At 52.8% G+C, this 56,995-nt stretch carries 55 protein-coding genes, 1 tRNA gene and 1 pseudogene (1 of these 57 running past the window's edge); 17 read left to right on the top strand and 40 right to left on the bottom strand.

Translation table 11 applies throughout. The annotated features are described in order from the left end of the window. The 15 genes from hisP to ACTJKZ_RS01305 all read right to left on the bottom strand — a co-directional run. On the bottom strand, nt 1–645 hold the 5' portion of the coding sequence (gene hisP / locus ACTJKZ_RS01375; RefSeq protein ID WP_440829121.1) for a histidine ABC transporter ATP-binding protein HisP. 129 nt of this gene lie to the left of the window's left edge; 645 of the gene's 774 nt are visible here — the first part of the coding sequence; it begins with the start codon at nt 643–645; its stop codon lies off the left edge, out of view. An 8-nt stretch (nt 646–653) separates the two neighbouring features. Next, the gene (locus ACTJKZ_RS01370) at nt 654–1,370 is read right to left on the bottom strand and encodes an ABC transporter permease (RefSeq protein ID WP_033733383.1); all 717 of its coding nucleotides are present in this window, start codon (nt 1,368–1,370) and stop codon (nt 654–656) included. Next, nucleotides 1,363–2,052 carry a histidine ABC transporter permease HisQ gene (locus ACTJKZ_RS01365; RefSeq protein ID WP_440829120.1) on the bottom strand — a complete coding sequence of 230 codons (690 nt, stop codon included), beginning with the start codon at nt 2,050–2,052 and terminating at the stop codon, nt 1,363–1,365. Before ACTJKZ_RS01365 ends, ACTJKZ_RS01370 begins: the two co-directional genes overlap by 8 nt. A 185-nt stretch (nt 2,053–2,237) precedes the next feature. Beyond that, the gene (gene argT, locus ACTJKZ_RS01360) at nt 2,238–3,020 is read right to left on the bottom strand and encodes a lysine/arginine/ornithine ABC transporter substrate-binding protein ArgT (RefSeq protein WP_222925187.1); all 783 of its coding nucleotides are present in this window, start codon (nt 3,018–3,020) and stop codon (nt 2,238–2,240) included. 259 nt (nt 3,021–3,279) lie between these two features. Then, on the bottom strand, nt 3,280–3,849 hold the full coding sequence (locus ACTJKZ_RS01355; RefSeq protein WP_013358589.1) for a UbiX family flavin prenyltransferase: 570 nt from the start codon (nt 3,847–3,849) through the stop codon (nt 3,280–3,282). Nucleotides 3,850–3,962: 113 nt separating this feature from the next. Continuing rightward, nucleotides 3,963–5,480 (bottom strand): amidophosphoribosyltransferase, encoded by a 1,518-nt coding sequence (gene purF, locus ACTJKZ_RS01350; protein WP_440829119.1) that lies wholly within the window; start codon nt 5,478–5,480, stop codon nt 3,963–3,965. Nucleotides 5,481–5,517: 37 nt separating this feature from the next. Continuing rightward, a complete protein-coding gene (cvpA, locus tag ACTJKZ_RS01345) occupies nt 5,518–6,003 on the bottom strand; it encodes a colicin V production protein (RefSeq protein WP_003854265.1) in 486 nt (161 codons plus the stop codon). A 264-nt stretch (nt 6,004–6,267) separates the two neighbouring features. After that, nucleotides 6,268–7,050, bottom strand: a complete 783-nt coding sequence (dedD, locus tag ACTJKZ_RS01340; RefSeq protein WP_440829118.1) for a cell division protein DedD — start codon at nt 7,048–7,050, stop codon at nt 6,268–6,270. Next, the gene (gene folC, locus ACTJKZ_RS01335; protein ID WP_440829117.1) at nt 7,040–8,308 is read right to left on the bottom strand and encodes a bifunctional tetrahydrofolate synthase/dihydrofolate synthase; all 1,269 of its coding nucleotides are present in this window, start codon (nt 8,306–8,308) and stop codon (nt 7,040–7,042) included. The genes dedD and folC overlap by 11 nt, the downstream gene beginning before the upstream one ends. A 94-nt stretch (nt 8,309–8,402) precedes the next feature. Then, on the bottom strand, nt 8,403–9,317 hold the full coding sequence (gene accD, locus ACTJKZ_RS01330) for an acetyl-CoA carboxylase, carboxyltransferase subunit beta (RefSeq protein WP_222925185.1): 915 nt from the start codon (nt 9,315–9,317) through the stop codon (nt 8,403–8,405). Nucleotides 9,318–9,461: 144 nt separating this feature from the next. Next, on the bottom strand, nt 9,462–10,124 hold the full coding sequence (locus ACTJKZ_RS01325; protein WP_033783739.1) for a DedA family protein: 663 nt from the start codon (nt 10,122–10,124) through the stop codon (nt 9,462–9,464). A gap of 29 nt (nt 10,125–10,153) precedes the next feature. Beyond that, a complete protein-coding gene (gene truA / locus ACTJKZ_RS01320; protein WP_222925184.1) occupies nt 10,154–10,957 on the bottom strand; it encodes a tRNA pseudouridine(38-40) synthase TruA in 804 nt (267 codons plus the stop codon). A 2-nt stretch (nt 10,958–10,959) separates the two neighbouring features. Then, on the bottom strand, nt 10,960–11,967 hold the full coding sequence (locus ACTJKZ_RS01315; RefSeq protein WP_161733401.1) for an aspartate-semialdehyde dehydrogenase: 1,008 nt from the start codon (nt 11,965–11,967) through the stop codon (nt 10,960–10,962). Between the two features lie 302 nt (nt 11,968–12,269). Further along, nucleotides 12,270–13,403 carry a 4-phosphoerythronate dehydrogenase PdxB gene (gene pdxB, locus ACTJKZ_RS01310; protein ID WP_161733403.1) on the bottom strand — a complete coding sequence of 378 codons (1,134 nt, stop codon included), beginning with the start codon at nt 13,401–13,403 and terminating at the stop codon, nt 12,270–12,272. A gap of 55 nt (nt 13,404–13,458) precedes the next feature. Beyond that, nucleotides 13,459–14,238, bottom strand: a complete 780-nt coding sequence (locus ACTJKZ_RS01305) for an AraC family transcriptional regulator (RefSeq protein WP_161733405.1) — start codon at nt 14,236–14,238, stop codon at nt 13,459–13,461. Between the two features lie 108 nt (nt 14,239–14,346). Here ACTJKZ_RS01305 and ACTJKZ_RS01300 point away from each other — a divergent pair, with 108 nt between their 5' ends. Beyond that, complete coding sequence (locus ACTJKZ_RS01300) at nt 14,347–15,246, top strand: DMT family transporter (protein ID WP_161733407.1); 900 nt, start codon at nt 14,347–14,349, stop codon at nt 15,244–15,246. A gap of 213 nt (nt 15,247–15,459) precedes the next feature. After that, nucleotides 15,460–16,506 carry a flagella biosynthesis regulator Flk gene (flk, locus tag ACTJKZ_RS01295; protein WP_161733409.1) on the top strand — a complete coding sequence of 349 codons (1,047 nt, stop codon included), beginning with the start codon at nt 15,460–15,462 and terminating at the stop codon, nt 16,504–16,506. 1 nt (nt 16,507) lies between these two features. Here the strand turns inward: flk and ACTJKZ_RS01290 are convergent, their stop codons facing one another. After that, nucleotides 16,508–16,951, bottom strand: a complete 444-nt coding sequence (locus tag ACTJKZ_RS01290; protein WP_161733411.1) for a rhodanese-like domain-containing protein — start codon at nt 16,949–16,951, stop codon at nt 16,508–16,510. 87 nt (nt 16,952–17,038) lie between these two features. Here ACTJKZ_RS01290 and pdxR point away from each other — a divergent pair, with 87 nt between their 5' ends. Further along, nucleotides 17,039–18,463 carry a MocR-like pyridoxine biosynthesis transcription factor PdxR gene (pdxR, locus tag ACTJKZ_RS01285; protein WP_253419478.1) on the top strand — a complete coding sequence of 475 codons (1,425 nt, stop codon included), beginning with the start codon at nt 17,039–17,041 and terminating at the stop codon, nt 18,461–18,463. A 290-nt stretch (nt 18,464–18,753) separates the two neighbouring features. Here the strand turns inward: pdxR and fabB are convergent, their stop codons facing one another. Continuing rightward, on the bottom strand, nt 18,754–19,974 hold the full coding sequence (fabB, locus tag ACTJKZ_RS01280) for a beta-ketoacyl-ACP synthase I (RefSeq protein WP_033783746.1): 1,221 nt from the start codon (nt 19,972–19,974) through the stop codon (nt 18,754–18,756). 154 nt (nt 19,975–20,128) lie between these two features. Between fabB and mnmC the strand changes: the two genes are divergently transcribed. After that, nucleotides 20,129–22,135: a bifunctional tRNA (5-methylaminomethyl-2-thiouridine)(34)-methyltransferase MnmD/FAD-dependent 5-carboxymethylaminomethyl-2-thiouridine(34) oxidoreductase MnmC gene (gene mnmC / locus ACTJKZ_RS01275; RefSeq protein WP_440829116.1), complete on the top strand. Its 2,007-nt coding sequence runs from the start codon at nt 20,129–20,131 to the stop codon at nt 22,133–22,135. 33 nt (nt 22,136–22,168) lie between these two features. On the opposite strand, the gene ACTJKZ_RS01270 is transcribed toward mnmC, so the two are convergent. Genes ACTJKZ_RS01270 through prmB form a run of 6 tightly spaced genes read right to left on the bottom strand, consistent with a single transcriptional unit; the run spans nt 22,169 to nt 26,755 of the window. Then, a complete protein-coding gene (locus tag ACTJKZ_RS01270) occupies nt 22,169–22,453 on the bottom strand; it encodes a YfcL family protein (protein ID WP_003854283.1) in 285 nt (94 codons plus the stop codon). 32 nt (nt 22,454–22,485) lie between these two features. Beyond that, nucleotides 22,486–23,031 (bottom strand): elongation factor P hydroxylase, encoded by a 546-nt coding sequence (locus ACTJKZ_RS01265; protein ID WP_161733418.1) that lies wholly within the window; start codon nt 23,029–23,031, stop codon nt 22,486–22,488. Between the two features lie 19 nt (nt 23,032–23,050). Continuing rightward, nucleotides 23,051–23,854, bottom strand: a complete 804-nt coding sequence (locus ACTJKZ_RS01260; RefSeq protein ID WP_440829115.1) for a sulfite exporter TauE/SafE family protein — start codon at nt 23,852–23,854, stop codon at nt 23,051–23,053. An 8-nt stretch (nt 23,855–23,862) separates the two neighbouring features. Next, nucleotides 23,863–24,687 carry a penicillin-insensitive murein endopeptidase gene (mepA, locus tag ACTJKZ_RS01255; RefSeq protein ID WP_161733422.1) on the bottom strand — a complete coding sequence of 275 codons (825 nt, stop codon included), beginning with the start codon at nt 24,685–24,687 and terminating at the stop codon, nt 23,863–23,865. Between the two features lie 4 nt (nt 24,688–24,691). Then, nucleotides 24,692–25,777: a chorismate synthase gene (gene aroC / locus ACTJKZ_RS01250; RefSeq protein WP_440829114.1), complete on the bottom strand. Its 1,086-nt coding sequence runs from the start codon at nt 25,775–25,777 to the stop codon at nt 24,692–24,694. A gap of 45 nt (nt 25,778–25,822) precedes the next feature. Then, nucleotides 25,823–26,755 (bottom strand): 50S ribosomal protein L3 N(5)-glutamine methyltransferase, encoded by a 933-nt coding sequence (gene prmB / locus ACTJKZ_RS01245; RefSeq protein ID WP_440829113.1) that lies wholly within the window; start codon nt 26,753–26,755, stop codon nt 25,823–25,825. Nucleotides 26,756–26,914: 159 nt separating this feature from the next. On the opposite strand from prmB, the gene smrB reads away from it, so the two are divergent. Then, nucleotides 26,915–27,463, top strand: coding sequence for an endonuclease SmrB (gene smrB / locus ACTJKZ_RS01240; RefSeq protein WP_440829112.1), 549 nt, complete (start codon nt 26,915–26,917; stop codon nt 27,461–27,463). Between the two features lie 29 nt (nt 27,464–27,492). Here the strand turns inward: smrB and sixA are convergent, their stop codons facing one another. From sixA to ACTJKZ_RS01220, 4 genes are all read right to left on the bottom strand, one after another. Further along, a complete protein-coding gene (gene sixA, locus ACTJKZ_RS01235) occupies nt 27,493–27,975 on the bottom strand; it encodes a phosphohistidine phosphatase SixA (RefSeq protein WP_013358611.1) in 483 nt (160 codons plus the stop codon). 224 nt (nt 27,976–28,199) lie between these two features. After that, complete coding sequence (fadJ, locus tag ACTJKZ_RS01230; protein ID WP_253419491.1) at nt 28,200–30,296, bottom strand: fatty acid oxidation complex subunit alpha FadJ; 2,097 nt, start codon at nt 30,294–30,296, stop codon at nt 28,200–28,202. Continuing rightward, complete coding sequence (fadI, locus tag ACTJKZ_RS01225; RefSeq protein WP_440829111.1) at nt 30,296–31,606, bottom strand: acetyl-CoA C-acyltransferase FadI; 1,311 nt, start codon at nt 31,604–31,606, stop codon at nt 30,296–30,298. The genes fadJ and fadI overlap by 1 nt, the downstream gene beginning before the upstream one ends. A 158-nt stretch (nt 31,607–31,764) precedes the next feature. Then, the gene (locus tag ACTJKZ_RS01220; RefSeq protein WP_440829110.1) at nt 31,765–32,061 is read right to left on the bottom strand and encodes a YfcZ/YiiS family protein; all 297 of its coding nucleotides are present in this window, start codon (nt 32,059–32,061) and stop codon (nt 31,765–31,767) included. Nucleotides 32,062–32,419: 358 nt separating this feature from the next. Here ACTJKZ_RS01220 and fadL point away from each other — a divergent pair, with 358 nt between their 5' ends. Beyond that, a complete protein-coding gene (fadL, locus tag ACTJKZ_RS01215) occupies nt 32,420–33,703 on the top strand; it encodes a long-chain fatty acid transporter FadL (protein ID WP_161733434.1) in 1,284 nt (427 codons plus the stop codon). Nucleotides 33,704–33,838: 135 nt separating this feature from the next. Here the strand turns inward: fadL and mlaA are convergent, their stop codons facing one another. The 10 genes from mlaA to ccmA all read right to left on the bottom strand — a co-directional run bounded on the left by mlaA (nt 33,839) and on the right by ccmA (nt 41,716). Next, the gene (gene mlaA, locus ACTJKZ_RS01210) at nt 33,839–34,603 is read right to left on the bottom strand and encodes a phospholipid-binding lipoprotein MlaA (protein WP_137229673.1); all 765 of its coding nucleotides are present in this window, start codon (nt 34,601–34,603) and stop codon (nt 33,839–33,841) included. A gap of 147 nt (nt 34,604–34,750) precedes the next feature. Next, on the bottom strand, nt 34,751–35,962 hold the full coding sequence (gene ccmI / locus ACTJKZ_RS01205) for a c-type cytochrome biogenesis protein CcmI (RefSeq protein ID WP_440829109.1): 1,212 nt from the start codon (nt 35,960–35,962) through the stop codon (nt 34,751–34,753). Then, nucleotides 35,962–36,414: a cytochrome c-type biogenesis protein gene (locus ACTJKZ_RS01200; protein WP_222925176.1), complete on the bottom strand. Its 453-nt coding sequence runs from the start codon at nt 36,412–36,414 to the stop codon at nt 35,962–35,964. The genes ccmI and ACTJKZ_RS01200 overlap by 1 nt, the downstream gene beginning before the upstream one ends. Then, on the bottom strand, nt 36,411–36,968 hold the full coding sequence (locus ACTJKZ_RS01195; RefSeq protein WP_161733438.1) for a DsbE family thiol:disulfide interchange protein: 558 nt from the start codon (nt 36,966–36,968) through the stop codon (nt 36,411–36,413). Before ACTJKZ_RS01195 ends, ACTJKZ_RS01200 begins: the two co-directional genes overlap by 4 nt. Next, nucleotides 36,965–38,923: a heme lyase CcmF/NrfE family subunit gene (locus tag ACTJKZ_RS01190; RefSeq protein ID WP_440829108.1), complete on the bottom strand. Its 1,959-nt coding sequence runs from the start codon at nt 38,921–38,923 to the stop codon at nt 36,965–36,967. The genes ACTJKZ_RS01195 and ACTJKZ_RS01190 overlap by 4 nt, the downstream gene beginning before the upstream one ends. After that, nucleotides 38,920–39,405, bottom strand: coding sequence for a cytochrome c maturation protein CcmE (gene ccmE / locus ACTJKZ_RS01185; RefSeq protein WP_161733442.1), 486 nt, complete (start codon nt 39,403–39,405; stop codon nt 38,920–38,922). The genes ACTJKZ_RS01190 and ccmE overlap by 4 nt, the downstream gene beginning before the upstream one ends. Further along, entirely contained in the window at nt 39,402–39,635 is a 234-nt protein-coding gene (ccmD, locus tag ACTJKZ_RS01180; RefSeq protein WP_161733444.1) for a heme exporter protein CcmD, read from the bottom strand. Before ccmD ends, ccmE begins: the two co-directional genes overlap by 4 nt. After that, entirely contained in the window at nt 39,632–40,372 is a 741-nt protein-coding gene (locus ACTJKZ_RS01175; protein WP_161733446.1) for a heme ABC transporter permease, read from the bottom strand. Before ACTJKZ_RS01175 ends, ccmD begins: the two co-directional genes overlap by 4 nt. Before the next feature lie 67 nt (nt 40,373–40,439). Next, on the bottom strand, nt 40,440–41,099 hold the full coding sequence (gene ccmB, locus ACTJKZ_RS01170) for a heme exporter protein CcmB (protein WP_161733448.1): 660 nt from the start codon (nt 41,097–41,099) through the stop codon (nt 40,440–40,442). After that, entirely contained in the window at nt 41,099–41,716 is a 618-nt protein-coding gene (gene ccmA / locus ACTJKZ_RS01165; protein WP_253419497.1) for a cytochrome c biogenesis heme-transporting ATPase CcmA, read from the bottom strand. Before ccmA ends, ccmB begins: the two co-directional genes overlap by 1 nt. A gap of 242 nt (nt 41,717–41,958) precedes the next feature. Here ccmA and ACTJKZ_RS01160 point away from each other — a divergent pair, with 242 nt between their 5' ends. The 7 genes from ACTJKZ_RS01160 (at nt 41,959) to ACTJKZ_RS01130 (ending at nt 50,021) form a co-directional block, all read left to right on the top strand. Next, nucleotides 41,959–42,894 (top strand): formate/nitrite transporter family protein, encoded by a 936-nt coding sequence (locus ACTJKZ_RS01160; protein ID WP_161733452.1) that lies wholly within the window; start codon nt 41,959–41,961, stop codon nt 42,892–42,894. Between the two features lie 594 nt (nt 42,895–43,488). Further along, nucleotides 43,489–44,091 (top strand): fimbrial protein, encoded by a 603-nt coding sequence (locus ACTJKZ_RS01155; protein WP_161733454.1) that lies wholly within the window; start codon nt 43,489–43,491, stop codon nt 44,089–44,091. A 54-nt stretch (nt 44,092–44,145) separates the two neighbouring features. Then, a complete protein-coding gene (locus ACTJKZ_RS01150; protein ID WP_440829107.1) occupies nt 44,146–44,853 on the top strand; it encodes a fimbrial biogenesis chaperone in 708 nt (235 codons plus the stop codon). 53 nt (nt 44,854–44,906) lie between these two features. Further along, entirely contained in the window at nt 44,907–47,291 is a 2,385-nt protein-coding gene (locus ACTJKZ_RS01145) for a fimbria/pilus outer membrane usher protein (RefSeq protein WP_440829106.1), read from the top strand. Further along, on the top strand, nt 47,276–48,352 hold the full coding sequence (locus ACTJKZ_RS01140; protein ID WP_440829105.1) for a hypothetical protein: 1,077 nt from the start codon (nt 47,276–47,278) through the stop codon (nt 48,350–48,352). Before ACTJKZ_RS01145 ends, ACTJKZ_RS01140 begins: the two co-directional genes overlap by 16 nt. Before the next feature lie 161 nt (nt 48,353–48,513). Further along, nucleotides 48,514–48,588, top strand: a tRNA-Arg gene (locus tag ACTJKZ_RS01135). A 179-nt stretch (nt 48,589–48,767) separates the two neighbouring features. Continuing rightward, complete coding sequence (locus ACTJKZ_RS01130; protein ID WP_440829104.1) at nt 48,768–50,021, top strand: tyrosine-type recombinase/integrase; 1,254 nt, start codon at nt 48,768–48,770, stop codon at nt 50,019–50,021. A gap of 418 nt (nt 50,022–50,439) precedes the next feature. On the opposite strand, the gene ACTJKZ_RS01125 is transcribed toward ACTJKZ_RS01130, so the two are convergent. Next, nucleotides 50,440–50,841, bottom strand: coding sequence for a hypothetical protein (locus ACTJKZ_RS01125; RefSeq protein ID WP_440829103.1), 402 nt, complete (start codon nt 50,839–50,841; stop codon nt 50,440–50,442). A 471-nt stretch (nt 50,842–51,312) separates the two neighbouring features. Here ACTJKZ_RS01125 and ACTJKZ_RS01120 point away from each other — a divergent pair. Together ACTJKZ_RS01120 and ACTJKZ_RS01115 are read left to right on the top strand one after the other, a co-directional pair. Then, nucleotides 51,313–51,732, top strand: a pseudogene (locus ACTJKZ_RS01120) (MFS transporter); the annotation flags it as partial. Between the two features lie 509 nt (nt 51,733–52,241). Continuing rightward, nucleotides 52,242–52,538, top strand: a complete 297-nt coding sequence (locus ACTJKZ_RS01115) for a DUF3223 domain-containing protein (RefSeq protein ID WP_430692857.1) — start codon at nt 52,242–52,244, stop codon at nt 52,536–52,538. A 68-nt stretch (nt 52,539–52,606) separates the two neighbouring features. Here the strand turns inward: ACTJKZ_RS01115 and ACTJKZ_RS01110 are convergent, their stop codons facing one another. Next, the gene (locus tag ACTJKZ_RS01110; RefSeq protein ID WP_430692858.1) at nt 52,607–54,175 is read right to left on the bottom strand and encodes an SIR2 family protein; all 1,569 of its coding nucleotides are present in this window, start codon (nt 54,173–54,175) and stop codon (nt 52,607–52,609) included. Between the two features lie 202 nt (nt 54,176–54,377). On the opposite strand from ACTJKZ_RS01110, the gene ACTJKZ_RS01105 reads away from it, so the two are divergent. Beyond that, a complete protein-coding gene (locus ACTJKZ_RS01105) occupies nt 54,378–55,196 on the top strand; it encodes a hypothetical protein (RefSeq protein WP_430692859.1) in 819 nt (272 codons plus the stop codon). Here ACTJKZ_RS01105 and ACTJKZ_RS01100 read toward each other — a convergent pair. Next, a complete protein-coding gene (locus tag ACTJKZ_RS01100; protein WP_430692860.1) occupies nt 55,177–55,353 on the bottom strand; it encodes a hypothetical protein in 177 nt (58 codons plus the stop codon). The genes ACTJKZ_RS01105 and ACTJKZ_RS01100 overlap by 20 nt on opposite strands. A 261-nt stretch (nt 55,354–55,614) precedes the next feature. Between ACTJKZ_RS01100 and ACTJKZ_RS01095 the strand changes: the two genes are divergently transcribed. After that, on the top strand, nt 55,615–56,982 hold the full coding sequence (locus tag ACTJKZ_RS01095) for a GrpB family protein (protein ID WP_143991434.1): 1,368 nt from the start codon (nt 55,615–55,617) through the stop codon (nt 56,980–56,982). Nucleotides 56,983–56,995 lie beyond the last annotated feature (13 nt).

Raw genomic sequence — 56,995 nt, 5'->3', positions numbered from 1 at the left:
GGCAAACTCCATCTCGTGGGTCACCACCACCATAGTTTTTCCTTCTTCCGCCAGCTTCTGCATGATGCGCAGTACTTCCCCGACCAGTTCCGGATCAAGCGCCGAAGTGGGTTCGTCAAACAGCAACACTTCTGGCTCCATCGCCAGCGCGCGCGCAATCGACACACGCTGCTGCTGACCACCAGAAAGGTGCACCGGATATTTTGCCTGCGCCCGCGCATCAATCCCGACTTTATCGAGGTATTTGATGGCACGCTCACGCGCCGCCGCTTTGCTCAGCCCCAGCACCTGAATCGGCGCTTCCATCACGTTTTCCAGCACGGTCATGTGACTCCACAGATTAAAGTGCTGGAACACCATGGTCAGGCTGGTACGTAACGCGCGCAGCTGCTCTTTGTCAGCCACTTTGAGCTGACCATCTTTGTCACGGACTAAGGTAATTTGTTGGTTATTCACCATGATGCTGCCTTCACTCGGTTTTTCGAGGAAGTTAATGCAGCGTAAAAAGGTACTTTTCCCTGAACCGGACGATCCAATGATACTAATCACATCGCCCGCTTTAGCAGTTAACGAGACCCCTTTCAGCACTTCATGTTCACCGTAACGTTTATGCAATTCGGTGACGCTTAATTTATTGTCAGCCATAGTTCTTCTCAATGCGATGAAGAGGGTTTCACGTGGGCCAGCCAGCGACGTTCCGCCAGGCGGAACAGGCTGATCAACACGTAAGAGATAATCAGGTACAACACAGCCGCCAGACCAAAGGCGGTAAACGGCTGATAGGTCGCCGAGTTAATATCCCGCGCGATTTTCAGCAGATCCGGCACGGTGGCGGTGAAGGCCAGCGCCGTGGAGTGCAGCATCAGAATCACTTCGTTGCTGTAGGCCGGCAGTGCCGTACGCAGCGCCGATGGCAGGATAATGCAGCGATAAAGTTTAAAAGTAGAGAAGCCGTACGCCCGTGCCGCCTCAATTTCACCGTGTGGCACCGAGCGAATCGCACCGGCAAAAATTTCCGTGGTGTAGGCGCAGGTGTTGAGGGTGAAGGCGAGCAGCGTACAGTTCAGACCACTGCGGAAAAAGGCATTCAGCAGTTCAGTGCCTTTCACAATCTCCAGCGTGTACATGCCGGAGTAGAACACCAGCAGCTGCACATAGAGCGGCGTGCCGCGAAAGACGTAGGTAAAGAGCCAGACCGGAAAGCTGATAAAACGGTTTGGCGAAACCCGGGCTATCGCCAGCAGAATGGCCAGACAGCCGCCAATGGTGACGGAGAGAATTAACAGCCACAGGGTGATAGCCACACCGGTAAAACGATAGCCGTCCGTCCAGAGCAGCGATTTCCAGTATTCCTGAATAATCTCAATCATAACTCGCCCTCTTCACACCGACCGTATAGCGGCGGTTCAGCCACCACAGCACGCCGTTCGACAGCGTGGTGAACACCAGATAGATCACACCGGCGACAATGGCGAAGTAGAACGGCTGCCAGGTACTTTTCCCCGCCAGCTGCGTTGCCTTCACCACATCTTCCAGCCCCAGCAGCGAAACCAGCGCGGTAGCTTTCAGGATCACCTGCCAGTTATTTCCGATGCCCGGCAGCGCATAGCGCATCATGGCCGGAAACAGAATGCGGCGGAACACCTGCGCGCCGGTAAAGCCAAACGCAGTAGCCGCTTCAATCTGCCCTTTTGGCACCGCCATAAAGGCGCCACGGAACGTTTCGGTGAAGTAAGCACCATAGATAAAGCCGAGCGTGATGATACCAGCAACCATCGGGTCGATATCAAACTGCGCCATGCCCAGTGCGTCGGTGACCAGGTTGAGGACAATCTGCAGACCATAGAAGATCAGCAGCATGAGTACGAGGTCTGGCACACCACGAATCAGCGTGGTGTAGCCTTCAAAAATCATCGCCAGTGGCCGGCTGCGCGACAGTTTCGCGCCTGCGCCTATCAGGCCCAGCAGCACTGCCAGCACGACGGAGGTGAGCGCCAGCTCCAGCGTCACCAGCGTGCCCCGGAGAATTACATCAGAATAGCCATACAGCATCGAGAGGGTCCTGTCGTGGGGTGAAAACGAAACGCTGCCCGCCAGTGATTGACGGGCAGTTTAGCCTTACCTCTCCTGTGTGAATGCCATACGCCAGAAAGCCTGTCCGGTTTCCGCGCCAGGCAGAACCGGCTCAGGCCCGACACAACGGCAGCCGGGTCACAGCGGGTAAAGCGACAGGATGATTAGTCGCCGTACACATTGAAATCGAAGTATTTCTTCGCAATCTTGTCGTAAGTGCCATCTTTACGTATATCAGCAAAAGCTTTGTCGATGGCGGCTTTCAGTTCGCTGTCATCTTTACGCAGTCCCATGCCGGTACCGACGCCAAAAATCTTGTCATCTTTCACGGCCGGACCCGCGAAGGCGTAATTTTTACCGACCGGCTGCTTCAGGAATCCTTCGCTGGCCTGCACTTCATCCTGGAAGGCAGCATCAATACGACCGGCATTCAGATCCTGATAGACCAGATCCTGGTTAGCATAAGGCGTAACGTTCACCCCTTTTGGCCGCCAGTTCTGATTGGCGTAGGTTTCCTGGGTGGTGCCCTGCAGCAGACCGATGTTTTTGCCTTTCAGCGACTCAATGGTCGGCTCAATTTTCGATCCCTTCGGTGCGACTAAACGCGCGTTCGCCGCATAGAGTTTTTCCGAGAAGGCGATCTCTTCCTGACGTTTTGCTGTGATGGAAAGTGAGGAGATGATGGCATCAATTTTCTTCGCTTTCAGCGAGGGGATTAGCGCATCAAAGTCGCTTTCAACATAGGTACATTGGGTATGAATGCGTTTACAGATTTCGTTAGCGAGGTCGATATCGAAGCCTACTAACTTGCCTTGCGCGTCTTTCGACTCAAACGGTGGGTAAGTTGGATCTGTGCCGATACGGATTGAACCCGGAACTGCCGCAAAGACGCTGGCAGCACTGGTTAAGCCCAGCATCAGGGAAAGAGCCAGAACACGCTTTTTCATAGATTACCCTCAAGTGAAGTGCTTTTTGTTATGTGGTTCGTGATGTGTTTGCGCAAAGTAATTTGCATGTTTCATGCCAGTTCTGCAAGTTATCCACGCCGTTAACGTGATGACAGACAGGCGAAAACGCTGAGTTTGTGAGGGGAATATAGCAGTGAAGTAAAAGAGAAAAAGCGACGTTGTTAACTTTTGGTGCGTCAAATGCACGAAGAGTGATCCGAGGCGCGCTTATGCACTAAATAAGTGCGCCAGGGGAACTTTATGCACCCTGCCAGCGCATAAAGAGATCTTCCGGTAATTCGATATCGAACTGATCGATTACCCGATTAACAGTCTGGTCGATGAGCTGATCGATGGTTTCAGGCCGATGATAAAATGCCGGCACGGGCGGCATGATAATGGCACCCAGTTCGGCCGCGGTGGTCATCATCCGCAGGTGGCCGACATGCAGCGGGGTTTCGCGTACGCACAACACCAGCTTACGCTGCTCTTTTAACACTACGTCAGCCGCACGGGTCAGCAACGAGTCACTGTAACTGTGGACGATGCCAGAGAGCGTTTTCATTGAGCAGGGTAAAATCGCCATGCCCAGCGTTTTAAACGATCCCGACGAGATATTTGCTGCAATATCGCGCACGTCATGCACCACATCGGCCAGCGCCTGCACGTCACGCAACGAATAGTCGCTCTCCAGCCCCAGCGTCTGACGCGCCGCCTGGCTCATGACCAGATGCGTTTCTACCTCTTCCACCTGCTGCAACACCTGCAGCATGCGCACGCCATAGATCACCCCGCTTGCGCCAGAGATGCCAATGATGAGTCGTTTCATATTCCAACCTTATGTCAGCCAATGTGCCATCATACGCGGCCAGCGGGTTTCTGAAAACAAACAGGGCGGGATTGCTCCCGCCCTGTTTTATGCTGCCCGATTATGGGTGGATATCAGCCTTCGTTGTGCAGCTCAAGGTTTTCGACTTCGTTCTGGCGCTGAAGCGCTTTGGCATCATCATTACGCAGCGACTCCAGATACTCCAGATACTGCTGGTCGACATCTTTCGTCACGTAAATGCCGTTGAACACCGAGCACTCAAATTGTGCAATGTCCGGATTCTCCTCACGCACCGCTTCGATCAGATCGTCGAGATCCTGGAAAATCAGTGCATCGGCTTTAATCAGCTGTCGAATCTCTTCGACTTCGCGGCCGTGCGCAATCAGTTCCGTGGCGCTCGGCATATCGATGCCGTAGACGTTCGGGAAACGAATTTCCGGTGCCGCTGAGGCCAGGTAAACCCGTTTCGCACCCGCTTCACGCGCCATCTCAATGATCTGCTCTGAGGTGGTACCACGTACGATAGAGTCATCCACCAGCAGCACATTTTTTTCACGGAATTCAGCGCGGTTCGCGTTGAGCTTGCGGCGCACCGCGCTGCGGCGTAACTGCTGGCCTGGCATGATAAAGGTACGACCAACGTAACGGTTTTTCACGAAGCCCTGGCGATAAGGCTTGTCAAGAATACGGGCGATTTCCAGCGCGATATCGGTAGAGGTTTCCGGAATCGGAATCACGACGTCGATATCGAGATCTTCCCACTCGCGGGCAATTTTCTCGCCCAGCTTGGTGCCCATGCGGACACGGGCGCTGTAGACCGAAATCTTGTCCAGGAAGGAGTCCGGACGCGCAAAGTAGACATACTCGAACAGGCACGGATTGCTTTTTGGGTTTTCAGCACACTGACGGGTCGAAAGCTGGCCTGCTTCAGTGACATAAACCGCTTCACCCGGAGCAACGTCACGGATGAACTCAAAGCCCAGCGTATCCAGCGCGACGCTCTCGGAGGCGACCATATATTCGGTGCGGCCATCGGCGATAACGCGCTTGCCCAGCACCAGCGGACGGATGCCGTTAGGGTCGCGGAAGGCCACCATACCGTGGCCGATAATCATCGCTACGACGGCGTAGGCACCGCGCACCTGCTGATGTACGGCAGCCACCGCAGCAAAAATGTTGTCAGCTTCCAGCGGATCGTTCTGGAAACGATCTAACTCCTGCGCAAAAATATTCAGCAGGATTTCAGAATCTGAAGTGGTGTTAACGTGGCGGCGACCCTTTTCAAACAGGTGCTTACGCAGCACATGTGCGTTGGTCAGATTACCGTTGTGCGCCAGGGTGATGCCATACGGGGAGTTTACATAAAATGGCTGCGCTTCAGAGGCACTTGAGCTGCCTGCGGTGGGATAACGCGCGTGACCGATCCCCATATTGCCCTGCAGTCGCTGCATGTGGCGTGCTTCGAAAACGTCGCTGACCAGGCCGTTTGCCTTTCGCAGGCGAAAACATTTCAGCGCATCGATAGTACAAATGCCTGCGGCATCCTGCCCGCGGTGCTGGAGCACCGTTAACGCGTCATAGATCGACTGGTTGACCGGCATGAAACCGGTGATACCGACAATACCGCACATGTTGTCATTTCCTCATTTAGCCGCACACCCGGTCACATCACCGGGGTAAAAAACTCGACGTGCTTTTCAGGTAATCAAAGAACCACCTGATGATATAACTGAACTCGGGAATGAGTTGAGACTGTTGCCAGTCCGGACTTTTGGAAAAGCCAGTGAATGTATCAAGGAAGAACAGCAAAGCGGCTACGATCAGCACACCACGCAACGCCCCGAAACAGACGCCCAACACCCGGTCGGTTCCCGACAGGCCGGTTTTTTCTACCAGCGTGCCGATAACGTAGTTCACAATGGCACCCACAATCAGCGTCGCCACAAACAGCACACCGATGGCAATACCGTTACGAACCAGTTCGTCGTCAAAACCTGTAAACCAGACTGCAAGGTAGGCGTAGTAATGACTGGCGACAAAAAACGCGCATCCCCAGGTAACAAGAGATAAGGCTTCCCGGACAAACCCACGAACCAGGCTGACCAGAGCCGAAAAACCAACTACCGCAATAATGACGTAATCAATCCAGATCATGAACTCTTCCAGCGCCAGTGCAATTGCACCCCTGCATCCAGTTCGGGGCGCATTCTAACAGAAAAAGAAAACGTTTGCGTAGCGGTTTTCTTTTTCTGCATCCATAAAAGCGGCGATGAAAAAAACTGCAATCGCCCGGGTGATTCTCAACCAGACAGCCCGTTGAAAATCTTCACTCTTTTTCGTGACAGCGCGCGTTAAGCGCGCTGCCTGCCCGGTAAAAGACGCTGCCTGTTACTGCTATCGGCAGCGCCAATCGCCGGTTTAACGGGCGCTATACGGTTTTACAACACCGCCCAGTCCTGAGATGCTTTTCAGTTCACCCACCGCGCCTTGCATTTTAGCTTTCGAGGCATCAGGGCCAACGTAGATACGGGTAATCTGACCCTGAACCGGCGTTGACGGCACGGTAAAGGCGCGATAGCCCGACAGCCGCAACTGCGCGACAATCTCATTTACTTTACTGGCGTTCTTCAGCGCACCTAACTGCACCACATAAGCCTGCCCCGCCGGAGCCGTGGTCTCTGCCACTTTTGGCGCCTCTTCCTGCTTTGGCTGCTCAACCGCTTTGGGTTGCTCAACCGGCTTCGGTTTAGGCTGCTCCACGACTTTTGGCTTCTGCTGTTCAACCGGCTTCTGCTTAGGCTGCTCGGTGACTTTAGGTTTCTGCTGCTCTGCCGCTTTCGGCTTCGTCACCGTCTGTGCAGGCACAGACTGATGGACCGGCGGCGGCGAGACGACGACAGGATCGCTCTCTTCATACGGCTGCGTCCGTCCCTGCTCCGCCGTGGCGTTGGTTTTACCATTGCCATTGCTGCTATTGACGGCACTGCCTGCGCCTTCCGGCGGCTGAGCGGGCAGCGACTGGGTTACCGGCGGCACCATTTCGCTATCCTGCTGATCGTCAGGTTTCGGCACCAGCGGGATGGCGGCGAACTCCTCTTTGTAATGCTTTTTCTGACCATCCAGCAGCCCTGGCAACACAATCACGCCAACGGCAACCAGAATAACGGTGCCGACTAAACGGTTCTGAAACTTACTTGCCACGTCCTTTCTCCGTTTCAATCGATTCCATGACCTGTGCCACAGTGTGGAATGAACCACACACCAGCACAGTGTCCTGCGGCGCAGCCCGCTGGTGTGCCTGCTGCCAGGCGAGTTCAACCGAACCAAAGGTCTCGCCCTGCGGCAGCGCGTCCAGCAGTTGCTCTGCACTGGCACCGCGCGGACCGTCAAGCGGTGCACAGTACCAGGCATCAACTATTGGAGCCAATGCTGCGAGCGTTCCGGCGATATCTTTATCGTGCAGCATGCCCACGACGGCATGCACCTTGCCGCGTTTCGGCAGGGCCGCCAGCCGCGACGCCAGATAGCCTGCCGCGTGCGGATTATGGGCGACATCCAGAATCACGCGCGGTGATTCACTGATAGTCTGAAACCGCCCTGGCAGCATCGCCAGCGGCAGGCTGGCGCGAATCTGCGCTTCACTGACCTCAAGCCCTGAAACACGCAGCGCCACCAGCGCGGTCGCCGCGTTGGGCAGCGGCACCTGAGGCAGCGGCAGATCGTTCAGCTCGCCCTGCGCATCACGCAGCGACCAGCTTTCGGCCTGCGCATGCCAGGACCAGTCGCGGTTGCGCTGTAACAGCTGAGCGCCTTTTTCCTGCGCGACCACAGCGATGCTGTGTGGCATATCGGGTTCACCGACTATCGCCGGTTTCCCCGCGCGGAAGACGCCCGCTTTCTCACGTCCGATGCTTTCGCGATCCGGTCCCAGCCAGTCGGTGTGATCCAGTGCAATGCTGGTGACAACGGCGACATCGGCATCCACGATGTTGGTGGCATCCAGTCGTCCGCCGAGGCCGACCTCGAGGATCACGACATCCAGCTGCGCCTGGCGAAACAGATTCAGCGCAGAGAGCGTACCGAATTCAAAGTAGGTCAGCGAAATATCAGCCCGTCCGGCTTCAATCTCCGCAAAGCTGGCGCAGTGCTGCGCTTCACTCAGTTCCTCGCCCTGAACCCGGACGCGTTCGGTATAGCGCACCAGATGCGGCGAGCTATAGACGCCTACGCGATAGCCTGCGGCAATCAGCAGCGTTTCCAGGATGCGACAGGTGGTGCCTTTACCATTGGTACCGGCTACGGTAAAGACAAACGGAGCGGGTTTCAGCAGGTCGAGACGTTGTGCTACCTGACGAATACGGTCCAGACCCAGTTCGATGGCCTGAGTATGCAGGTGCTCAAGATAATAAAGCCACGTGGCCAAAGGCGACGTGGCTTGAGGAAGGTGAAGATTGTCCATATGTCCCGTTTTGCTTATTTATACCTGGCAGACTGGTGCTGCGGTATACGGTGCATTGGTAAGAGGCGCGACAGGCGCGCCTCTCTATCTCCTGTCAGGCCTCGTTGCTTTCCGATTCAGTCGTCGCGGGAGCGGACGGTTCACCGTCATGCAGCGGTGCCGGCAGGTTCATCATTTTGGCCAGCAGGCTTGCCAGTTTGTAGCGCATTTCCGGGCGGCGGATGATCATATCAATCGCGCCCTTCTCAATGAGGAACTCACTGCGCTGGAAGCCCGGCGGCAGTTTTTCACGCACTGTCTGCTCGATGACGCGTGGGCCGGCAAAGCCGATGAGCGCTTTAGGCTCTGCGATGTTGAGGTCACCCAGCATGGCGAAACTGGCAGAAACGCCACCCATAGTCGGGTCAGTCAGCACGGAAATATACGGAAGACCACGCTCCTGCATTTTTGCCAGTGCCGCACTGGTTTTCGCCATCTGCATCAGTGACTGCAGCGCTTCCTGCATACGGGCACCGCCACTGGCGGAGAAGCAGATCAGCGGACAGTTATCTTCCAGCGCCTGCTCAACTGCACGTACAAAGCGTGCCCCCACTACAGAGCCCATTGAACCACCCATAAAGGCAAATTCAAACGCTGCCGCAACAACTGGCATACTGTGCAGCTGACCTTTCATGACGATCAGCGCATCTTTCTCGCCGGTATCTTTCTGTGCTGCTACCAGACGATCTTTGTACTTCTTCGAATCGCGGAACTTCAGCAGATCTTTGGGTTCAAGTTCACTGCCAAGCTCAACCATCGTGCCCTGATCGAGGAAACTGCCGAGGCGCTCACGCGCGTGCATACGCATGTGGTGGTCACACTTCGGGCAAACCTCAAGATTACGCTCCAGCTCGGCGCGGTAGAGAACCTGCCCACAGCTGTCACACTTGGTCCAGACCCCTTCCGGGATACTGGCTTTGCGCACAGGCGTTCCGGTGCTTTTATTAAGAATGCGTTCAATCCAGCTCATTGATGACCTTTCTGTTTAAAACTGACCTGGTCCAGTCGTCTTGATACTGCTGAAAACCGCTTCAGCAGACGGTAAATGTCGCTCATTAAACCACAACCTGTTCAGACTGTGGATAAAAATCTGGTCTTACCCCTGAGCGAAGTCTTACGGCAGCTTCTGCTGCTTCGCCTGACGGCGATGACGCCAGACTTCAATCACACCCGGCAGAATCGAGACCAGGATAATGCCCACAATCAGCAGCTTCAGGTTTTCCTGCACCACCGGCAGATCGCCAAACAGGTAGCCGGCATAGGAGAACAGCAGCACCCATAACAGCGCACCCGTTACGTTGAACAACGCGAAATGGCGATAGGACATATGGCCCATACCGGCAACAAACGGGGCAAACGTGCGGACAATTGGCACAAAGCGCGCCAGGATAATGGTTTTTCCACCGTGACGGGCATAAAACGCATGGGTTTTATCCAGATGACTACGACGGAAAATCTTCGAGTTCGGGTTACTGAACAGCCGTTCGCCAAACAGGCGGCCAATGGTATAGTTCACCGCATCGCCCAGCACCGCGGCCACCACTAACAACGCCACCATCACATGCACATTGAGATCGTTACCCGGCAGTGCAGCCAGTGCGCCCGCAACAAACAGCAGCGAATCGCCCGGCAGGAATGGCGTCACAACCAGCCCGGTTTCGCAGAACAAAATCAGGAACAAAATAGCGTAAATCCAGATACCGTACTGTGCAACCAGCTCGGCCAGATGCACATCGATGTGCAGAATAAAATCGACCAGAAAATGGAGAAACTCCATAGCGCGCCCTTTTAAGTCCTGAAAGTGAATTAATCCGCAAGGAACAACGGTCCCATCGACGGCTGTGGTAACGCAAAGTGGGGTGGGTAATCCACCGCCACCAGATACAACCCTTCTGCCCGGGCTGTGGCTGCGGCTAATGTCCGATCCTTCGCCGCCAGCAGCGTTGCCATCCATGACTCCGGCTTATTGCCGCAGCCTATCTCCATCAGGCTGCCCACGATATTGCGCACCATGTGATGCACAAAAGCGTTGGCTTTAATATCCACAATCACATAGGGACCCTGACGCATCACGTTGAGGTGAATCACGTTGCGCCAGGGTGTACGTGACTGGCACTGCACTGCGCGGAATGAAGTGAAATCATTCTCGCCTAACAAACATTGCCCGGCGCGCTGCATCTTCTCTGCATCCAGTGGATGGTAGAAGTGCGTCACGCCCTGCGCCAGCACCGCCGGACGCAGGCGCTGATTGTAGATCAGGTAGCGATAGCGTCGGGCCGTGGCGCTGAAGCGGGCATGAAATTCATCCGGCACCGCTTTCACCCAGCGCACTGCAATATCCGGCGGCAGATTGGCGTTGACGCCCAGCGTCCAGGCGCTATCAGGCCGCTGCGAGGTCGTCTCGAAATGGACCACCTGCCCCGTCCCGTGCACGCCCGCATCGGTACGACCAGCACAAAAAATGCTGACCGGGTGATCGGCGACCTTCGACAGCGCGCGCTCTACCTTTTCCTGCACGCTGCGAACTTCATTCTGGCGCTGCCAGCCGTAGTAACGGCTGCCGTCATACTCGATGCCGAGCGCCAGTTTTTTCGTCTGACCATCGGACATGGTTACAGATACTCCTGAACCAGTTTCTCAGCGGTTTTCACCGCCATCAGCGCGCCACCAAAACGAATGTTGTCCGCCACTGACCAGAACTGCAGCAGCTCTGGAATACCGTAGTCGTTGCGCACAGCGCCGATGCTCAGTTCGCCGTTGCCTGAGGCATCCGTCACTGGCGTCGGCACGTCATCCTCTTCGCTCAGACGAATATCTGACGCCAGCGCCAGCTCGGCACGCGCTTCTTCCGCAGAGAGCGGGCGCAGGTTTTCGATATGCACAATCTGCGCGTTACCGTAGAACACCGGAGCCTGTACGCTGCTGACCGCAATGGGCAAGCCTTCGTCCTGCAGGACTTTGCGCACCTGATCAATCAGACGGCGTTCACTCTCCACGCTACCTTCTGCGTCGGCCTGTTGTGGCATCAGGTTAAACGCCAGCTGACGACCAAAGTGATGTTCATCAGCCGGAATACCGTTGAGCAGGCGGGCACTTTCCCCCGCCAGCGCATCGACTGCCACTTTGCCGTAGCTGGAAACCGAGATCAGATTCGTCACCTGTAAACGGCTCAGCCCGGCCGCATCTACCAGCGGTTTAATCGCGGTCAGCAACTGGCTCACCAGGTTGTCCGCCACGCTGATGATGTTGCGATTGCGATAATCTGCCAGCACCTGCGGATTCACATCCGGCACCACCAGCGGCACATCGGGTTCCAGCGCAAACAGCTCGCTGCTGTCGATCACCAGACAACCGGCATTGGCCGCTTCATCGGCAAAGCGCGCCGAAGCGTCACGGCCCGCGACGAAAAAGGCCAGCTGCGCCTGTGACCAGTCGAACGTCTCTGCATTATCGACCCGCACCGAGCGGCCTTCGAAACGTTTGATTTCACCCGCACTGTTTTCGCTGGCCAGCAAATATAATTCACCAACCGGGAACTGGCGTTCCGCCAGCAGTTCCAGTACAGCGTTCCCTACTGCGCCTGTCGCGCCAAGTAGCGCAATATTCCAGCCGTCAGACATGTTGGTTTACTCCAGACAATGACATAAAAACAGAAGGCGGTGATATTCACCGCCCAGGGATTCAGATTTATCCCCGTCGTCTTTCACGTTGCATCTTTGTTGGCTGCGTTCACTCACCCGAATCACTTACCTGAGTAAGCTCATCGGGATTCGTTCTCTTGCCGCCTCAATGCAACCCGAAATCCATTGGGTATATCCCCCCAGAACCCGCCGTCATGCAGACATGCCAGCAGCGCGCGCCTTCCGTTCACTGATTAATTCAGTGCAGAAATCGCGCCAGGGCGCCTGACCTTCAGCGCCCGCTATTCTGGGGAGTAGATTGCGTTAAAGCCCAACTGGTTCAGCATCTCAGCCGTTGAGGCGTCATCGCAGCTTACCTGCAGCGAAGACCACTCGCGGCGCTCCAGATACTGCTTGCGCAGGCGATCAAACTCGCCGGGTTTCGCCGCCACTTTACGTAGCGGGGCATCATCGCGGCGCACATCATACACCAGATGCGCCAGACGTTTCAGTGTTGGCTGATCCAGCGAGCCATTCAGGGTAATTTCACTGAATTCCGGCTCCGGCAGTAAGGTGCTGAGTGGCACCTGCTGCGGCTGACCAATAAAGTCGCACCAGGCTTCAAAGACCTGAGTGGTGCCACGTGCTTTGCCTTCCAGCGTGTAGCCCGCGATGTGCGGCGTGGCGATGTCGACCTTATCCAGCAGCGCCAGCGAGAGATCCGGCTCCGGTTCCCAGACATCCAGCACTACGCTCAGGTCATGGCGCATTTTCAGCACCTCCAGCAGCGCGCTATTGTCCACTACCGGGCCGCGACAGGCGTTAATCAGGATGGTGTTGGGCTTCAGCGCCATCAGCAGCGCTGCATCCGCCAGATGCCAGCTTTTGTAGGGGCCGTCTTTAAACAGCGGCGTGTGGAAGGTCAGAATATCTGCCTGCGCTGTCACCGCCTCCAGGGACAGAAAATCGCCTTCGTCACCGCGATCGGCGCGTGGCGGATCGCACAACAGGGTTTTGATGCCCCAGGCCTCAAGACGCTTTTGCAGCCGCCCGCCGACGTTACCGACACCAACGATGCCGACTGTGCGGTCACGCAGCTCAAAACCATCGCGCTCCGCCAGCATCAGCAGCGCAGAGAAAACATATTCCACCACCGCAATAGCGTTACAGCCGGGAGCGGCTGAAAACGCAACGCCCGCCTGCTGCAGCCAGTTCTCGTCGATATGATCGGTGCCCGCCGTCGCGGTGCCGACAAACCTCACCGGTTTTCCTGCCAGCAGCGATTCATTCACCTGGGTGACGGAGCGCACCATCAGGCCATCGGCATCGGCCAGCTCAGCCACTGGCAGCGGACGCCCCGGCACCGCGACCACGACGCCGGTGCGACTGAATAACTCACGGGCATAAGGCATATTTTCATCGACCAGAATTTTCACCACGGCTTTCCTGTCTGTTACATGTGAGGCAATTATTCTGGCACAAAGCGACGCGTTAGCCTAACCGCGCACGGTAGCGATCGGGCGTGGTGCCTGCCTGTTGCTGGAACATCACAATCAGCGCCGAGGCGGAACTGTATCCCAGCTCATGGGCGATACTCTGCACGCTTTCTCCCTGCTCGAGCAGTACGATGGCGCGAAGATACCGCAGACGCTGCCGCCACTCACCAAACGTCATATGCAGATGCTGCTGGCAGCGCCGCGCCAGCGTCCGTTCGGTCGTAAAGACCCGCGCCGCCCAGCCCGCCAGCGTGGTGTTATCGCCCGGATGCGCTTCCAGCGCATGTAACACAGGCGCCAGAAATTTATCATCTGAAGTCGGCAGATAACTCTCCTGCACCTGCGCCAGCTTCAGGCGATCGCGCAGCACCTCGCACAGCCGCCACTGGGCATCCGTGGCGGGTTGCTCGATTTGCTGCTCAGCGAAATCGTCCATGATGGCGTGTGCAATGGGATCTATCAGCATCAGACAGGCGCGCCGGGGTAAGTCGGCGCAGAGCGGTGACGCCAGATTAAAGGTGCGAAACTGCGCCTGACGATGGTTATAGCTACTGTGCAGCTGACCCGGCGGGATCCAGACCGGAATATCGGCCGGCGTCAGCAAGCGCTCGCCCTCGACCTGCATCTCCAGGACGTGGCTTTTCACCATGATCAGCTGGCCCCAGGCATGCGCATGCGGCAGATATTCGGTGCGGGCATTGGCCTGTTCATAACGCATAAAGTAGCGTAACTGCGGCGCATTCACCGGCGGCTGGTAGGTCACTTTCAGGCTCATTCTGTCCGCTCATTCGCTCATTTTGTCCGATATTAACTATCTGGATAAATCCGGACAAGCGTACACTGCGCCTCATCAATGGCGTGTAATGACGTATGGAGAGTCAGCATGTTTTTCCTGTACCCGCTCTTTGCGGTGATGATCTGGTCGATCAACTCAATTGTCAGCAAACTGTCGGCCAGTGCGATCGATCCGGCAGCGATCTCATTCTATCGCTGGCTGCTGGCGCTGCTGGTACTTACTCCCTTTGTGCTGCCTGGCGTGTGGTGCTCGCGTAAGATCATCAAACCGCATCTGTGGCGGCTGGCGATCCTTGGGCTGCTCGGTATGGTGCTCTATCAGAGTCTTGCCTATTACGCGGCACATAGTGTCAGCGCACTGTTTATGGGCATTATTGGCGCGCTGATCCCGCTGCTCACCGTACTGCTGAGCGTGGTTATCCTTCGGATTGCGCCAACGCTCGGTATCCTGCTCGGCAGTATTCTCTCTTTCTGCGGACTCGTGTGGCTGGTCAGTCAGGGTGACGTGATGCAGTTGCTGAATCATGGCATGGGCAAAGGTGAACTGATGATGCTGGCCGCTTCCACCTCCTATGCGCTGTATGGCGTCCTGACGAAACGCTGGGCGCTGCCATTGCCAATCTGGCAGAGTCTCTATGTGCAGATCGTATTCGGCGTACTGCTGTTGCTGCCCGGCTTTTTACTGGCACCAGACGTGTCGCTTAACTGGCATAACCTGCCACTGGTAGCGTTTGCCGGGCTGTTCGCCTCCATCATCGCGCCTTTTTTGTGGATCCATGGCGTGCAGCGCCTTGGTGCCAGCACCACCAGCATCTTTATGAATCTGACGCCGCTGTTTACCGCATTGATCGCCGTGCTGTTTCTGCACGAGCAACTGCACAGTTACCACTGGATTGGCGGTGGTCTGACGCTGGGCGGTGTCATACTGGCGCAGCGACTGCGGACGCCACTAACCCGGCACAAACCGGTCATTCAGCCACCATCCTGAATCATACCTTCTGCCGATTAAGGAGTCTGGCTGCGGTGAGTGAAGATGCAGCTAAAGAGGGTGGTAAATAAAGGCGGCTGAGGCTCACAACTCAAGCGTAAATCTCGCGCCGAAACGCGAGTCCCCCGTGGGATTTCCCGGGGGCTTTTGCTATCATGGCCTATTCGTTTTCCGGCGCACCCCACGCTGTTCTGTTTTCCCAAGGAATCCGCCATGCAACCTCTCAGCGGCCCCGGTGCGCCGGTCGATCGTTCATCTGTCAATCCGCAAACCGGTGTGACCCGTCACGGTTCTGTGGCGGGTGAACAGCCACTCTCCCCTGCTCAGCGCACGACGTTAGAACGCCTGATCGTGCGTATCTCATCGCTCAGCACTCTTAAAGCGCCTGAACTCTGGGCGGGCGTCCGTCATGAAGTAGGCGTAAAGAGTGAAGCGGAGTTACAGTCGCGTCATTTTCCGGCTGCGGAACAGTATCTGAATGGTCGCCTGACGCAGGCGCAGAACGGACATGGCACCCGCCAGCTGATGACTCAGCTCACCGAGCTGCTGCCGAAAGGTAATAACCGTCAGGCCGTCAGTGATTTTATCCGTCAGCAGTTTGGTCAGACCGTCCTGAGCGCGCTGAGTCAGGATCAGCTGCGCCAGGTGCTGACGATGCTGCAGAACGGGCAGATGACGATTCCCCAGCCGCAGCAGATCCGCGTCAGCGATCGCACGCTGCTGCCTGCCGAGCACCATACCCTGAATCAGCAGGTGGTGCGCCTGGCCGCCGCCACCGGCGAATCTACCGGCAAGCTGTGGTCGGCAGCGCTGAAACTGGTGAATCTGACCAGCGGCGATCCGATCCCCTCACGCCACTTTCCGCTGCTGACACAGTATCTGCAGGTACGCCAGACGCTGAGTCAGCACAGTGCACCGACGCTGCAACTGCTGGAAGCGTCCCTGAAGCAGCCGCTCGATCAGCAGGAACGGCAGCAACTGGAAGATTACAGCCAGCAGCGTTTTCAGGCGACGCCGCAGATGGTTCTGACCACTGCACAGACGCAGGATCTGCTGAACTTCCTGTTCAGCCGTCGCGCTGACCGGGCAGAAAAACTTCTTGAGCAGCCGCTTGCACCCAGCGAGATTAAACCTCAGCCGATCTGGTCACCCTTTGTGGCATCGCTGCCGCCCGCGATACAGCCGCTGGCGCAGCGTCCCCTGCTGGGATTTTTTGTCGCACTGGGGGTCATCACCCTTTTACTCTGGCTGGTACTCTGAGTCAGCAGCCGCAGGATGCTATGGGCGCGGCGGCAGGCCATTCGCCCGCTGCATCACCCCAGGTCAGCGGATGACCGTCACGTTTCCAGAAATCCAGCCCGCCAATTAACTCCTTCACCTGAAATCCCAGCGATGCCAGTTTCCATGCCGCTTTCGTCGAGCCGTTACAGCCAATACCGTCACAATAGGTGACATACACTTTGCTGCGGTCAAGCCGCGCCGTCGTGCTGGCATCCATCCCGCGATGCGGAAAATTTATCGCGCCGCAGATATGACCGGCGCGATAAGCCTCCGGCGCACGGGCATCGATCACCACAATTTCTGGTGCCTGACGGGCCAGATCTTCCGCCAGATCCCAGGCGTCGGTGTAATAAGCGAGTTTGGCCTGCAGATAGTCGAGGCTTTGCTGCGGCGTGGCGGCCGGAATCTGTAAAACCGATGACATAGCGATTCTCCTGTTGTGATGAAGCTGCAGTTTACGGCAAAGTGGACTGCTTACTGATACCCATTATCCAGCAGGGTTAAGACCCATATGCCTTCACCGTGGTTACAACTTTTCCAGCACCAGGCCAGTGGCGGCGTGCGTGAGCGGCTCTGCTCTACCCTGCGACTGGCGATCAACCGGCATCATCTGCACGCCGGTCAGCAGTTACCCTCCAGCCGGCAGCTGGCGCAGGATCTGCGTCTGTCACGTGTGACGGTGGAAGCGGCCTACGGACAGCTGGAAAGTGAAGGCTATCTGCGACGCGAGACCGGTCGCGGTACTTTTGTTGCCATCATCATCCCCTCCTATTCATCATCATTACCTGCCCGGCCTCAGCCCGTCCGCTTCTCGGCGCGGGGCCAGCAGGTTCTGGCAACCGGTGGCTGTCAGGATCCCCCTTTTCCGCACGCATTCGCCGCCGGTTCACCGGAGTTACGCGCTTTTCCCCACAACACCTGGCGACGCCTGAGCAGCAGCGTACAGCGTTCCCTGGGCAGCGCGGCAATGGGATATGGCGATCCCTGCGGCTACCTGCCGTTACGCAGCGCACTCGCTGATTATCTGGCGCTCTCACGAGGCGTAGCGTGCCAGCCAGAGCAGGTGATCATTCTGACAAGTTCACAGCAGGCGCTGCAGTTACTGGCGATGATGTTCGTCGATCCCGGTGATGCGGTGTGGATGGAGGAGCCTGGCTATCCTGGCGCGCGCAACGCCTTCAGGGCCACAGGCGCACAGGTGCGCGGCATTGAGGTCGATGCCGAAGGTGCTGTCCCCGCCAGCGGCAGTGCGAAGCTGATGTATCTGACACCCTCGCATCATTATCCAACTGGCGTCACGCTCAGCCTGTCGCGGCGTCTGGCGTGGCTCGACTGGGCGCAGCGCAACCAATGCTGGTTAATCGAAGATGATTACGATAGTGAGTTTCATTATGATGATCGCCCTGTTCCGGCACTGCAGGGACTGGATCGCCATCAGCGGGTGATCACGCTGGGCACCTTTTCGAAATCGCTGTTTCCCTCTCTGCGACTGGCGTGGATGGTCGTGCCGCCCGCGCTGATTACGCCTATTGGTCAGGCACGCAGCGTGCTTGATGGGCATAGCGCCCTGCTACCGCAGGCTGTCACCGCTGCCTTCCTGCAGCAGGGACATTTCGCCAGCCATCTGCGGCTGATGCGTCAACTCTATCGCAGCCGTCGCGATCGGTTACTCGAGCAGATTGCTCAGCGGCTCTCGCCCTGGATCACGCCGATTGTCAGCAGCGGCGGATTACAGGTAACTGTCAGACTGCAACAGGATGAAGCGCGATTAAGCGCACTGGCGGCTCAACAGGGTTTGCTGCTGCCGCGTCTGAGCCCACTCTATGCCGGGCCTTCGTCTCAGCAAGGCTGGATGCTGGGCTTTGCCGCACTGACGCCTGACGAGATTGTGGCAGGATGCAATACATTGCTGCGGCTGCTGCAGCGGGAGGGCTAAAACGGAGGGTTGAACGAGGTAACGCGGATGGGCTGTAAAACGTCAGACGACTGACCAACCCCATTCAGGATGTATCTTACCGCAACACTGTAGCACAACGCGCAGGAAATAGGGGCAGAGGAGGAAAGCGTCCCGCGCCATGGACGGCGCGGGCCGAGCGGCCAGGGATTGGCTTTAGCGTCTTTCCGATCTGCCCGTGTTCCCTGAGCATACAATGCGTTGCAGCGAAGCATGTTCACCAAAAACAAAAAGGGCCGGCAAGCCGGCCCTTCAGCGTACTGACGTAATGATTACGCCTGATATTTACGCATGGTCAGGGTGGCGTTGGTGCCGCCGAAACCAAAGCTGTTAGACATCACGGTGGTCAGCTCTTTTTCCATCGGCGCAGTGACGATGTTCATACCGGTTGCAGCGGCGTCCAGCGAGGTGATGTTGATGCTTGGCGCAATAAAACCATGTTCCAGCATCAGCAGCGAGTAAATCGCTTCCTGCACGCCCGCCGCACCCAGTGAGTGGCCGGTCATTGCTTTGGTCGCTGAGATGTAAGGCGTGTTATCGCCAAACACTTCACGAATCGCACCCAGCTCTTTCACATCACCCACCGGAGTAGAGGTTCCGTGGCTGTTCAGATAGTCGATTGGTGTATCGACACCGTTCATCGCCATCTTCATGCAGCGCACTGCGCCTTCACCTGATGGTGCAACCATGTCTGCACCGTCTGACGTCGCACCGTAACCGACGATTTCGGCATAGATGTGTGCTCCGCGAGCCAGCGCATGCTCCAGCTCTTCCACCACCACCATGCCGCCGCCACCAGCGATAACAAAGCCGTCGCGCTCATTGTCATAAGTACGTGACGCTTTCTCTGGCGTGTCGTTGTAACGGGTAGAGAGCGCGCCCATGGCATCGAACTCACAGGCCATTTCCCAGCACAGCTCTTCGCCGCCACCCGCAAAAACGATATCCTGTTTGCCGAGCTGAATCTGCTCAACGGCATTACCGATACAGTGCGCTGAGGTGGCACAGGCAGAGCTAATCGAGTAGTTTACGCCATGAATTTTGAATGGCGTGGCGAGGCAGGCAGAAACGCCAGAGGCCATCGCTTTGGTGACCACATAGGGGCCAACCGCTTTCAGGCCGCGTGGGCTGCGCATAGCATCCGCACCAAACACCTGGAAGCGTGGAGAACCGCCGCCTGAACCCGCAATCAGACCCACACGTGGGTTACTCTGATACATTTCAGTGGTGAGGCCGGAATCTTTAATCGCTTCTTCCATGGAAAGATAAGCATAGATGGACGCATCACTCATAAAACGCACAACTTTGCGATCGATGAGGCCGGTGGTATCTAATTTAACGTTACCCCAGACGTGACTACGCATGCCGGAATCTTTCATCTCTTCAGAAAAGGTGATGCCAGAGCGTCCTTCACGCAGAGATGACAGCACCTCTTGCTGGTTATTACCAATACTGGAAACGATCCCTAAGCCAGTAATCACAGCACGTTTCATTCAATCTTCCTCATCCACTTCTTCTTAATTGGCATGCACTCTAGCGTACACTTGTACGCCGAACAAGTCCGATCAGCTATTTCCTTTTGTAAATTTGCGTCATGTCACGTGGGTCGTTAGAATCGCGCCACTGCCTGAAAAACGAGCCTTTACCGTGAAACTAACCCCGGTTGAACATGCACAGCTAAACTGGAATGAACAGGGTACACCTGTTTCCCGAGCGTTTGGCGACGTCTATTTCTCTAATGACAATGGTCTGGAAGAGACACGTTATGTCTTCCTTGGCGGCAACGGTTTTCCCGATCGTTTTGCAGAGCATCCGCGCGATCTGCTGATCGTGGCGGAAAGCGGTTTTGGTACCGGCCTCAACTTTCTGACGCTGTGGCAGGCGTTCGACACGTTTCAGCGTGAACAGCCCGATGCCACTTTAAAACGTCTGCATTTCATCAGCTTTGAGAAATTTCCGTTAACCCGTGAAGACCTGGCTGCTGCGCAGCAGCACTGGCCGGAACTGGCTCCCTGGGCCGAAACGCTGCAGGCGCAGTGGCCTGCGGCCCTGCCCGGCTGCCAGCGTTTGCTGTTTGACGGGGGACGGATCACGCTCGATCTCTGGCTGGGCGATATCAACCAGCTGATGGAAGAGCTGGATGAGAGCCTGCATCGTCAGGTGGATGCCTGGTTCCTGGATGGTTTCGCGCCGTCGAAGAACCCGGATATGTGGACGCCGGAACTGTTCAGCATGATGGCAAAACTGGCGCGTCCACAAGGGACCTTCGCGACCTTTACCGCCGCAGGTATTGTCCGGCGCGGCCTGCAGCAGGCGGGCTTTGACGTTATCCGCCGCAAAGGATTTGGTCCCAAGCGCGAAATGCTGTGCGGGCCGTTGCAGGATGCGCCTCCGTTACCCAGTCCGCAGCCCTGGTATCATCGTCAATCTGCGGAGCAGCGTGATGTTGCCCTGATTGGCGGCGGCGTCGCCAGTGCCACCTTAGCGCTGGCGCTGCTGCGTCGCGGCTGGCAGGTCACCCTTTACTGTGCCGACGAAGCACCCGCGCTGGGCGCGTCCGGTAATCGTCAGGGCGCGCTCTATCCGCTGCTCAACCAGCACGACCCGGCGCTCGCCACCTTTTTCCCGGCGGCCTTCAGCTTCGCCCGGCGGCTCTACGATCAGTTAACCGTCAACTATGAGCATCACTGGAGCGGTGTGCTGCAGCTCGGCTGGGATGAGAAAAGTCGTAAGAAGATTGATCAGATGCTGGCGATGGGCCTGCCTGAATCCATCGCTCGTGGCGTGGATGTCGCAGAGGCGGAGGCACTGGCAAATGTTGATCATGGCTGCAGCGGCATTTTCTATCCGGAAGGTGGCTGGCTCTCACCGGCCGAACTGACCACCGCGATGCTGGCTTATGGTGAAACCCAGGGATTGCGCATTCACTGGCTACACCGGGTGAGCAGCCTTTCACGGGATGATGATCACTGGACGCTGACGTTCAGCGATCGCCCCGCGGTCCGTCATCCGACAGTGGTGCTGGCTAACGGCCATGCGATTGCCGACGTTGCGCAAAGCGCCCCGCTGCCGACCTATCCGGTGGCCGGTCAGGTGAGCCATGTTCCTTCAACCCCAGGTCTCGACGCGCTGCAGACCGTGCTCTGTTACGACGGCTACCTGACGCCCGTCAGCCCGCAGTTTGGCACCCACTGTATCGGTGCCAGCTATCATCGTGGCGAAACCGCAATAGATTACCGGGAAGAGGATCAGCAGGAGAACCGCAGCCGACTACTGGATTGCCTGCCTGACCGTCGCTGGGCAGAGAGCGTGGATGTCAGTGACGGCGAGGCGAGAATGGGTGTGCGCTGCGCCACGCGGGATCACCTGCCGATGGTGGGCGGTGCGCCGGATTATGACGCCACGCTGGTGCAGTACGCTGATTTACCGGCGCAGCTGGCCGCAAGTCACGATATCGCTGATGCGCCCGATCTGGCGGGCCTGTACCTGTTTGGTGCGCTGGGATCGCGCGGCCTGTGCAGTGCACCGCTGGCAGCCGAAGTACTGGCAGCTCAGCTGACGGGCGAACCGCAGCCGCTGGACGTGAGTACACTGGCAGCGCTTAATCCGAATCGCTACTGGGTGAGAAAATTACTGAAGGGAAAAGCAGTTTAGCCGATGCTGAGGGCGGCACGCCGCCCTGCAACGTTATGCGGAGAGCTGGCGTGCCTGAACAAACAGGTTGTCCCACATTCCGACCACTAATGCCTGGTCGCGCGGTGAGAGTTCTCCGGCAGCGATAGCATTTTGCAGACTGCGGGAGACCTGAATCTGCAGCGCTTCTGGCGTATGTTCGCCCAGTTGCTCCACTTCGGCCACAGCCAGTGTCAGATGCCCGCGCAGATAACCGCTGGCGAACAGCTCATCATCGCTGGCATGCTCGACCATGTCGTCAATCAGGGCCAGAATACGCGCTTCAAATTCTGCGATCATCTCAATTCCTCTATTAATAATACCTTCCTGCATCACAGATCGTCCGGCCAGGGAAACTGCGACGCGGTGAGCGAAGGCCTGCCATAAAATTTCGCCAGAGCGGTAATAAAACGCGCGGGACGGTCGGGAATGCCCGACGTCAGATAGCTCATGACCTGAGCATGCACTTTACGCTGGAACGCAATGCGATCCGGCTCACAATCTCCGTCGAGATTGTCACAACTCACGTTGAAGGGAAAGCCTGCCGCCATACAAAACATCCACTCCAGCGCCTGCGGCTTCACTTCAACCGCTTCAAACTGACTCTGGGTCAGCGCGTCGCGGCCATCCGGGCAGTACCAGTAGCCAAAATCGACCAGTTTGCGGCGTGCTTCACCGGCAATGCACCAGTGAGAGATCTCATGCAGGGCACTGGCGTAAAAGCCGTGGGCAAACACCACACGGTTCCACGGCGACTCCGTATCAGCAGGAAGATAGATCGGTTCATCGTCGCCTTTAATTAGACGGGTCTGAAATTCATCGCTGAAGCAGCGATCAAACAGCGTGATCAGCTGTTCATAATGATGGGTCGGGTTCATGACGGTATCGCGTTTCAGTTTACGAATGCAGCGTGGTAAGCCAGGCCAGAACGTCGCTGCCGTGGCTGTCCCACAGTAATTTAATGCTCATGACGGCAGAGACAATCACCACCATCGGGCGGATCAGTTTCTGTCCGCGGCTCAGCACCAGTCGTGCGCCCAGACGCGCGCCGCAGAAGGCACCGAGCATCATGATCAGACCGGTTCCCCACACCACTTTGCCGCCGAACATAAAGAACAGCAGGCTGCCCATGTTTGAGGTGAAATTCAGCACCTTGGCATGGGCGGTCGCTTTGGCCAGGTTGTAGCCGCAGAGGGTAACGAAAGCCAGCGCATAAAACGAGCCTGCGCCTGGCCCGAAAAATCCGTCGTAGAAGCCCACTGCCCCGCCGCTCACCAGCGCATAAGGCAGACCATGCAGGCGGCGTGCCTGATCCACTTCACCGAGCTTTGGCATCAGCAGGAACCACAGGCCAATCGCGATCAAAAACAGCGGCAGCATCTGACGCAGAAAATCAGCCTGCAGTCGCTGAATCAGTATCGCGCCCAGAATGGATCCCAACAGCGTCATGGCGATGTTCAGCCACTGCTCATTCAGATTGACCGCTCCACGCCGGACAAAATAGAGACTGGCGGAGAACGAGCCGCCGACCGATTGCAGTTTATTGGTCGCCAGCGCCTGCGCCGGAGAGAGGCCCGCCGCCAGCAGTGAAGGCACCGTCAGTAACCCCCCGCCACCGGCGATAGAGTCAATGAAACCGGCGAGCATGGCGATTAAAAACAGCAGCCCGACCAGCAGCGGGCTGACAACAAACCACTCCATGGAATCCCTTACAGTAAATGTTTATCCAGCAGGGCCTGACAGGCAGGCGGTAACGGCGGCGGCTCACGTTTCACGGGCGCGCCAGAACCCGGCTGTTTCGGCAGGAACCAGCTCTGCAGCTCTGCGCCACAGCCATCGCCCGGAGGCGGTGCGGGCTGATCTTCACAGCCGATACTGCCCGCAGGGCAGCGCAGTCGCACATGCATATGAGCACGATGCGCGAACCACGGGCGCACTTTTCTCAGCCAGTCGCGATCGTTACCTGCATCCGCACAAAGCTGCTTTTTAATCGCCGGATTGACGAAGATCCGTGTAACATCATCGTCTTTTGCGGCCAGTTTAATCAGGCTGTCGATTTCCGGCTGCCAGTGGCGCGCAATGACATTCTTATCGCCCGGCCCAACCAGATCCAGCGGCTGCGGCTTCAGCAGTTGCTGCGCGCTCCAGCGTGTTTTTGGCAGTTGCAGCCAGATATCCACATCCAGGCCGGTCTGGTGACTGGCGTGACCGCTGCTGAAGCGCCCGCCAGCCGCCATGCCCATGTCGCCAATCAGCACGTTGCCCAGTTGCAGGTTATGCACCTGGGTGCTGAGCCGCTGAATAAACTGAATCAGATCGGGATGGCCAAAATAGCGCCGCTGATCCTGACGCATCACCTGATAGTGCGGTGAATTGAGCGGCAGTGCCTGCGCGCCGACGATACAGCCGTTGGCAAAGCCACCAATTGACTGCGGTGCGCCGCTGATCGGCTGCTGAATCTGTTGCCACGGCGTTGCGGCCAGGCTGGAGGCGCTGATCAGCAGCGCATTAAGAGTAAGCAGGAGCGCCTTCATGCCATCACCAGCGCGGTACAGAGCTGTTGACGTCACCATTCTGCGCCCGCTGGCGCAGCAGATGATCCATCAGGACGATCGCCATCATCGCCTCGGCGATCGGCACAGCGCGGATCCCGACGCAGGGATCGTGACGGCCTTTGGTGATCATCTCCACCTCTTCGCCGTTGCGGGTAATGGTTTTACCTGACACGGTGATGCTGGAGGTCGGTTTCATCGCCAGATTGGCGCTGATGGTCTGGCCGCTGCTGATACCACCCAGAATGCCGCCGGCGTGATTGCTCTGAAAACCGTCGTGGCGGATCTCATCACGATGCTGACTACCGCGCTGGTTAACCACCGCAAAGCCGTCGCCAATTTCGACGCCTTTCACCGCATTGATACTCATCAGCGCGTGCGCCAGATCGGCGTCCAGTCGGTCAAAGACCGGCTCGCCCAGGCCTGGTGGCACGTTATCTGCCATCACTGTGACTTTAGCACCGATGGAGTCGCCCTCTTTTTTCAGGCCGCGCATCAGTTCATCCAGCGCCTCGAGCTTATCGGCATCCGGACAGAAGAACGGGTTCTGCTCCACGATGCTCCAGTCTTTCAGCTCACAGGCGACATCACCAATCTGTGACAGATAGCCACGTACCACGACACCGTGTTTCATCTGCAGATATTTCTTGGCAATCGCCCCGGCCGCCACGCGCATCGCGGTTTCACGCGCCGATGAGCGGCCGCCGCCACGATAGTCGCGCTGACCATACTTCTGCTCGTAGGTGTAATCAGCATGGCCCGGACGGAAGAGATCTTTGATGGCACCGTAATCCTGCGAGCGCTGATCGGTGTTCTCAATCAGCAGGCCGATCGAGGTGCCGGTGGTCACACCCTCAAAGACACCGGACAAAATTTTCACCTGATCCGGCTCGCGGCGCTGCGTGGTATAGCGCGAAGTGCCAGGACGGCGGCGATCGAGGTCATGCTGAATATCGGCTTCGGTCAGCGGGATGCCTGGCGGCACGCCGTCAACGATACAGCCCAGTGCCAGACCGTGGGACTCGCCAAAGGTCGTTACTCGAAAAAATTGCCCGATGCTGTTTCCGGCCATGCTGTTTCCTTGTCAGAGTTCGGCGGGCGAGGCTTCGCCCCACTTTTAGTCTTTATAAAAAGAGAAATGGTGTTGTGCGTCGACAATCTGCTGGCGCGTCAGCGTGAAGACGCCATCACCGCCGTTGTCGAATTCCAGCCAGGTAAAGGGCACGTCGGGATACTGCTCGATCATGTGCACCATGCTGTTGCCCACTTCGCAGACCAGTACGCCCTGCTCGCTAAGATAGTCGGGCGCGCAGGCCAGAATACGGCGCACCAGCTTCAGGCCATCGCTACCTGCTGCCAGGCCAAGCTCTGGTTCGTGGCGATATTCGTTCGGCAGATCGTCCATATCTTCCGCATCAACGTACGGCGGATTGGTGACGATCAAATCATATTTCAGCTGTGGCAGTTCGCGGAACAGGTCAGCACGAATCGGCGTCACCTGGTGGATGAGTCCATGTTCTTCAATGTTCTGTTCGGCTACCGCCAGCGCACCGGTGGAGATATCCACGGCATCCACTTCGGCTTCCGGGAAAGCATAGGCACAGGCAATCGCGATACAGCCGCTGCCGGTACACATATCCAGAATATGACGCGGCGGTGTGCTCACCAGACCGGCAAAGCGGTTTTCAATCAGTTCGCCAATCGGTGAACGCGGCACCAGCACGCGCTCATCGACAAAGAATTCGTGCCCGCAGAACCACGCTTTATTGGTCAGATAGGCAACCGGAATGCGTTCGTTAACGCGACGGATAACGCGCTCAACGATCATAAGACGTTCGCTCGCGGTGAGACGCGCACTGCGCATATCTTCAGGAATATCCAGCGGCAGCCAGAGTGACGGCAGGACCAGTTGAACGGCTTCGTCCCAGGGATTGTCTGTGCCATGCCCGTACCAGATTCCGGCAGCGGAAAAGCGGCTTACCGCCCAGCGCAGCATGTCCTGGATAGTGTGCAGTTCGTTCACTGCCTCATCGACGAAAATTTTGTCCACGTAGCCCTCCGCAGGCCTTTTGCTAAATCGGCCAGTAGTGTGCCATGAAGCCGGGGAGAATTCAGCGCAGCAAGGTGAAAAAGCTGACATTTAATGACATTAATCGGTAAGGTATCGCCTATGCTGTGTAGCAGGCTTTTCTTAGATAACTGACCCGTCATGAGTAAAAAAACACCCTTAAGCCCGGATGACCAGGCGCTGTTTCGACAGTTAATGACTGGCACGCGTCAGTTGAAACAAGATACTTTCGTGCATAAATTACCGGTTAAAACCCGCGTATTGCCGGTAAAACGACTGCTTTCAGAGCAGGCGGACAACAGCCATTACTTTTCGGATGAGTTCCAGCCGCTGCTCTCCACCGAAGGAGCCACCCGCTACGTGCGTGCCGATGTCAGCCACTTTGAGCTGAAAAAACTGCGTCGTGGCGACTATACGCCGGAGATTTTCCTCGATCTGCATGGCTTAACGCAGCAGCAGGCCAAGCAGGAACTGGGCGCACTGATCGCCGCCTGCCGCCGTGAACATCTGTTCTGCGCCAGCGTTATGACCGGTCATGGAAAGCATATTCTGAAGCAGCAGACGCCGCTGTGGCTGGCCCAGCATCCGTGGGTGATGGCTTTTCACCAGGCGCCGAAGCTGTTTGGCGGTGACGCCGCGCTGCTGGTTTTAATTGAGGTTGAGGAGTGGCAACCGCCTGAGTTGCCCTGATAGGGGCCGGGAGGATCGGCCCAAAGACGTCAGATCGCTTTCGCCAACTTTTTGGGACTGACCTGCCACAGTAGTTTACCGGCATGCTGCGCGGGATCGAATTCCACGCAGGCAATAGCGGAAGTGGCAAACATGGGGGGGGCTTCCTGCGGGCACAGTTCAGAGACTAAATACCCCACCAATGGTAAATGAGAGATCACCAGCGCCGATTTCACACCTTCGTTTGCCAGGGTCTGCAGATAGCACCCGACCATTTCCGGATCGCCGCCCGGCGTTAACTCCGGCAGAACATCCTGGTTTTCCGGCAGGGGAAAAGCTTCACGCACGGTCGCGAGGGTTTGCTGCGCGCGTAAATAGGGACTCACCAGGACACGCTCAATGTCTGGCGTCTGGCTGTTGAGCCAGTTGGCCATCTGGCGTGATTCATTGCAGCCACATAAGGTTAAAGGCCTGACTGAATCACTGGCTGCTTCCAGAGCCGCATCGCCGTGACGCATGATAAAAACTTGCATAAAGCACCGCTGTTGTTTGTCGACATCGCCCGACGCCTGGCGCCTGACTCTTCACTCTGCGAATGAACGCTGTGTTTTACCCTAATGGCTTCAGTATAGTCAACCGGTTGTTTATTAAATAAGCGCTTCTCAGAATCATGCTGCGCCGCACACTCTGGCGGCGCTTTCCTAACCCGCTGAATCGGATTGGTTATTCCATTTACAGCAGAAATGTAAAATTTCGTCTATTCTCTGGCCGCCTCAACCAGCGCTTCGCAGGGCGTAAATCGATCGCCATGCTGCTGCGTAAGGCGGGTTAAGCGGTTGACCACCTCCGCCGCACCTAGTTTGTCCATGTAGTGGAACGGCCCCCCCAGGAAAGGCGGAAAGCCGATACCAAACACAGCACCGATATCGCCATCGCGGGCACAGCGAATGACCTGCTCATCAAGGCAGCGGGCCGCCTCATTCAGCATCATCATCATGCAGCGTTCTGCAATCTGCGCTTCACTCTGTCTTGCCTGCGGCGTGACTTTCAGCAACGTATACAGCGAGGTGTCCGGCTTTTTACGCTGCCAGCGCGGCTGGTCATAACGATAAAAGCCTTTGCTGTTTTTACGTCCCTTGCGGCCATCTTTGAGCACCGCGTCAAAAGCAGCGGGTGCGGCAAAGCGTTCACCATAAGCCTGATGCAGGATGGGACTGATTTTGCTGCCGACGTCGATGCCAACCTCATCGAGCAGCTGAATCGGACCGACCGGAAAACCAGCCTTCACCAGCGCCCGATCGATATGGTCAATCGGCTCGCCCTCCAGCAGGCAACGCATCGCTTCATTTATATAGGGCGTCAGGATGCGATTAACATAGAAACCCGGCTTGTCCGCTACCACTATCGGCGTTTTGCCCTGGCTGCGCGCCAGCGCCACAATGGTCACTACCGTTGCGGTGGAGGTGTTCAGATGGGGAATCACTTCCACCAGCGGCATTTTATCGACCGGGCTGAAGTAGTGCAGGCCGATGACGTTTTCCGGACGCTGTGCTTTGGCGGCAATCTCTTCAATCGGCAGCGACGAGGTGTTAGAAGCAAACAGCGTATGCGGCTGACAGTGGGCTTCCACTTCGCTGACCATCTGCTGCTTGAGTGCTAAATCTTCGAACACGGCTTCGATCACCACATCGCGCTGCGAGAACCCCTGGTAATCGATGCCGCCCGTGATACGAGCCATCTGCTGCTGACGCTGTGCCGGAGTAAGCTGGCGTCGTTTGACCTTTTTGCTCAGCAGATCCCAGCTGGTTTTCAGCGCATGGTTAACGCCTTCCAGGCTGATATCTTTGATGCGTACCGGTAATCCGGCGTTGATTGCGGTGACGCTGGCGATGCCACCGCCCATGAGACCGCCGCCGAGAATCGCGACACCCTTCACCGCAGCGGGTTCCGCCTCACCGCCCCGCTCCTTCTTCATGGCCGTGGTCGCGAAAAAGAGCCCGCGCAGCGCCGCAGATTCCGGCGTCATTGCCAGCTCACCGAAGGCACGCGCTTCAGCATCATGTCCGGCCCGGCTGCCCCTCTCCAGCCCGATGCGCACCACCTCAATAATGCGGTTTGCCGCCGGATAGTTACCCTGGGTTTTGGCTGCAGTCTGGCGGGTTGCGAGTGTAAATAGTGCCTGACGGCCAACCGGCCCGTGCAGCAGACGGTCGCGCAGCGGCAGCGTGCGTCCACTGACCTTGCCCTTTTTCACCCGCGCGATAGCCGTCTCCAGCAGAATCGCCTGCGGCACCGCATCATCAACCACCCCCAGCTTACGGGCCTGTTTCGCCCGCAACGACTTGCCGGTCAGAATCAGCGGCAGCGCCTGCTGCACGCCAATTAACCGAGGCAGTCGCTGGGTACCTCCGGAGCCGGGCAGTAAGCCGAGTTGCACCTCCGGCAAACCCAGGCGGGTTTTCTCATCCAGCGAGCAGATACGCGCATCGCAGGCCAGCGCCAGCTCCAGCCCGCCGCCCAGGCAGGCACCATGGATTGCGGCTACTACCGGGAATGGCAGCGCATCAAGCGCAGCCATCACTTCCTGACCCTGTTTTGCCAGCGCTTCGGCTTCCTGTGCGCTCTGACAGCGATCGATCATGCTGATGTCCGCGCCAGCGATAAAATTGTCCGCTTTGCCCGAAATCAGTACCAGGCCTGCCAGCTGCGGATCGCGTCGCGCCTCTGCAATGATGGCGGTGATCTGCCCGGCAAATTCTGCTTTCAGGGTGTTCATCTTCTCGCCAGGGACATCGATTGTAATGATGCCAACGTGATCAAGTCGCATCTTCAGGTGAAACGCATTCTGATCCATTATTCGGCCTCCAGAACCATTGCCGCACCCAGACCGCCCGCCGCACACGCCGTGACCAGTCCTAACCCGCCACCGCGACGGCGTAATTCATTCAGCGTCTGGGTGATCATGCGCGCGCCCGTGGCGGCAAAAGGATGACCATAAGCGATTGAACCGCCCAGCACGTTAAAGCGCTCTTCATTCACTTCGCCCAGCGCATGAGCACGGTTCAGCACCTCGCGGGCAAAGCGCTCGTCGCGAAAAAGTTGCAGATTGCTCAGGGTCTGGGCCGCGAACGCTTCATGCATATCAATTAGCGTCAGATCGGCCAGCGTGATTCCGGCGCGATCCAGTGCCAGTGGTGAGGAGTACGCCGGACCCAGCAGCATATCCTGCTGTACACCAATCGCGGTAAACGCGTAGCTGCGCAGATAGCCCAGCGGCGTGACACCCAGTTCACGGGCGCGGCCTTCGCGCATCAGAATCACGGCGGCCGCGCCGTCGGTGAGAGGCGTGCTGTTGGCCGCCGTGACGCTACCGTGCTGACGATCAAACGCCGGACGCAGCCGGGCGTAATCCTCTGCTCTGGCATTCATACGGACGTTATTGTCCTGGTCAATAGCGGTTTTCCACGGCGGCACAAAGGCTGCCATCACTTCCTGATTCAGTACCCCGGATTGCCAGGCCCTGGCGGCATGCTGATGGGATCGCAGCGCCAGCGCATCCTGTGCTTCGCGAGTGATGCCGTGACGCTTAGCCATCTGCTCCGCAGTGTCGCCCATACGCAGGCCGGTCGAATACTCCGCCACTGCAGGCGGGACCGGCAGCAGATCACGCGGACGCAGACGCCGCAGGATGTGCAGTTTTTGACCGAAGCTGCGGGCTTTATTGAGATCCACCAGCGCGCGGGCCAGCGTTTTACTGACCCCAATCGGCAACACCGACGAAGAGTCTGCGCCACCGGCAATACCGGCAGAGATGGTGCCCGCCAGCAGACTTTCTGCCACATTCGCTACCGCCTGAAAGCTGGTGGCGCAGGCACGGCTGACGCTGTAGGCATCGGTATGCACACTCAGCCCGCTGCTTAATACAATTTCACGCGCAATGTTCGGCGCTTCCGGCATCTGCACCACCTGACCAAAGACCAGTTGCTCGATCACCTCAGCCGGCAGTTCACTGCGCGCCATTAATTCGCTGACCACCATCCGTCCCAGCTCAATGGCGGGAATGCCATGGAAGCCGGTCGCCTGGCGCACAAAAGGGGTGCGTAACCCGTGGGTTATTGCGATGCGTTCACCATCACGCGTCAGCAGCGGCTGCGCTTTGCTCATTGTTCTCACCTGTGGCTGGGACTGTGGCATCATTGCCTGAAGAGGTCTGACCTGATCAGTGTTAACCACAAGCGGGTGAGCCGCCAATACCGGAAAGGAAAAAGTGCGAAGAGAAACACGAAAATGAAAAACGCCGCATTAATGCGGCGTTATGAGACTTAACGCAAACCGAGCTGAAAAATCATCGTTTCAGCCTGGCAGCTGAAAGTAAAATCGATATCCAGCTGCACACCCTGATTCATCTCACTGAAGCGCGACTCAATCACACAGGGTTCCGATTCAACTTCACGTGCACGTTCGGTGAGGAGAGCTAATTTGGCTTCCGCATCGGCACGCTGAGCAAACCACTCCGACCAGCTGGCGGTGCAATCGGTATTATCCATTACCGTGCCCACATCAACACAACAACAGGCTGCTGTTTCGGTCGCACTGCATTTTTTAATGGCATCAGTCATTTCATTCTCCTGACCAGCGATCTGGTGGGTTGAGCGATTTTATGGCCGAAATTTTACCTGCTCGCGTAAAGATGCGCCATGTACATGGCGCTAAGTGACGAATATCACAATAAAAATTGATCCAGAACAAACTGGAATCGGTATGCTGTGCAGAATCAGGGCTGTTTTGTTATGCAGATCGAATTTTAAACGATCAAACCTGAAATATTTTAAAAACAATATTGCAACATGCACACAGGTCGGACCTATACTCTCCGCACTGGTCTGATATGTGCGTTTTACATCAGTCCCTACAATCCGCCGTCCTTTGTTACGCGACGTTATAGCGTTAAATAATAATTCACATGAGGTTGTGGTCATGAACCATAAAAACCTGTTTGCAAAGTCAGCCGTGGCGGCTGCAGTGGCGCTTGTCTCTTCACACGTTTACGCAGCTGGGTTTCAGTTAAATGAGTTTTCTACGATTGGTTTAGGTCGCGCATATTCAGGCGAAGGGGCAATGGGCGATACGGCGGCATCAGCCAGCCGTAACCCGGCGACGATGGCATTAATGGATCGTCCGGAATTTTCACTCGGTGCGGTCTATATTGCGCCAGATGTCAATATTAGTGGTCGCAGTCCCAGCGGACGCAGCCTGGATGCTAATAATATTGCCCCGAATCAGTGGGTTCCCAATATTCATTATGTCCAGCCCATCAACGATCAGTGGTGGATCGGCGCGTCTGCAACCTCTAACTATGGCTTAGCAACAGAGTTTAATAATGGCTACACCGCGGGGGGTTACGGCGGTAAAACCGATCTGGTGACCGGCAATTTTAATCTCAGCACCGCGTACCGTTTAAATGAACATTTTAGTTTTGGCGTCGGTTTTGATGCGGTTTATGCCAAAGCCAAAATTGAACGCTATGCCGGTGAGTCAGGCGCAAGACTGGGCGTTCCGGCTGATACGCAGGTTGCCCATCTGAAAGGCGATGAGTGGGGATATGGCTGGAACGCCGGTGTCCTGTATGAAGTGGATGAGAATAACCGCTTCGGCTTTACCTATCGTTCAGAAGTGAAAGTCGACTTCGATGGCGATTACAAAAGCAGCCTCTCTTCCCGACTGAATGCAGTGAATAATCCGGAAGTGTCAGGTGTGCCGTTTGGCACCAATGGTACCACCGTTCCTGGCGCGTTAACCCTGAATCTGCCAGAGATGTGGGAAGTATCGGGCTGGCATAAAGTGGCACCGCAGTGGGCGGTTCACTACAGCATGGCGTACACCAGCTGGAGCCAGTTCCAGGAGCTGAAAGCCACCGGTTCTAACGGCCAGACGCTATTCTATAAAGATGAAAGCTTCCACGATGCCTACCGCATTGCACTGGGCACAACCTATTCCTACGACAAGAACTGGACGTTCCGCACCGGTATTGCGTTTGATGACAGCCCGGTTCCGGCCGATAAGCGCTCTATCTCTATTCCGGACCAGGATCGTTTATGGCTGAGTGCGGGTACGTCTTATGCCTTTAACGATGATGCCTCGGTTGATTTAGGCATCTCTTATATGCACGGACAGAAAGTGACGGTGAAAGAAGGGCCTTATACCTTTACCTCTGAAGGTAAGGCCTGGCTCTACGGTGCGAACTTTAATTACAAGTTCTGACTGGATGGTACGATCATAAAGGGCGACTCTGGTGAGTCGCCCTTTTTTATGGACGTGGATCGCTTAATGGTTCAGGGAGCATACGCCTTGCACAAAGACGCAAAACCGCCATCCCTGGCTGCTCAGCGCGGGCGATTACTCGGCGTCAATATCCTTCAGGTCATCCTGAATCGCGGCTGCGTTAGGATTATCTTCCGGCTTGAGCTTGCCGCCACGTGCCAGGAAGTCGTGACGCTGGAAGTACGCGTTACGGATAAAGGCGTACGGATCGCTCTGCTGTTTCAGGATTGCATCAGAGTCCAGCAGCTGCGCGCGGGTCTCAATCCCTTCAAGCGTCCATTTACCAATCGACATTGGCCAGGTCAGCCAGCCGAGGATCGGATAAAGCGTATCAACGTAGTCGCCGCCATCCTGACGCACCGTGAAGCTGCCGTAAGCAGGCAGCTCAACATAAGGCCCGTAGCCGACGCCATAGTGACCAAGCGTGGTACCGAAACGGTGCGGCTCTTCACGCGCCAGTTCCGGGTTCGCCTTGCCGGCAACGTCAATGAAACCGCCCAGTCCCAGCACGCTGTTCAGGAAGAAACGGGTAAAGTGAATACCCGCATCACGTCCGTTACCGACCAGAATGGCGTTGACCATACTGGCTGGCTCTTCCAGGTTGCCGAGGAAATTGCTCAGCCCGGTACGTGCCGGGACCGGCACATAATCACGCCAGGCCACAGCGACCGGACGAAGCACGTACGGATCCAGCACGTTGTAGTTAAAGTTAAACATCGTGCGGTTAAAGCCTTCAAATGGATCGCTGCGCTGCGCAGGATCGCTATTCGCCGGCTTTGAACTGGCACAACCCACCAGAAGGACGCTGGCGACAGCCAGGCTGGTCAGGCGATAATTCATTCCAATCTCCCTGTGCGGATGAAAAAGGTCAGCCCATCGTTCAGGTCACAGCCCTGTCGTATCGGCTTATCCGATGAGCATAGCTGACTTTGTGCCAGAGGCAGCAGGCAATGGCACGCATCATTTCTAACGTTATCATTTTGACGTTCAGGGTAGCTGCTTATTGATCTCCACCGCGATCGGCTGATGCCCATCCCAGGGCGTCACCGCGCTCAGACCCAGCCAGTCGCCTGGCTGCGGATTGGCGCTGCCATCGCGGGAAATCCGCACCCGAACCTCAACCTGATGCTGCGCCGAAAGCAGGCGATTCGGCATCATGGCATTGCTGTCATCCAGCGTCAGCGTCAGCGGGAAGTGGCTGAGTGGCATACGCTTAACCGCCACCGGTACCGGTGAATCCCCGTCAGAAACCGAAATATACAACACTCCGTCCTGCGGTAACATTTTTTCTGCCTCTGGGGTCAGCGTCACTGTCAGCGCCAGCTGACGACTCTGCTGCCCGGCGTCGCTTCGGGCCTTTTCAATGCTGCGGGCGATCATCGCGTGTCGCGAATCACCGGCAGGCAACAGACCCAGCAGAGTCTGCCATGCATCAATAGCCTGATCATACTGTTGCTGACCGTAAGCGTTATACGCCAGCAGGCTCAGCGTCCGCAGGTTTTGCGGATCAGCTTTAAGCAACGATTGCAGCAGCAGTGACGCCTGACGGTTATCCTGCGGATCGACGGATCTTGTCAGCACCTCTGCATAATCCTGCTTCAGCGCCAGATCGTTGGGGGCCAGCTGTAGTGCATGCTCAAAGGCCTGGCTGGCAATCTCCGCATTATTCAGCACCATGCCGAGCCGTCCCAGCATTGTCCAGTCGGCCAGATTATCCGGTTCGGTTTGCAACGCGGTACGCAATCCGAGCTGTAAACGCGCCAGCTCCTCCATGCTTAGCGATTTTGCGCCGGGGTCCATCAGACGGGCGCGCAGCTCAGGATACGCCTGCTGCACCTGCATCCAGCCGGTGTATTGTGCCAGTCCGCCGGTTTTCAGATAAGTCCCCAGCGAAACCGCAACCAGTACGATCAAACCTGGCAGCAGAATCCAGCGGCGGCTGCTGTGTGACCGCAGCGTCTGTGCTGGCGGAATATCCGCCAGGAGTGCCTGCTGTAGCTCCCGCTCCATTAGCGGACGCTCAGCAACGACGCCCTGCGCTTCATCCTGCGCCAGCTCATCTATACGCTGATGATAGAAACGCTGATTAAGGCGATCGCGATCGCCGGCGCTCGCCTGACGTTGCCGCCAGCCTGCCGCCAGAAACAGCGTGCAGGCTGCCAGTAGCAACAAAAAAAGGGTAATCCAGAATGCACTCATTACGGCTTCCTGTCTGACTTCAGTAGCGCATTAAGACGCTGTTGCTCATCTTCATCCAGTTCACTGCGGGTTTTGCGCTGACGACTGCGCAGAATGATCACGGCGCCACCCAGTAGCACAAACAGCGCGGGACCCGCCCACAGAATCAGGGTAGAAGGCGTGACCGGTGGCGAATAGCTGACGAAGTTGCCGTAACGCGCCACCATGTAGTCGATAATCTGCTGGCGACTCTGGCCCTGCTTCATCAATTGATAGACTTTCAGTCGCATGTCGGCGGCAATCATCGCGTTCGAGTCGGCAATGCTGTTATTCTGGCATTTCGGACAGCGCAGTGACGCGGTCAGATCGCGGTATTGCTCTTCCTGAGCCTCCGAGTCAAATTGCAGCGTGTCGATGCTTGCCCACAGGTTGATGCTGAACAGCAGGCCGCAGAGCAGAAACAGCATTTTCATGATCCCGCCTCCGCACTGTATTTTATCCACAAGGGTTTCACTTCCTGCTCCCAGACGCGCGCATTGAGATCGCCCGCGTGGCGATAACGGATGATCCCTTTACCGTCGATCAGGAAGGTCTCCGGCGCGCCATAGACGCCGAGATCCAGCCCCAGCATGCCGTTGCCGTCGTAGAGACTTAGCGCATAGGGATTGCCCAGCGTATTCAGCCAGTTAACCGCCTTCTGACGATCGTCTTTATAGTTCAACCCGACGACACGAATGCCCTGCTCCGCCAGCGTATTCAGATAGTGATGCTCAGCGCGGCAGGTCGGACACCAGGTCGCCCAGACGTTGAGCAATATCGGTTTGCCATCCGTCAGCACGCGCTGATCGTACGTTTTGCCCGGCTGATCCAGTGCTTCCAGCCGGAACAGCGGCACCGGTTTGCCAATCAGAGCCGATTCAAGACGGGTCGGATCGTCACCATCGGCATTACGCGTCAGCTGCCACAGCAGCGCGGCCGCCAGCAGCAGAAACAGCATCAGGGGAATAAACAGGATTTTCTTGTTCATGTCCGTGCCTCCGGGCCCGCTTTTTTGCGCGAACGGTAACGGGGATCAAACAGGCAGAACAGCCCACCCAGCGCCATCAGCGCACCACCGAACCAGATCCAGCGGACAAAGGGTTTGTAGTAGATGCGTACGGCCCAGCCGCCATCCTCCAGCTCCTCTCCCAGCGCCGCGTAAAGGTCGCGGCTGAAACCGCCATCAATCGCCGCTTCGGTCATCATGGTGCGGGCGGCGGTATAAAAGCGTTTTTCCGCCTGCAGCGTCGCTTCATGTTTGCCATTGCGTGTGACATCAATAATGCCCATGCCGCCACTGTAGTTAGGCCCCTGCAGATTCTGCACGCCACGGAAGACAAAGTGATAATGATGAATATCGACGCTATCACCCGCTTTTATCCGCACGTCGCGTTCCACGCTGTACTGCGTACTGAAGGCAATGCCAATCACCGTCACACCCACGCCAAGATGGCCCAGCACCATGCCCCAGTGGCTGCGTGACAGGTGACGTAAACCCACAAAGAACGGATGACGATGGGTGGCGCGCTCATGCAGTTCCAGCAGCGTCAGCACGATAATCCAGAGCGACATCAGCAGACCCACCACCGTCATCGCTTCGATGCGATCCTGCAGCCACCAGGGAACGATCATGGAACAGGCCAGAGTGACAATCAGCGCCAGCGCCAGCCGTTTTGCCAGCTTCTGCGGTTCATCGCGACGCCAGCGCACCAGCGGGCCGATCCCCATCAGCAAAGCAAACGGTGCCATCAGCCAGCTGAACATCGTGTTGAAGAAGGGTTCACCGACCGAAATGCTGCCCAGCCCCAGTTGCTTGTGCACCAGTGGCAATAGCGTGCCAAGCAGCACCACCAGCATCGCGGCAATCAGCAGCACGTTATTACCCAGCAGGAACGATTCCCGTGACCAGGTTTCATTCTGAACCCGGCCACGCACCTGCCCGCCTTTAATGGCGTAGAGCAGCAGTGAACTGCCGATAACGATCACCAGAAACGCAAGGATGAACATCCCGCGCGCCGGATCGGAGGCAAAAGAATGCACTGACACCAGCACGCCGGATCGTACCAGGAATGTCCCCAGCAGGCTAAGCGAAAACGCCGTAATCGCCAGCAGCACGGTCCAGGCTTTAAAGGTGCCGCGCTTTTCGGTGACTGCCAGCGAGTGCATCAGGGCCGTGCCCGCCAGCCACGGCATAAATGAGGCATTTTCAACCGGGTCCCAGAACCACCAGCCGCCCCAGCCCAGTTCGTAATAGGCCCAGGCCGAGCCAAGGACGATACCAATCGTCAGAAAGATCCAGGCCGCCGTCGTCCAGGGACGCGACCAGCGCGCCCACGCGGTATCGAGCCGTCCGGCCATCAGTGAGGCGATGGCAAAGGCAAACGCCACCGAGAAGCCGACGTAGCCCATATAGAGCAGCGGCGGATGGAAAATGAGACCGATATCCTGCAGCATCGGATTCAGATCATGCCCGTCTATCGGAAAGTCCGGCAGCGTGCGGCTAAACGGATTGGAGGTCAGCAGGATAAACAGCAGGAAGCCGAGGTTAATCATTCCCATGACCGCCAGCACGCGCGCAAGCGCATCCTGCGGCATCCCGCGGCTGAAGATCGCCACCGCCAGTGTCCAGGTGCTGAGCAGCAGCACCCACAGCAGCAGTGAACCTTCGTGCGCGCCCCAGGTGGCGGCGATGCGGTAGTAGACCGGCAGCAGACTGTTGGAGTTCGTGACGACATAGGCAACGGTAAAGTCGTTGCTGATAAAGGCCCAGACCAGCAGCGCAAACGCCGCCGCGATGCAGACAAACAGGCCGCAGGCCAGCGGACGCGCCATTGCCATCAGGCGGGCATCCTGGCGCACCGCGCCCCACAGCGGATAACTGCTCAGCAGCAGCGAAAGCCCCAGCGCCAGGCAGAGCAGAAAGGTTCCGATTTCAGGCATCATGAGGATTTATTTCCCGCCTGATATAACGACTGCGGGCCGATGTGATTACTTTTCATGGCGTCTTCAATCTCCGGCGGCGTGTATTTCTCATCATGTTTCGCCAGCACTTCTTTGGCGATCACCTGGTTGCCCGCCGCCAGCACGCCCTGTGCGACAACGCCCTGCCCTTCCCGGAACAGATCCGGCAGGATGCCTTCAAAACTGACGCTGACCACACCGCGCGCATCATAAAGTTTGAACGATACCGCCAGGGTATTGGGATCGCGCCGGACGCTGCCGGGCATGACCATGCCACCGACGCGCAACCGCTGACCCGCTTCCGGCTTCTCGTGCGCCTCGCCTTTGCCGTAGAGGATTTCACCCGGGGTATAGAACAGATCGATGTTTGAGCGTAGCGCATACATGACCAGCGCGGTGGCCAGGCCGAGGCCGAGCAGGATCGCTACTGCCGCATAGAGACGGTTGCGTCGACGGATATTCACAATGTCTCTCCTGCCGCTTCAGCCGCGGCTTTTTTCGTTTTCGCCGCCCGGATGCGGCGTTCCCGCGCCTCGCGCTGGCGAATCTCAGCCAGCAGGCGACGTCGCAGCAACAGGGTATGCAGCGTCAGGCCGATAAGCGGAAGCAGCGTGCAGATAACCGCCAGCCAGACGAAGAAGGCGTAGCCCCCCATCGCAAAGAAGGCGTACCAGGAGGTAAATGCCGGGGTCATGCCTGCTCTCCCTGCTTCGCCACATCTATCGCCCAGGGACGATGACGTTCAGTTAACAGGATCAGGTTGCGCAGCCGCATCAGCGTCAGCGTGATAAACAGCAGCAGATAACCGAGAATCGCCCAGCGGAGCGGCGTGCGCATGACCGGCGCAATTGCCTGCTGAAGAATGCCTGATGAGCCCTGATGCAGGGTATTCCACCACTGCACCGAGAAGTGAATGATGGGCAGATTGACCACGCCGACCAGAATCAGAATTCCGGCGGCCCGGCCTGCGGTGCGGCGGTCATCAAAAGCGTGATAAAGCGCAATCACACCCATATAGAGGAACAGCAGCACCAGTTCCGAGGTCAGACGCGCATCCCAGATCCACCAGGTGCCCCACATCGGCTTGCCCCAGGCGGACCCGGTGACCAGCGCAATAAAGGTAAAAACCGCGCCCACCGGAGCCATGGCGGCAGAGACCAGATCGGCCATTTTCATCTGCCACACCAGACCAGTAAAGGCAGCGATAGCCATTGAGGCATAGATGCCCATCGACCACATCGCCGCGGGTACATGGATATACATGATACGAAAACTGTCGCCCTGCTGATAGTCAGCAGGGGCAAATCCGAATCCCCATACCCAGCCCAGCAGCAACGACGCCAGCCCTGCAACGGCAAACCAGGGCACCAGTCGCCCCGAAAATTGATAAAGCCGCTCAGGCCTGGCCAGCTGATGTAACGCTTTCCACATATCAGATGCTCACATTAACGATAAAAGAGTATTGCCGCGTCTTTTACGCGCGGTGGATACAAGCCGGTTACTGCAAAGTAATGCGTAGCGCCGCTGCCGTGGCAAAGGGCGCGAGCGTGGCGCTGCCCAGCAGCATCGCGCCGAGAATCGCCAGATAACCACCAATCGGCAATCCCTGACTGGCTGCCTCCATCGCCGCGCTGGCGAAGATCAGGACAGGAATCGCCAGCGGCAGCACCAGCAGGCTCAGCAGCACACCGCCACGCCGTAAACCCACCGTCAGACCCACGCCAATCGCACCAAGGAAACTCAGGGTTGGCGTGCCGAGCAGCAGCGTCAGGGCCATCGCCCTCCAGCCATTAAAATCCAGCGACAGCAGCAGCGCGGCCAGGGGCGACAGAATGATCAGCGGCACACCGGTGACCAGCCAGTGCGCCACCACTTTGCCAATGACCGTTACTGGCAGTGGCGTGGGGAGCAGTATCAGTTGCTCCAGCGAGCCATCACTGAAGTCATCGCGAAACAGCCGTTCCAGCGCCAGCAGCGACGCCAGCAGTGCGGCAACCCAGGCAACGCCCGGCGCAATGCGCGCCAGCTGTTGCGGGTCAGGTCCGATTCCCAGCGGAAACAGGGTAATAATAATCAGGAAAAACCAGAGCGGATTAACCACATCCGCACCGCTGCGAAAAGCGATGCACAATTCACGCTGGATGAGGCGAAACAGCATCAGCCTGCCTCCCCGTCGCCGAGGCGAATTTTACGCACCCGCGCCGCATCCGCAGGTAAATCCTGATGAGTTGTCAGGATCACTGCGCCACCGTTATCGGCATGCCGGGCGAATTTCGCCATTAATTTTTTAACACCCGCTTTGTCGATAGCGGTCAGCGGCTCGTCGAGAATCCATATGCGGGCCTGGCTGAGCCACAACCGCGCCAGCGCTACCCGACGCTGCTGGCCCGCCGACAACCGGCTGACCGGCACCTCTTCGTCACCCGTGAGGTCGACACTTTCGAGTGCTGCAAAGATCTGCGCATCATTGCAACCGGGATGGTAAAAGCGCAGATTTTCCAGCGGCGTGAGCACGCCTTTGACACCGGGATGGTGGCCAAGATAAAGCATCGCCTGATGCCAGGCTTCGCGCTGCCGCAGGATGGGCTGCTGTTGCCAGCGTATTTCACCCTCTTCCGGACGGCTAAGACCCGCCAGCAGGCGCAATAACGAGGTCTTTCCGGCACCATTGGGGCCTTCAATCTGCACAATGTCACCAGCAGAGACACGAAAAGAGAGCCGCCGGAACAGCGCGCGTTCGTCGTATGCACAAGTGAGCGTAATGATTTCCAACATCGAGGGGAGAATCGCACCAGCTAAAAGTGGCCGGGATATTACCACAATGTTGCTGTGGGCCGAAGTGTGAGCTACCGCTCAGTTTCGATACCAGTAGCTTATTCGTGCGATATCGCAAAGAGTCTGAATAAAAATGCAGTTCCGAAAAACGTTGTTACGCTTATTCGCACTGGTCGTTACATTATCAGCAAATAAAAAACGGCTACGCTTATTACGCGACAGCACTATCACCCGGAGAAAATATGAAGCCTTCATCAGGTAATGAACAGGGTCCAAACGACGTAGAGAGTGAAGAGAAGGATAAGGGCACTGACATCGAAGTCGATGAGGAGGCTTTACCCTCCCGCGCCGCCGCCATCCATGAAGAGATCCGCCAGGATGGGGAGAAGGAGCTGGAGCGCGACGGTGTGGCGCTGCTCTGGTCAGCCATTGCGGCGGGCTTATCCATGGGTGCCTCGCTGATGGCGAAGGGGATATTTCAGGTGCATCTGGATGGCGTACCCGGCGCATTCCTGCTGGAAAACCTCGGTTATACCTTTGGTTTTGTTATCGTTATTATGGCGCGCCAGCAACTGTTTACTGAAAATACCGTTACCGCCGTGTTACCAGTGATGCACAAACCGACCTGGAGTAATGCGGGTCTGCTGTTGCGGTTATGGGGCATTGTTTTATTCGGAAATTTAATCGGTACGGCACTCGGTGCGCTGGCGTTCAATGAGATGCCGATATTTGACGATGCCACCCGTCAGGCCTTTACCAATATCAGTATGAAGGTGATGGAACACACCCCTGGCGAGATGTTTGCTAATGCGGTGATTTCCGGCTGGATTATCGCCACCATGGTCTGGATGTTCCCCTCTGCGGGCGGCGCTAAACTGCTGGTCATTGTCATGATGACCTGGCTGGTTGCGCTGGGCGATCTCGCACATATCGTTGTGGGCTCGGTCGAAGTGCTCTATCTGGTGTTTAACGGCACTATCAGCTGGCATGAATTTTTGTGGCCGTTTGCCCTGCCGACGCTGCTTGGCAACATTACCGGCGGCACCCTGATTTTTGCGCTGATCAGCCACGCACAGATCCGTAATGACATGAGTGAGGCGGCAGTAGCGAAAGCGAAGGCGGAAAAACGGAAGCAGGAGAAACGCCGTCAGCGCGAAGAGCAGGAAAAGGCGGAGTAACAGTCAGTCGATCAGAGTCATGCTGTGCAGGTTTTTCTGGCAGCATGACTCCGTGACACACTGACGGCAAAAAGATGGAAATCGTTCGCTGAGGAAAGATGAGTATGCAAGAGCAGCTATTATCGTTTGCATTTAGCGCTCATCAACCGTAAATTAATTTGACCTCTTGTCAATTTACTTCTTAATATCTTCAGAATATTCCCATCCTGGAACACAGGTTAATAGAATCTGAAAGCACCTAACAAAATCCTTTCCTTATATTAACCCTCATCAGCATTTGAATAAATATATATAACCCTCAACATATATTGCACGACCGGATTTTTTGTTACATTTACCGCCAACAGGAAAGCTTAATTCCTGACGCGATGCTGTAAAAACCGGACTGGTAACTTATTTAGTTTTTTCGCTTTAATTTTATTAAGGCGAGAAAAAGTTAAGTCCTGAAAAAAACATTTATTTTCGCGCCTGGCCACTTCCTGTTAATTACACACAACCAGGACCGGGTAATTAATCCTGCGTCATCACGTTAAGAGCTTTTTTAATGTAGCAACGCACGCCACATTAATCAGACTCAATAATAGGATTATAAAAATGAAAAAATTAGCGTTTAATAAAATCACTGCAGGAATTGCCCTGTTAATGACCTGCCAGGTCGCTTTCGCCACCTCGACTACCGCTGACGTCGGCGGTGGCACAATCACCTTTTACGGTGCGGTGACTGATGCAACCTGTAACGTAACAACTAACAGCGGAAGTGACTTCGCCGTTGATTTAAATCCGGTCACCAGCAGCGACATGGGAACTACGGTCGGTGTCATTCCGACGAATGCAAAACAGTTTACGCTGAATGTCGATGGCTGTTCGGGTTTCAACAGCACTAGCACTACAGCGCAAACGCTGAAAATCACCTTTTCAGGCGGAAATGTTTCTGATGATAACACCTACCTGAAAAACACAACCGGTACCTCCAGCGGTGTAGGCATTGGTATTACTAAGGATGGTAGTCAGCTGGTTACCCTGAACACGGCGCTGGACACTGGCCTGAAAACCACCTCTTCAGATGGTACAAACTTTGATACCGCACCAGCTTCTGGCGCTATTAACTACTATGCCAACTACTACAACTACGGTGGCGCAGCAGTAACAGCCGGTTCAGTAGTGACCACTGCAACTTATACCTTCAATTACGATTAACTGTAAAACAGGATATTTCGCTCAGACAAGGATGTCTAAAAATGAGGACTGAAAATGAAACTCGTTTCTTTAGGCACATTGCTGTGCATTATTTCATTAAGCGCAAACGCCAGCGTGGTGATGAATAATACGCGTGTTATCTATAGTGGTGACAAGAAAAGCGTCAACGTACAGCTCGTCAATAAATCAGCAGAAGCTCATCTCGTTCAGTCATGGATAGACAACGGAAATCCTGATGCGAAGCCTGAAAACCTCCGGCTGGCACTGGCTGTCGTACCCTCGGTAGTGCGCATCGGCGCCAATGATGGCCAGATTCTGACTGTAGTAAAAAACAATCTGGCAGCCTCGCTGCCAAAAGATCGTGAAAGCCTCTTCTGGCTGAATTTCATTGATATCCCACCTAACCCGAAAGATAAAAGCGGTAGCTACCTCCAGTTCGCTGTCAGAAACCGCGTCAAAGTTTTTTATCGCCCCGCTAATCTGAGTGTCGATCAAAATAAACTACAGGATTATCTTAAGCTGACCCGCGATAATAATGGTATTTGTATTAACAATAGCTCGCCCTATTACGTCACCGTGGCAGGATTAAGCAAAGTCAGGAATGGCAGCAAAAAAGATAACCTGCTGCAGGAAACCGTGCTGGCAAAACCCTTTAGTTGCGCTTCGACAGGTAAGTCTGCGGGCTTGTCCATCCAGGGGAAATTTTATCTGACATATATTGATGATTTCGGAACCTTAAGAACAGTTGATATCAGCCGCTAATGAACACCAGACTGACTCTTTTAAAAACAACGTTACTTTTCATCAGCATCGCTGTGTGTATTCGCAGCTATGCTGAGGAAGAATTTAATCAGGGCTTTATGCTCGGTAGCGCCTCGAATGAAGCCTGGTCCGGTGAGAGAAACCCTATCTCTCCTGGCGTCTACAGCGTGGATATTTATGTTAATAAAGAGTGGAAAGGTAATCATCAGCTAAGAGTGGAAGGGAATGGCGTCTTTCTTATTCCCAGAAAAGATATCAGTGCTTTAGATATCAAAAGCGACCCTGACGCACACAATAAGATACTGACGCCGCTGAACCAGGATTGGGTTGGCCTGCAGGATATTCTCACTGGCGACGCGCTTAAGTTTCGTCAGGATATTTTCCAGCTGGATATTACCGTCCCGCAGGCTCATATTATTGCGCACGACCGCAACTGGATGCCGCCGGAACTGTGGGATAAAGGTATCACCGGACTTTTCACTAATTACAGCGCAATCTATTCCGGAGGAAAATACAATAACAGTAATGACCAGTCGAACCTCTACCTAACCCTGAACAGCGGGTTTAATGTTGCTGACTGGCATCTGCGCGATAATAGTTACTATTATCGAAATCAGACCGATTCAAGATGGATTAACCGTTCTCGTTATCTTGAAAAATCTCTACCTTCAATAAGCTCGACGGTTAAAGTGGGTGAAGATAATACCAGTTCATCCTGGTTTGACAGTGTAAAGTTCCGTGGCGTGAGTCTGACTAAAGATCTCGGCATGCTGCCGGACAGCTACCGAACTTATATGCCAGTGATCAGCGGCATAGCACAAACCAATGCGATAGTTAAAGTGCTGCAGGATGACCGGATCGTTTTTCAGCAAAGCGTACCCGCGGGCCCTTTTGAGTTTAGTGATCTGATGCCAACCGGTTCACGTTCCGATCTCTATCTGGTGATTGAAAACGCGGATGGCAGTAAAACTACAACCGTCATTCCTTATTCGTCTGCAGGCAGCCTGCTCAGGAGCGGCTCAACCGACTGGGCAATGTATACCGGTAAATTCAAAAGTGACGCCCTGTTCAGACAGAGTAATTTTTTACAGGCAGAGTACAGCCGGGGGATCAATAATTATCTGACGCTGGTGACCGGTGCCATAGCTGCCGAAAAATATCAGTCCGGACTGATTGGTACCGGTCTGCTCGTTCCGTGGCTCGGAACACTCACCACCAGCTATCAATATACCCAGGCAAATTTAGCAGAGGATAAGCAGCAGGGTGAGAAAGTCCGGGTAGCACTGAATAAACATTTTCCAACCCGAACATCCGTCACTGTTGCGGCCTCTTACAGCGACAAAAATTTCATTACGCTGAGTCAGGCAGACACTACCGCTGAATATATCAGTGACCGTATAGGCTATCGAGCTCAGGAAAAGAACAGTCTGAACCTGGCAATTGATCAACAATTGCCAGCCGGTTTCGGCAGGTTAAACGCCAGCCTGTACGCTGTGGGTTACTGGAATACCGAAAAAGTCTCTCGCCAGTTTAGTGTGGGATGGAGCAATACTTATAATCAGATTTCCTGGTCAGTTAACGCAGGCAAAAGAATCTATACCAATGCTGAACTGTATGAAGAGAATCGCAGTAAGGCGGTTTATCGCCAGGAAGAGTACGCCAGTTTAACACTCAGCATTCCCTGGAGCCTATTTGGGCACGATGGCACAGTCAGTGCTTCATCCAGTGTTGAGGGAAGCCAGTCAAGCGCCTCGCTGGGCTGGAATGAAAAGGTTTCAGACGCGTTCAGGTATAACCTGTTAGTGAATAATCGAAGCCGTGACGGTGCCTCATCCGGCGGTTATTTCTCTTATGCCTCTCCGTGGTCGACCTTTACCGGGAATCTGACACAGGGCGAGAAATATACCCAATATGGCGCGACGGCTTCGGGAACGATTCTGCTCTCTCAGCACGGCTTGCTAACGTCACCACAGACCGGTAATCACTTCGTGATTATTGATGCGCCAGGCGTTGCGGGTGCGAAAGTTAATGGTAACGCGACAATTTATACTAACAGTCAGGGTAAGGCGCTGGTGCCCTTCGCGACGCCGTGGCGTAAAAATACGTTTTATCTTAACTCTGAATCAGCCAGTGATATTCAGGGAAATATTAAAAAAATTGCGCCGTGGAAAGGCAGTATTTCTTATGTGAAATACATTACGGATACCCGTAAAACCTTTTCTCTGCAGGCGCGCTATACAGATGGAACGCCGCTGGCGTTTGGTGCCGCTCTGTTCGACCGTAAAGGTGGCGAATTAGGGTATGTGGCGCAGGGTGGGCTTATTTACGTTAAAGCCGATACCCTGCCTGACTATATTCTGGCACGGACCGATAAACAGCAGTCCTGCGTAATTAAAAACGCGGTTCTCACCGGAGATAATCTATGCACACGTTTATAAAGAATCTGTTAATCGCCTCGGGATTATTTTTCGCACTCGCCATCGTTTCAATTAATCAGGCGCTGGCATATTGTAACCCTTATACGCTGGCTACTGATAAGGCGACTGTTGCCACTTCCACAACAAGTGATATTGATCTGGCTAATATGCTTTCACTGGCAAGCAGTTATTCCGTCACCAGTAGCTCAAATTTTTCGGCATTTAAACTGGGCTGTGCCAATGGTGGTGAAACCCTCTATTACCGTAACGGTCTTGAAGGCGGCTACACAGTAAAATTCACGACAGGCGACCAGGAAAATTACATCAAATTTACGGCATCTCTTCCGGTGACCAGTAAAAATTTTAGTGCGGGACTGTCACAGGATTATCCGGCTTCCGATTTTGATACTGACATTACAATTCATGCTGAAATAACAGACAGCACTACTTATGATACCGCCACCACCAATGGCAAGACAGAACTACCATTGATGTATTTGATCTCATCGAACGGCAGTACTGCTTATCCTACTGCCAGTGCGCTTCGTGGTCTGGTAGCGACTAAAGCTGCAGCCGCGTCCGCTTCTTATATCGATCTAAAAGGATTTGCGTCGATCGATATCTCATTTGTGCCGATCAGCACGACCTGCAGCATCCAGAATCAGCAGTTCACCCTGCCTTCTACAACGCTGTTTACCCTTAAATCCGGTGATTACTCGGATACGCGCTTCTCTATTCCCCTCTCCTGCAGTGGAAGCATTGACAGTAAGGCAACGAAAACGTTTAACCTGCGCGCCTACAGTAACGATATTGTTGATAGTGCTAACTACATCGTCAGGAATGCCTCTTCCACCTCTTCAGGCATCGGCTTTCAGCTGTTTAATACCCTTTCTGATCCATTGAAATTCACGACCGGTTATGACTCCGCATCAACCTCACTGGCAGCGATGACCAAAGGCAAAGATCTCGTTTCATCGCTGACGGCGATCGATATTGGTGCACGCTATAAAATTTTTGATGCAGCGAACGCATCACCTGGCACCGTGGTCGGCACCATTATTATCTATATGGAATATGAGTAAGCTTACTGGCGGCGATGCGCTTATTTTGGGTTTAGCACCTTCGCCGTCACGACCTGAATAGCAGCAGAAGGAAGACATAAAAGCAGTGTTGCTGGCGGAATGAGCAAACGCACGGCAACCTGGTGAATCTTCAGACCTCTTTCGCTATACTGCACGCCGCGGTCCTCTTAGTTAAATGGATATAACGAGCCCCTCCTAAGGGCTAGTTGCAGGTTCGATTCCTGCAGGGGACACCATATGCTAGTCTCTCAACGTATCTCAAAGTCTACTTTACCCATTCCATTCAGTCACTTAACTCATCCTGATAGTCCACCTGCGTCTCCAGCGGGCTCACAAAATCCACAGTGTCATGTTGGTACAATTGTTGGTATGTTTGGTTCGATAATGCAGATACCATCAGCCAGGGATTTTTACTATGCCGCTCACTGAGTTAAAGGTAAGAAATGCTAAGGCTGCTGTGAAGCCGGTCAAAATGACAGACGGTAATGGTATGCATCTTTTGATTACCCCACACGGTTCCAAATACTGGCGTTTTCAGTATCGCTTTGGTAGCAAACAAAAGATTCTTGCTCTCGGTGTTTATCCTGAGGTCACGTTATCGGAAGCCCGACGCAGAAGAGACGAAGCCAGACAACTCGTGGCAAATGGCGTTGATCCAAGTGAAAAACGCAAAGCTGATAAGGTCGAGATCAAAGGGCTGCTGACATTTGAAAAGGTTGCACGAGATTGGCATTCCAGTAACAGGACCTGGTCGGAAAACCACAGAACTACTGTATTAAGCAGTCTTGAAAGTCATTTATTCCCTATTATTGGCAATCGTAATATCACAGAACTCAAAACCCGTGACTTACTGATTCCACTAAAAAGGGCTGAAGCAACAGGTCACCTCGAACTCGCTTCACGTCTTCAACAACGCATAACTGCGATCATGAGATATGCTGTCCACAATGCATTGATTGAGCAAAATCCTGCCTATGACCTCGCTGGTGCTGTAATTTCTAAAAAAAGTATTCACCGCCCTGCCCTTCCTTTAGAACGGCTACCAGAGCTCATGCAACGCATTGAAGCTTACAGAGGCAAAGGCATAACACAGATTGCGACCCAGCTTACACTCCTGACATTTGTACGTTCGAGTGAATTAAGATTTGCACGTTGGTCAGAGGTAGATTTCAAAAACTCACTATGGACTATACCCGCAGAGCGCCAAGCACTTGCTGGGGTTAAATATTCAGCAAGAGGGGCAAAAATGAAAAGCCCTCATCTGGTGCCTTTAAGCAAACAAGCCAAAAAATTGTTGTTACAGCTACATGCAATCAGTGGTGGCAAAGACCTCATGTTCATCGGATTTAGTAATGACGACAAACCGATCAGTGAAAACACCGTCAACAAAGCCCTTAGAACCATGGGATACAATACCCAAACTGAAGTTTGTGGGCATGGTTTCAGGACTATGGCTTGCAGTGCATTGATTGAATCCGGGCTTTGGTCAAGAGACGCCGTAGAGAGACAAATGAGCCACCAAGAGCGTAACAGCGTTAGGGCAGCATACATCCATAAAGCCGAGCATTTAGAAGAACGGAAACTTATGCTGCAGTGGTGGGCTGACTATCTGGAAGCCTGTAAGCTGAGAACGTTGACGCCTTATAGCTTTTCTAAAAAAAATCTTTAAAAGTCAATTAGATGTCATTTTTACCATGCATATACAATGATATTTTTTATTATATTTTTTAAATTGCAATAAAATATGCTTAACTCAAATAAACGCCCCACGAGTGAGCATAAGGTTATGCAAATAAAAATGATGTTTCAACATAATCGATTTCGCTTGTACCTTCGCATTTCAACGTTACTAAGGCAGGAGTCAATACCAAAAAATGAGTGATATAGTTCATAATGCCTTCAAATTTTTCATGCACATATTCAGTGCCACATAAACATTTTTTCTTATCTTGATAATGGGATTTCTTGTTAAAAATTCATGAATGATTTACTCCAGCTAGTTTAATACACTTATCATAACGCCCCTTACTTCAAAATAACTTTTAAATATTCTCCCTTCTAAAAATCATATCAATACAGATTAGTTTTCAGATTCTCTTTATAATATATTTACCTTCTCCACTAGTAATGAGTGGGCTAATTTTACTCTTTTCCTCTTCAGCAATCTTTGTATCAATAATTTCTTTCACTAAATCCACATCTGCACCGAATACCAAACCAGATAAGAACCACCAGTTTAAACTTTGGTATTCAGCAATATCGGTCAATTCAAAAATTTGAACAATAGTTAACAGTTTCAAACATTCTTTAGAATTAAAAAAACCCCTAAACATTATATAGACAACATCTTCAGATGGATACCTTTCATAATCTTCAAATATGTTTCTATCCTCCAGAAAAGCTTGTAAATTACTATGAACCTCAGCTAAGAATTCTTTAGCATCGTTTAAAGATAGAGCTTCCTCACCTAATATACTTTCACCTTTCATTTGATTCTCCTTTTTAATTGTTATCTTCTTTTAACACAAATCATAAGTGTGTCAACATCATAATTGCGATGTAAAGATAAGAATCGACTAATTTAGTTAAGCGTTTTTTTAATTATTAATCAAGGAGGGTTAAATCTATCTAAAAACTAAATTTTTAAAGGGGGGGCATTTAATCAAAGTAACTGCAACCGCTTATCAAGGAATGTTTCCTTTCGAATTCTGATATGAGATATGGCGAAATTGAGGGGAAAATAATACTAGTACTTGCTCCATATAACTTGAACAACCCTTTGAATACTATTTAACCATAACCGGCTTTGAGAATGGTGAGGATCAGCTTTGAGATCCTCATCACATTAACAACAGATTTAGCTGTAAAGTCCATATCTTAAGAGAGAGGCGCTCTAATCCTGGCTTTATTCACTGCTTAAGCTGAAGCACTATTACATGCTGTATGAGCGGAGCTTAATGATGTCTCATGTAAACCAGACCGTCACGTATGATATTGACCATAAGTCAAAAGTCAGAAGAATGAATCTCTTTGTATCGATATCCGCTGCCCTCGCCGGGCTTCTGTTCGGACTGGATATTGGTGTTATCTCAGGTGCCCTGCTTTTCATAGCAAAACACTTTCAGTTAACCAGCCATGAACAGGAATGGGTTGTCAGCAGTATGATGTTGGGTGCTGCGATTGGAGCAATCTGTAACGGCTGGGTTTCACATCGGCTGGGAAGAAAATACAGCCTTATGGCTGGAGCTATACTTTTCATTGTGGGTTCCCTTGGATCGGCCTTTGCCACAAGTGTTGAAGTTCTGCTTACATTCAGAGTCTTACTCGGGCTGGCCGTTGGAATCGCCTCCTATACCGCCCCACATTTTTATAACAAAATTAATAACATTGAGATGTTTAATCAACATAAAATTGCTGTTAGCAACAAATGCTAAACTAACCGACTATTAATTAAGTTTAAACTTAACTTGAAATAAGTCCCTTCAAAAACCATCAGCATGAATTTACAACTTTAATTTAACTCAAATTAAAAAATGCTTAATCGCTCCAGCTATCATTTTTTTATCGTTCATTGCAAAACCAGTTAATAATTCTTTTAAACATGGTAATGTGTAACAGCATTAAGAATTAATCATAATATAAATTCAAACCTCTGGAGATAAATATATGTCAAAAGTACCACTCGGAACCACTGGAACTACGGGCGGAACATGTCCTGAAAGTGGGATATGGACTGTCGTTGGGACGCCTTCAACGACAGCACCGATTGCAAAAAATAATCGATTCCCTCCATATGATGGTAAATCGGTTACGTGGAAGCTTACGCAGTATGCGTAATGATTAGTGACCGCAATGCGGTCACTTTCAGTAGTTTTAGGAGAATAAAAAAATGAAATATACTGTGGCAGGAAAAAACTTTCCGACTAAAGATTTAATTAAAGCCGAAGCACAGCGCATACTCAACCACTCCCCCATAGGAAACTCAATTGAAGGCGAAGATTATAGTTTTTTATTAAGCTTATTTAAAAATCATAGCGATTGGGAAGAAAAGAGTTTGGGTGGATTTAAGCAGATTGTTACAGGAAAAGCTTCGCATGGCACAACCTGTTTTTATCTTAAGAAAGAGAAAGCTTTGGAAGACATATCATTCGTGCACGCTATAAAATGTTTGAAGCCCAATAAATGAGCACTGTTGTAATTCTTAGCCGATAAAATTGCGAGTTTATAGGCTAAGAATGAAATTAGTGCAGATCTTTATAACCAGCCATATTTTAACCTATCGTATAAACATGCTAATTTTTTGAAATAGGTAGCATAGCTTGAATTGTCGGGGTTAATCTTTTCAATGTTTTCAATGAGGAATTCACCTACTACATTGAGTTCAATCTTATCCCATAAGAATGGAATATAAATTGCGGCGGATTCTGGAGTGCAATGTTCAATTATATATTGAGTATCCTTACCTTTAAATTTACGCACATAGGATCTTAGATAACCTGAACATTGATAACTTTTATCATGCCGCAGAACCCATTTATCCAGTTTCAGGGAAGATCTTTGGTAATCATCATAACATTCAATACCTTTTTCTTTTAAGTATTTGAATACAGGTATATTTGGTGATTGTTTCCCCGCATTAGGGATTACGTTATCTAAAATACTATTAGCGTCATAATGCTTATTACCTCTTAACAAATCTTCAAAGAGATCTAAATTTTTAATTTGAGTATAACCTACAAGACCAACCTCTTCTTCTTTTTTCTTTGCTGCTGCTACGCCCACACCAACAACAAACTCAACATCTTCATGTTTTTCGACTTCATCAATATCTACTACATAAATCTTCTTCTCAGGCTCATTTGATTGAACTAAATTATAAAGCTCTTCCTTACAATACCTAAGTATCCTTGCAGGTATCTTTCTTTTATTTTCATCTATTGCTTCATATATTGGTAAAAAATCATCTGTTCTGATTAGCGTAATAGGGATTTGTACACCGTCAATGCTTGTGTAAGTATCTGAAACACTGGGCTCTTGAATATCTTCTTCATGTTGAATAAATATTAAATTATTTCTTAGCTGGTGAATATTATCACTTCCGATACATACAGAAATAGCACTTAACAGGTCACTAATGTTTTTGTCAGAGAGTGAATAGCCTAAAAAGATGACAGGATGCTCCACAAAAATTGTGATTAATTTTGCAGCAAGATAAGGGTTTTTTAAATTGAAATCAGCATAGTCATTATCTGTCAAAACCAATGATTTAGGTTTGTGAGCGCTACCGTGAATTTTATAGATTTCTGCTATCGATTGAGGGTTTGAAAAAAGCAATTCATTCTGTCCCGTATAAACCCTGTAGTCTGGGAATAGCTGTTCTAGAAAACAGTCCCAATTAGTTGTGATAAGGCCGTCAACATTGAGATTGGATAGCAGATTTATTTCCTGAATGTAGGGGCTATCGCTTAGAGGTTTTTGAACAGCTTTAGTCAAAATATCACATATTTCAAATCTCATTGCAGAGGTTTTATCAGTAACTCTCTTACTGAATCTCTCACGACTTGACGAATACAAATCGCTAGACCACCACTCATTATTGAAATCTTCTGCTATAAGCCGAGCAGCAGTAGGGTAAGTGCCATCACCGCTTGAAAGATAATATTCAAATGGCTTTTTTACAGTGCAAAAAACTGATAACAAGGCGGCCCAATCAGGCAGCCCTATGTATCTCCTTGAAAACCCGGAACCTACAAAAAGGAAAGGTCCTGCGCTGCGTTGGCTAAAAATTTTAACTAAAATTTCTTTTAACTCATTGCTAGTCATGGTGTTGCTCCACACATCGATTCTATGGTCTTAAAATTCTCAAAATCAAACTAAGCTACTGTAATACAATGATTAAAATAACGAACAAAAAATATCTCTTTACTTTTCCTTCGAAATTTATAAGATAAATCTGCATAAAAATCATCATAAAAATTTATGTCTCATGTCAAATCTATGAAGTTACCTAAACTCAGGAAACTGTATGTGTCAAAATAAAAGCGCCAAGCCTAATAAAGTAAAAAAAAATAGTTTGGGAATTTTTACGAAGTTTGACCCTATATTCCTTCTTTTTATAGTTGTAGCTGCATGGATTTTCAGTCAAATAATTTTAAAAGATCCCCGCCTGATATCATTATTTGACAAAATTGGGAACATACCCGATCTTTTAACTCTTTTCCCACTCTTTTCAAGTAGCTTACTTATTGCTACTTGGTTTCTCTACAGAGGGAAATCTGTTAAATCACTGAATGATATAATTCTGTTTTTTTCGGTGAGTTATGCATTATATCTTTTCCTGTTCGACAATAAAGAATTTGAAAAACTGAACAATTTAAAAGATGTAGTTAGTAATTTATTTCTTTTCTCAGCTAAAATCGCAATACTTAATTGCTCCATTGCAAAAACAATAATAACACTATTCGAATTCATTATAGAACGCAATAAAGAAAATGTAGATAGGAGAGTTCTTTTGGAAGAAAAACAAAAAACTGATGACAATAAAGCATCGTCCACTACGAATAAAAATGGTAAAGAGGAAAAACTCGAATTCAATTACAAGTTTGAAAAATCACAAGGAAACAAAATTGAGTATGAAGAAGTCTCCATATTGAAATATGAAAGTATTCTGGAAAAAGATAGTAACTTAAGCGTTGCAACACCAAATACAACCAATCCCAATCCACCCGCCGAATTAAAAGCAACATCATCTAAAAAGAAATTAGTTGTTTCGCTAATATTAATATCATTGACATTTTTCGCTCTTCCTTTTCTATATAGTCTTTTTATTCATTTTCATCACTAGCCATTATATCGCCATAAATAATGGCTATGGCCATAGCAAAGGATAATAAATCCACAGCCACAAGTGCTCCCTTTATATCTGGGTGTAATAAAAGAACATAAACATTAAGCATACTTACTAAAATTAAAAATACAAATGCCCTAAGAAATAATTTCATGGCTTCCCCCTTAGAATAGTTATTATTTATATTGATAACAGTTTTATGCACGATGTCAATACACTATACTTTAAGCAAGGGCTAACTCTGCGAAGCTCCGCTTCATAGAGTTGCCTTGCTTTTCTTCCTTTTAGTCAGAAAAGAGATGCTCAGAACTTCTTTGATAAAATTTTGATGGCCATATCGCCTAAAAAAGATAGATAAAATTCATAAAAACCAATAGAGTTGGATGAGTTTTTAAAAGAGGAAAATGGACTCTCTATGCACATATCTAATAAAAAGAAAATCACTCTAACTCCCTGGAGTTCTAAATGGAGGAACATCTTTAAGAATGAATCTGATAATCTTAGAACCAATATATCTTGTTCAAGTTATAATATTCACATCGAGCATGTTGGTTCAACGTCAATAGAACATATTATAGCCAAGCCTAACATAGATATTTTGCTGACCGTAGATAAATGGAGTCATATTGCCGACATACTTCAGCATCTTGACACGTTAGGTTATAAAATTATTGAGCAATGCGATAAAACTCCGAGATATTTTTTAACTAAATCGGTTCAGTGTGACAGCATTGAGGCAATTAATTTGCATATAACCATCCCTACTTCAAGGTGGGGGACTGATATGTCTCTTTTTCGTGACATTCTAAATGAAGATGAAAGTCTCAAAAAAAAATATAGCGAACTCAAATCAGAATTAATAAAGAAACATCATAATAATCTGGAGTCCTACACTTCCGGCAAGTCTGATTTCATATCAAGTATATTAAGAAAAGAATACTCTCTATATGATGCTACCAATCTTTTGTCACATCAAAGAGCAGAGCTAGACATGGCCGGGAAGTATCAGATTAAAATGATGCTAACACAATTTTTCTTAGCTATTTTATCTGCCTCCTCAGTTTACATTGATGATAATTTTTTTCTTCTTTTAGTTGCTTTTTTGGGTGTAATTACAACTATATTTTGGGTTAGGTTCGATCATTTACAACAACGCCATCGACAAGCTGGTGATCAAGCCCGGCGTGCTCTGTTAATAAAAAATGGCCTTAACGGAGCATTTTCAAATAAGCAAAATGTTTCTATCTATAAAAATTTCACAGCATCGATTGATGATAAAAATCTTTCTATTGATACATATTTTTCAACTAAAAAAACGCCAGGGTATCAACGCCTAACTGAAATGATAGAAGAGTCATCATATTGGACATGTGCGTTGCAAAAAACCAGCGCGAAAATAATGTTAGGGTTCTTAAGTTTATTATTATTGTTGTTTATTATCATTGGATGGGTTTCCTCAGCGACTCTTCAGTCCCCAACCATTTTTTCAATAGCGCGAACTTTAATTGCATTATTGATATTATTATTATCCTCTGATTATTTTGGTGTAATGCTTTCATACTTTAATGCAACTAAAACTATTACTGATATTTTTGAAAGAATCGAAGGTATTGATGGCCGAAATTATTTAGAGGCAGATGTTTTACTATTGATGTCGGATTATAATGCGGCTATAGAAAAAGCACCTAATGCCCTACCATATTTATATAAGATACATAACAAATCTCTCACTAAAGAATGGCGGAGATATATACATCATAAAAATAATAGAAAAACCCTATAAGCAATTCTAATTC

It is taken from the genome of Pantoea sp. 22096 (assembly GCF_052045955.1).
Taxonomy (GTDB): domain Bacteria; phylum Pseudomonadota; class Gammaproteobacteria; order Enterobacterales; family Enterobacteriaceae; genus Pantoea; species Pantoea alfalfae.
Note: the sequence above shows the minus strand (reverse complement) of the source record. Positions and strands in the feature narration are given on the sequence as shown.

What these genes read in the sequence shown, in the direction of transcription:
- flk (WP_161733409.1), top strand. Translation starts at nt 15,460, where the DNA reads ATGCAACCTCTCAGCGGCCCCGGTGCGCCGGTCGATCGTTCATCTGTC.
- ACTJKZ_RS01315 (WP_161733401.1), bottom strand. Translation starts at nt 11,967, where the DNA reads ATGTCTGACGGCTGGAATATTGCGCTACTTGGCGCGACAGGCGCAGTA.
- sixA (WP_013358611.1), bottom strand. Translation starts at nt 27,975, where the DNA reads ATGCAAGTTTTTATCATGCGTCACGGCGATGCGGCTCTGGAAGCAGCC.
- mepA (WP_161733422.1), bottom strand. Translation starts at nt 24,687, where the DNA reads ATGAAGGCGCTCCTGCTTACTCTTAATGCGCTGCTGATCAGCGCCTCC.
- ACTJKZ_RS01195 (WP_161733438.1), bottom strand. Translation starts at nt 36,968, where the DNA reads ATGAACAAGAAAATCCTGTTTATTCCCCTGATGCTGTTTCTGCTGCTG.
- ACTJKZ_RS01100 (WP_430692860.1), bottom strand. Translation starts at nt 55,353, where the DNA reads ATGAAATTATTTCTTAGGGCATTTGTATTTTTAATTTTAGTAAGTATG.
- ACTJKZ_RS01260 (WP_440829115.1), bottom strand. Translation starts at nt 23,854, where the DNA reads ATGGAGTGGTTTGTTGTCAGCCCGCTGCTGGTCGGGCTGCTGTTTTTA.
- ACTJKZ_RS01305 (WP_161733405.1), bottom strand. Translation starts at nt 14,238, where the DNA reads ATGAGCCTGAAAGTGACCTACCAGCCGCCGGTGAATGCGCCGCAGTTA.
- ACTJKZ_RS01095 (WP_143991434.1), top strand. Translation starts at nt 55,615, where the DNA reads ATGCACATATCTAATAAAAAGAAAATCACTCTAACTCCCTGGAGTTCT.
- fadJ (WP_253419491.1), bottom strand. Translation starts at nt 30,296, where the DNA reads ATGGATCAGAATGCGTTTCACCTGAAGATGCGACTTGATCACGTTGGC.
- argT (WP_222925187.1), bottom strand. Translation starts at nt 3,020, where the DNA reads ATGAAAAAGCGTGTTCTGGCTCTTTCCCTGATGCTGGGCTTAACCAGT.
- purF (WP_440829119.1), bottom strand. Translation starts at nt 5,480, where the DNA reads ATGTGCGGTATTGTCGGTATCACCGGTTTCATGCCGGTCAACCAGTCG.
- ACTJKZ_RS01140 (WP_440829105.1), top strand. Translation starts at nt 47,276, where the DNA reads ATGCACACGTTTATAAAGAATCTGTTAATCGCCTCGGGATTATTTTTC.
- smrB (WP_440829112.1), top strand. Translation starts at nt 26,915, where the DNA reads ATGAGTAAAAAAACACCCTTAAGCCCGGATGACCAGGCGCTGTTTCGA.
- ACTJKZ_RS01150 (WP_440829107.1), top strand. Translation starts at nt 44,146, where the DNA reads ATGAAACTCGTTTCTTTAGGCACATTGCTGTGCATTATTTCATTAAGC.
- ACTJKZ_RS01370 (WP_033733383.1), bottom strand. Translation starts at nt 1,370, where the DNA reads ATGATTGAGATTATTCAGGAATACTGGAAATCGCTGCTCTGGACGGAC.
- ccmA (WP_253419497.1), bottom strand. Translation starts at nt 41,716, where the DNA reads ATGTTGGAAATCATTACGCTCACTTGTGCATACGACGAACGCGCGCTG.
- cvpA (WP_003854265.1), bottom strand. Translation starts at nt 6,003, where the DNA reads ATGATCTGGATTGATTACGTCATTATTGCGGTAGTTGGTTTTTCGGCT.
- ACTJKZ_RS01110 (WP_430692858.1), bottom strand. Translation starts at nt 54,175, where the DNA reads ATGACTAGCAATGAGTTAAAAGAAATTTTAGTTAAAATTTTTAGCCAA.
- ACTJKZ_RS01105 (WP_430692859.1), top strand. Translation starts at nt 54,378, where the DNA reads ATGTGTCAAAATAAAAGCGCCAAGCCTAATAAAGTAAAAAAAAATAGT.
- ACTJKZ_RS01300 (WP_161733407.1), top strand. Translation starts at nt 14,347, where the DNA reads ATGTTTTTCCTGTACCCGCTCTTTGCGGTGATGATCTGGTCGATCAAC.
- ACTJKZ_RS01160 (WP_161733452.1), top strand. Translation starts at nt 41,959, where the DNA reads ATGAAGCCTTCATCAGGTAATGAACAGGGTCCAAACGACGTAGAGAGT.
- accD (WP_222925185.1), bottom strand. Translation starts at nt 9,317, where the DNA reads ATGAGCTGGATTGAACGCATTCTTAATAAAAGCACCGGAACGCCTGTG.
- truA (WP_222925184.1), bottom strand. Translation starts at nt 10,957, where the DNA reads ATGTCCGATGGTCAGACGAAAAAACTGGCGCTCGGCATCGAGTATGAC.
- fadL (WP_161733434.1), top strand. Translation starts at nt 32,420, where the DNA reads ATGAACCATAAAAACCTGTTTGCAAAGTCAGCCGTGGCGGCTGCAGTG.
- ccmI (WP_440829109.1), bottom strand. Translation starts at nt 35,962, where the DNA reads ATGAGTGCATTCTGGATTACCCTTTTTTTGTTGCTACTGGCAGCCTGC.
- mlaA (WP_137229673.1), bottom strand. Translation starts at nt 34,603, where the DNA reads ATGAATTATCGCCTGACCAGCCTGGCTGTCGCCAGCGTCCTTCTGGTG.
- ACTJKZ_RS01115 (WP_430692857.1), top strand. Translation starts at nt 52,242, where the DNA reads ATGAAATATACTGTGGCAGGAAAAAACTTTCCGACTAAAGATTTAATT.
- ACTJKZ_RS01220 (WP_440829110.1), bottom strand. Translation starts at nt 32,061, where the DNA reads ATGACTGATGCCATTAAAAAATGCAGTGCGACCGAAACAGCAGCCTGT.
- ACTJKZ_RS01175 (WP_161733446.1), bottom strand. Translation starts at nt 40,372, where the DNA reads ATGTGGAAAGCGTTACATCAGCTGGCCAGGCCTGAGCGGCTTTATCAA.
- ACTJKZ_RS01130 (WP_440829104.1), top strand. Translation starts at nt 48,768, where the DNA reads ATGCCGCTCACTGAGTTAAAGGTAAGAAATGCTAAGGCTGCTGTGAAG.
- ACTJKZ_RS01290 (WP_161733411.1), bottom strand. Translation starts at nt 16,951, where the DNA reads ATGTCATCGGTTTTACAGATTCCGGCCGCCACGCCGCAGCAAAGCCTC.
- fabB (WP_033783746.1), bottom strand. Translation starts at nt 19,974, where the DNA reads ATGAAACGTGCTGTGATTACTGGCTTAGGGATCGTTTCCAGTATTGGT.
- ACTJKZ_RS01355 (WP_013358589.1), bottom strand. Translation starts at nt 3,849, where the DNA reads ATGAAACGACTCATCATTGGCATCTCTGGCGCAAGCGGGGTGATCTAT.
- folC (WP_440829117.1), bottom strand. Translation starts at nt 8,308, where the DNA reads ATGGACAATCTTCACCTTCCTCAAGCCACGTCGCCTTTGGCCACGTGG.
- ACTJKZ_RS01265 (WP_161733418.1), bottom strand. Translation starts at nt 23,031, where the DNA reads ATGAACCCGACCCATCATTATGAACAGCTGATCACGCTGTTTGATCGC.
- fadI (WP_440829111.1), bottom strand. Translation starts at nt 31,606, where the DNA reads ATGAGCAAAGCGCAGCCGCTGCTGACGCGTGATGGTGAACGCATCGCA.
- ACTJKZ_RS01325 (WP_033783739.1), bottom strand. Translation starts at nt 10,124, where the DNA reads ATGGAGTTTCTCCATTTTCTGGTCGATTTTATTCTGCACATCGATGTG.
- aroC (WP_440829114.1), bottom strand. Translation starts at nt 25,777, where the DNA reads ATGGCCGGAAACAGCATCGGGCAATTTTTTCGAGTAACGACCTTTGGC.
- ACTJKZ_RS01190 (WP_440829108.1), bottom strand. Translation starts at nt 38,923, where the DNA reads ATGATGCCTGAAATCGGAACCTTTCTGCTCTGCCTGGCGCTGGGGCTT.
- ACTJKZ_RS01155 (WP_161733454.1), top strand. Translation starts at nt 43,489, where the DNA reads ATGAAAAAATTAGCGTTTAATAAAATCACTGCAGGAATTGCCCTGTTA.
- ACTJKZ_RS01270 (WP_003854283.1), bottom strand. Translation starts at nt 22,453, where the DNA reads ATGATCGCAGAATTTGAAGCGCGTATTCTGGCCCTGATTGACGACATG.
- ccmD (WP_161733444.1), bottom strand. Translation starts at nt 39,635, where the DNA reads ATGACCCCGGCATTTACCTCCTGGTACGCCTTCTTTGCGATGGGGGGC.
- ACTJKZ_RS01125 (WP_440829103.1), bottom strand. Translation starts at nt 50,841, where the DNA reads ATGAAAGGTGAAAGTATATTAGGTGAGGAAGCTCTATCTTTAAACGAT.
- ACTJKZ_RS01365 (WP_440829120.1), bottom strand. Translation starts at nt 2,052, where the DNA reads ATGCTGTATGGCTATTCTGATGTAATTCTCCGGGGCACGCTGGTGACG.
- ccmB (WP_161733448.1), bottom strand. Translation starts at nt 41,099, where the DNA reads ATGCTGTTTCGCCTCATCCAGCGTGAATTGTGCATCGCTTTTCGCAGC.
- ACTJKZ_RS01200 (WP_222925176.1), bottom strand. Translation starts at nt 36,414, where the DNA reads ATGAAAATGCTGTTTCTGCTCTGCGGCCTGCTGTTCAGCATCAACCTG.
- pdxR (WP_253419478.1), top strand. Translation starts at nt 17,039, where the DNA reads ATGCCTTCACCGTGGTTACAACTTTTCCAGCACCAGGCCAGTGGCGGC.